The 57,671-nt window shown below is 62.8% G+C and carries 47 protein-coding genes, 1 tRNA gene and 1 rRNA gene (2 of these 49 cut by a window edge); 39 read left to right on the top strand and 10 right to left on the bottom strand.

The annotated features are described in order from the left end of the window. Window positions 1–1,166: the 5' portion of a flavin-containing monooxygenase gene (locus tag AC1L34_RS08280; RefSeq protein ID WP_424296004.1), read on the bottom strand. The gene continues 367 nt to the left of window position 1, outside the view; only the first 1,166 of its 1,533 coding nucleotides appear in the window; it begins with the start codon at window positions 1,164–1,166; the stop codon falls past the left edge of the window. 79 nt (window positions 1,167–1,245) lie between these two features. Between AC1L34_RS08280 and AC1L34_RS08275 the strand changes: the two genes are divergently transcribed. Next, window positions 1,246–1,851 carry a TetR/AcrR family transcriptional regulator gene (locus tag AC1L34_RS08275; RefSeq protein WP_424296006.1) on the top strand — a complete coding sequence of 202 codons (606 nt, stop codon included), beginning with the start codon at window positions 1,246–1,248 and terminating at the stop codon, window positions 1,849–1,851. Window positions 1,852–2,033: 182 nt separating this feature from the next. Here AC1L34_RS08275 and AC1L34_RS08270 read toward each other — a convergent pair whose 3' ends face one another. The 3 genes from AC1L34_RS08270 to AC1L34_RS08260 all read right to left on the bottom strand — a co-directional run bounded on the left by AC1L34_RS08270 (window position 2,034) and on the right by AC1L34_RS08260 (window position 10,692). Further along, on the bottom strand, window positions 2,034–5,774 hold the full coding sequence (locus tag AC1L34_RS08270; protein ID WP_480035272.1) for a multifunctional oxoglutarate decarboxylase/oxoglutarate dehydrogenase thiamine pyrophosphate-binding subunit/dihydrolipoyllysine-residue succinyltransferase subunit: 3,741 nt from the start codon (window positions 5,772–5,774) through the stop codon (window positions 2,034–2,036). A gap of 293 nt (window positions 5,775–6,067) precedes the next feature. Continuing rightward, complete coding sequence (locus tag AC1L34_RS08265) at window positions 6,068–9,883, bottom strand: ABC transporter ATP-binding protein (protein ID WP_480035271.1); 3,816 nt, start codon at window positions 9,881–9,883, stop codon at window positions 6,068–6,070. Beyond that, window positions 9,880–10,692, bottom strand: coding sequence for a hypothetical protein (locus AC1L34_RS08260; protein WP_424324521.1), 813 nt, complete (start codon window positions 10,690–10,692; stop codon window positions 9,880–9,882). Before AC1L34_RS08260 ends, AC1L34_RS08265 begins: the two co-directional genes overlap by 4 nt. 216 nt (window positions 10,693–10,908) lie before the next feature. Here AC1L34_RS08260 and AC1L34_RS08255 point away from each other — a divergent pair, with 216 nt between their 5' ends. The 5 genes from AC1L34_RS08255 to AC1L34_RS08235 all read left to right on the top strand — a co-directional run bounded on the left by AC1L34_RS08255 (window position 10,909) and on the right by AC1L34_RS08235 (window position 17,657). Continuing rightward, complete coding sequence (locus AC1L34_RS08255; RefSeq protein ID WP_480035270.1) at window positions 10,909–12,423, top strand: DHA2 family efflux MFS transporter permease subunit; 1,515 nt, start codon at window positions 10,909–10,911, stop codon at window positions 12,421–12,423. Window positions 12,424–12,651: 228 nt separating this feature from the next. Continuing rightward, complete coding sequence (locus AC1L34_RS08250) at window positions 12,652–13,998, top strand: metallophosphoesterase family protein (RefSeq protein ID WP_424322669.1); 1,347 nt, start codon at window positions 12,652–12,654, stop codon at window positions 13,996–13,998. Beyond that, a complete protein-coding gene (locus AC1L34_RS08245) occupies window positions 13,995–16,595 on the top strand; it encodes an AAA family ATPase (RefSeq protein WP_480035269.1) in 2,601 nt (866 codons plus the stop codon). The genes AC1L34_RS08250 and AC1L34_RS08245 overlap by 4 nt, the downstream gene beginning before the upstream one ends. 66 nt (window positions 16,596–16,661) lie before the next feature. Further along, window positions 16,662–16,734: transfer RNA gene (locus tag AC1L34_RS08240), tRNA-Arg, on the top strand. Between the two features lie 230 nt (window positions 16,735–16,964). Beyond that, entirely contained in the window at window positions 16,965–17,657 is a 693-nt protein-coding gene (locus AC1L34_RS08235; RefSeq protein WP_480035268.1) for a pentapeptide repeat-containing protein, read from the top strand. A 23-nt stretch (window positions 17,658–17,680) separates the two neighbouring features. On the opposite strand, the gene AC1L34_RS08230 is transcribed toward AC1L34_RS08235, so the two are convergent. After that, a complete protein-coding gene (locus AC1L34_RS08230) occupies window positions 17,681–18,145 on the bottom strand; it encodes a GNAT family N-acetyltransferase (RefSeq protein ID WP_424322724.1) in 465 nt (154 codons plus the stop codon). 97 nt (window positions 18,146–18,242) lie between these two features. Then, the gene (locus AC1L34_RS08225; protein WP_480035267.1) at window positions 18,243–19,595 is read right to left on the bottom strand and encodes an NAD(P)-binding domain-containing protein; all 1,353 of its coding nucleotides are present in this window, start codon (window positions 19,593–19,595) and stop codon (window positions 18,243–18,245) included. Between the two features lie 314 nt (window positions 19,596–19,909). On the opposite strand from AC1L34_RS08225, the gene AC1L34_RS08220 reads away from it, so the two are divergent. Together AC1L34_RS08220 and AC1L34_RS08215 are read left to right on the top strand one after the other, a co-directional pair. Then, on the top strand, window positions 19,910–20,755 hold the full coding sequence (locus AC1L34_RS08220) for a shikimate 5-dehydrogenase (RefSeq protein WP_480035266.1): 846 nt from the start codon (window positions 19,910–19,912) through the stop codon (window positions 20,753–20,755). Beyond that, complete coding sequence (locus AC1L34_RS08215) at window positions 20,748–21,443, top strand: haloacid dehalogenase type II (protein WP_424294617.1); 696 nt, start codon at window positions 20,748–20,750, stop codon at window positions 21,441–21,443. The genes AC1L34_RS08220 and AC1L34_RS08215 overlap by 8 nt, the downstream gene beginning before the upstream one ends. Here the strand turns inward: AC1L34_RS08215 and AC1L34_RS08210 are convergent. Further along, on the bottom strand, window positions 21,440–22,240 hold the full coding sequence (locus AC1L34_RS08210; protein ID WP_480035265.1) for a ribokinase: 801 nt from the start codon (window positions 22,238–22,240) through the stop codon (window positions 21,440–21,442). The genes AC1L34_RS08215 and AC1L34_RS08210 overlap by 4 nt on opposite strands. 48 nt (window positions 22,241–22,288) lie before the next feature. Between AC1L34_RS08210 and AC1L34_RS08205 the strand changes: the two genes are divergently transcribed. The 7 genes from AC1L34_RS08205 to rho all read left to right on the top strand — a co-directional run bounded on the left by AC1L34_RS08205 (window position 22,289) and on the right by rho (window position 31,355). After that, window positions 22,289–22,672, top strand: coding sequence for a VOC family protein (locus AC1L34_RS08205; RefSeq protein ID WP_424294615.1), 384 nt, complete (start codon window positions 22,289–22,291; stop codon window positions 22,670–22,672). A 54-nt stretch (window positions 22,673–22,726) separates the two neighbouring features. After that, a complete protein-coding gene (argS, locus tag AC1L34_RS08200; RefSeq protein WP_424323365.1) occupies window positions 22,727–24,379 on the top strand; it encodes an arginine--tRNA ligase in 1,653 nt (550 codons plus the stop codon). 64 nt (window positions 24,380–24,443) lie between these two features. Next, a complete protein-coding gene (gene lysA / locus AC1L34_RS08195) occupies window positions 24,444–25,865 on the top strand; it encodes a diaminopimelate decarboxylase (protein ID WP_424294613.1) in 1,422 nt (473 codons plus the stop codon). Beyond that, window positions 25,862–27,169 carry a homoserine dehydrogenase gene (locus AC1L34_RS08190; protein WP_424294612.1) on the top strand — a complete coding sequence of 436 codons (1,308 nt, stop codon included), beginning with the start codon at window positions 25,862–25,864 and terminating at the stop codon, window positions 27,167–27,169. The genes lysA and AC1L34_RS08190 overlap by 4 nt, the downstream gene beginning before the upstream one ends. Beyond that, the gene (thrC, locus tag AC1L34_RS08185) at window positions 27,162–28,247 is read left to right on the top strand and encodes a threonine synthase (protein ID WP_424294611.1); all 1,086 of its coding nucleotides are present in this window, start codon (window positions 27,162–27,164) and stop codon (window positions 28,245–28,247) included. The genes AC1L34_RS08190 and thrC overlap by 8 nt, the downstream gene beginning before the upstream one ends. Before the next feature lie 15 nt (window positions 28,248–28,262). Continuing rightward, window positions 28,263–29,222 carry a homoserine kinase gene (thrB, locus tag AC1L34_RS08180; RefSeq protein ID WP_424294610.1) on the top strand — a complete coding sequence of 320 codons (960 nt, stop codon included), beginning with the start codon at window positions 28,263–28,265 and terminating at the stop codon, window positions 29,220–29,222. Between the two features lie 213 nt (window positions 29,223–29,435). Beyond that, window positions 29,436–31,355, top strand: a complete 1,920-nt coding sequence (rho, locus tag AC1L34_RS08175; RefSeq protein ID WP_480035324.1) for a transcription termination factor Rho — start codon at window positions 29,436–29,438, stop codon at window positions 31,353–31,355. Between the two features lie 85 nt (window positions 31,356–31,440). Here rho and AC1L34_RS08170 read toward each other — a convergent pair whose 3' ends face one another. Next, entirely contained in the window at window positions 31,441–32,625 is a 1,185-nt protein-coding gene (locus AC1L34_RS08170) for a diflavin oxidoreductase (RefSeq protein ID WP_424294609.1), read from the bottom strand. Window positions 32,626–32,898: 273 nt separating this feature from the next. Between AC1L34_RS08170 and rpmE the strand changes: the two genes are divergently transcribed. The 16 genes from rpmE (at window position 32,899) to AC1L34_RS08090 (ending at window position 46,890) form a co-directional block, all read left to right on the top strand. Then, window positions 32,899–33,111 (top strand): 50S ribosomal protein L31, encoded by a 213-nt coding sequence (gene rpmE, locus AC1L34_RS08165; RefSeq protein ID WP_424294608.1) that lies wholly within the window; start codon window positions 32,899–32,901, stop codon window positions 33,109–33,111. 147 nt (window positions 33,112–33,258) lie between these two features. After that, a complete protein-coding gene (prfA, locus tag AC1L34_RS08160) occupies window positions 33,259–34,332 on the top strand; it encodes a peptide chain release factor 1 (protein ID WP_480035264.1) in 1,074 nt (357 codons plus the stop codon). Beyond that, window positions 34,329–35,267 carry a peptide chain release factor N(5)-glutamine methyltransferase gene (prmC, locus tag AC1L34_RS08155; RefSeq protein ID WP_480035263.1) on the top strand — a complete coding sequence of 313 codons (939 nt, stop codon included), beginning with the start codon at window positions 34,329–34,331 and terminating at the stop codon, window positions 35,265–35,267. Before prfA ends, prmC begins: the two co-directional genes overlap by 4 nt. After that, window positions 35,264–35,926, top strand: coding sequence for an L-threonylcarbamoyladenylate synthase (locus AC1L34_RS08150; RefSeq protein ID WP_424294605.1), 663 nt, complete (start codon window positions 35,264–35,266; stop codon window positions 35,924–35,926). Before prmC ends, AC1L34_RS08150 begins: the two co-directional genes overlap by 4 nt. Then, entirely contained in the window at window positions 35,923–37,188 is a 1,266-nt protein-coding gene (locus AC1L34_RS08145) for a serine hydroxymethyltransferase (RefSeq protein WP_424294604.1), read from the top strand. Before AC1L34_RS08150 ends, AC1L34_RS08145 begins: the two co-directional genes overlap by 4 nt. Before the next feature lie 5 nt (window positions 37,189–37,193). Continuing rightward, complete coding sequence (locus AC1L34_RS08140) at window positions 37,194–38,351, top strand: glycosyltransferase family 4 protein (protein WP_424294623.1); 1,158 nt, start codon at window positions 37,194–37,196, stop codon at window positions 38,349–38,351. A 26-nt stretch (window positions 38,352–38,377) separates the two neighbouring features. Further along, window positions 38,378–38,878 carry a Cg1360 family ATP-synthase-associated protein gene (locus tag AC1L34_RS08135; protein WP_424294603.1) on the top strand — a complete coding sequence of 167 codons (501 nt, stop codon included), beginning with the start codon at window positions 38,378–38,380 and terminating at the stop codon, window positions 38,876–38,878. 307 nt (window positions 38,879–39,185) lie between these two features. After that, entirely contained in the window at window positions 39,186–39,926 is a 741-nt protein-coding gene (atpB, locus tag AC1L34_RS08130) for a F0F1 ATP synthase subunit A (RefSeq protein ID WP_424322726.1), read from the top strand. 97 nt (window positions 39,927–40,023) lie between these two features. After that, window positions 40,024–40,266 (top strand): ATP synthase F0 subunit C, encoded by a 243-nt coding sequence (locus AC1L34_RS08125; protein WP_424294602.1) that lies wholly within the window; start codon window positions 40,024–40,026, stop codon window positions 40,264–40,266. Between the two features lie 11 nt (window positions 40,267–40,277). After that, window positions 40,278–40,838: a F0F1 ATP synthase subunit B gene (locus AC1L34_RS08120; protein ID WP_424294601.1), complete on the top strand. Its 561-nt coding sequence runs from the start codon at window positions 40,278–40,280 to the stop codon at window positions 40,836–40,838. 124 nt (window positions 40,839–40,962) lie between these two features. Beyond that, window positions 40,963–41,784 (top strand): F0F1 ATP synthase subunit delta, encoded by an 822-nt coding sequence (locus AC1L34_RS08115; protein ID WP_424294600.1) that lies wholly within the window; start codon window positions 40,963–40,965, stop codon window positions 41,782–41,784. Window positions 41,785–41,846: 62 nt separating this feature from the next. Next, window positions 41,847–43,481, top strand: coding sequence for a F0F1 ATP synthase subunit alpha (gene atpA / locus AC1L34_RS08110; RefSeq protein ID WP_424294599.1), 1,635 nt, complete (start codon window positions 41,847–41,849; stop codon window positions 43,479–43,481). A 1-nt stretch (window position 43,482) separates the two neighbouring features. Next, a complete protein-coding gene (locus AC1L34_RS08105; RefSeq protein WP_424294598.1) occupies window positions 43,483–44,436 on the top strand; it encodes a F0F1 ATP synthase subunit gamma in 954 nt (317 codons plus the stop codon). A gap of 38 nt (window positions 44,437–44,474) precedes the next feature. Next, window positions 44,475–45,923, top strand: a complete 1,449-nt coding sequence (gene atpD / locus AC1L34_RS08100) for a F0F1 ATP synthase subunit beta (protein ID WP_424322721.1) — start codon at window positions 44,475–44,477, stop codon at window positions 45,921–45,923. Between the two features lie 9 nt (window positions 45,924–45,932). Beyond that, entirely contained in the window at window positions 45,933–46,310 is a 378-nt protein-coding gene (locus tag AC1L34_RS08095) for a F0F1 ATP synthase subunit epsilon (protein WP_424323360.1), read from the top strand. A gap of 133 nt (window positions 46,311–46,443) precedes the next feature. Further along, the gene (locus AC1L34_RS08090) at window positions 46,444–46,890 is read left to right on the top strand and encodes a DUF2550 domain-containing protein (RefSeq protein WP_480035262.1); all 447 of its coding nucleotides are present in this window, start codon (window positions 46,444–46,446) and stop codon (window positions 46,888–46,890) included. Window positions 46,891–46,912: 22 nt separating this feature from the next. Here AC1L34_RS08090 and AC1L34_RS08085 read toward each other — a convergent pair whose 3' ends face one another. Beyond that, window positions 46,913–47,509, bottom strand: a complete 597-nt coding sequence (locus AC1L34_RS08085) for a cob(I)yrinic acid a,c-diamide adenosyltransferase (protein ID WP_424296259.1) — start codon at window positions 47,507–47,509, stop codon at window positions 46,913–46,915. Between the two features lie 38 nt (window positions 47,510–47,547). Between AC1L34_RS08085 and murA the strand changes: the two genes are divergently transcribed. The 7 genes from murA to AC1L34_RS08050 all read left to right on the top strand — a co-directional run bounded on the left by murA (window position 47,548) and on the right by AC1L34_RS08050 (window position 56,216). Continuing rightward, entirely contained in the window at window positions 47,548–48,810 is a 1,263-nt protein-coding gene (murA, locus tag AC1L34_RS08080; RefSeq protein WP_424296257.1) for a UDP-N-acetylglucosamine 1-carboxyvinyltransferase, read from the top strand. A gap of 280 nt (window positions 48,811–49,090) precedes the next feature. Beyond that, window positions 49,091–50,362, top strand: a complete 1,272-nt coding sequence (gene mdo, locus AC1L34_RS08075; protein WP_424322053.1) for an NDMA-dependent methanol dehydrogenase — start codon at window positions 49,091–49,093, stop codon at window positions 50,360–50,362. 59 nt (window positions 50,363–50,421) lie between these two features. Further along, entirely contained in the window at window positions 50,422–51,483 is a 1,062-nt protein-coding gene (locus tag AC1L34_RS08070; protein ID WP_424323333.1) for a MadB family AAA-type ATPase, read from the top strand. A 6-nt stretch (window positions 51,484–51,489) separates the two neighbouring features. Beyond that, complete coding sequence (gene madC / locus AC1L34_RS08065; protein ID WP_480035261.1) at window positions 51,490–53,028, top strand: MadC family VWA domain-containing protein; 1,539 nt, start codon at window positions 51,490–51,492, stop codon at window positions 53,026–53,028. Between the two features lie 40 nt (window positions 53,029–53,068). Continuing rightward, complete coding sequence (locus tag AC1L34_RS08060; RefSeq protein ID WP_424296273.1) at window positions 53,069–54,235, top strand: iron-containing alcohol dehydrogenase; 1,167 nt, start codon at window positions 53,069–53,071, stop codon at window positions 54,233–54,235. Between the two features lie 2 nt (window positions 54,236–54,237). Then, complete coding sequence (locus tag AC1L34_RS08055) at window positions 54,238–55,575, top strand: MadS family sensor histidine kinase (RefSeq protein WP_424296271.1); 1,338 nt, start codon at window positions 54,238–54,240, stop codon at window positions 55,573–55,575. Next, the gene (locus AC1L34_RS08050) at window positions 55,572–56,216 is read left to right on the top strand and encodes a MadR family response regulator transcription factor (protein ID WP_480035260.1); all 645 of its coding nucleotides are present in this window, start codon (window positions 55,572–55,574) and stop codon (window positions 56,214–56,216) included. The genes AC1L34_RS08055 and AC1L34_RS08050 overlap by 4 nt, the downstream gene beginning before the upstream one ends. Window positions 56,217–56,327: 111 nt before the next feature. Here AC1L34_RS08050 and mftM read toward each other — a convergent pair whose 3' ends face one another. Continuing rightward, complete coding sequence (mftM, locus tag AC1L34_RS08045) at window positions 56,328–57,047, bottom strand: mycofactocin oligosaccharide methyltransferase MftM (protein ID WP_424322050.1); 720 nt, start codon at window positions 57,045–57,047, stop codon at window positions 56,328–56,330. Between the two features lie 618 nt (window positions 57,048–57,665). On the opposite strand from mftM, the gene AC1L34_RS08040 reads away from it, so the two are divergent. After that, window positions 57,666–57,671 (top strand): 16S ribosomal RNA (locus tag AC1L34_RS08040); it runs 1,515 nt beyond the window's last position.

The following is a 57,671-nucleotide window of genomic DNA, read 5'->3' as shown; positions in this document are numbered from 1 at the left end:
CCAATCAGCAACATCAGGTTCGGGAAGCCGTGAACGAACGAACCCTTGTAGGCCTGCATACCGTCCTGGGCCCAGACCTGGGCGAGGCTCTGTCCGTTGGCGCCAACGATGGTGTCGAAGACCGGTGAGTCAGTGACATGGAACCCGGTGGCAACGACGAGAACGTCAACGTCGCGGGCGGTACCGTCTTTGGTTACGACACCGGTGGGAGTGATGCGGTCGATACCGTCGGTCACCAACTCGACGTTGTCCTGATCGAGGGTCGGGTACCAGTCGTTTGACTTCAGAATTCGTTTGCAGCCGACCGCGAACTTTGGGGTTACCGCCTTGCGGAGTTCCGGGTCGCGGATGCCGCGGAAGATGTTGCCGCGGGAGAGAAACTCGACGGGCTTGAGTGCCTTCGGGGCGTAGGTCATGCCGGCGGCAACAAACTCGCTGCCGGAGTAGATGGTGCCGCGGATGGCGGACTGCAGGCCGGGGACGTGCTTAAAGGCCCACTTTTCGGCGCCGAGATAGGGTCGTTCGTTGCGGGGGATGATCCACGGCGCGGTGCGCTGGTAGACATCCATGTGGTTCACGACCTTGCCGAGCTGCGGGACCACTTGGATGGCCGAGGCGCCGGTTCCGATGACGGCGACGTTCTTGCCGGAGTAATCGAAGTCGGTGTCCCACCGGGAGGTGTGAACGATTTTGCCCTGGAACGAATCGATCCCGTCAATGTCGGGGAGGTTTGGTTCGCACAGGGGGCCGATGCCGCCGACCACGGTCCGTGCCGTGATGGACTGCTTCTGTCCGTCGCGAACGTAGTCGATGCGCCAATGTCCGGCGGCCTCATCCCATTCCGCGTGGGTGACGTCACTGCCGAACCGCGCCTTGTCACGGACGCCGTACTGGTCGGCGACGTCGTTGATGTAGCGATGAATCTCCGGCTGGTGTGAATACGACCGGGACCAGTCGGGGTTGAGGGCAAACGAGTACGAGTACAGATGTGACGGGACGTCGCACGCTGCACCGGGGTACACATTGTCGCGCCAGGTGCCGCCGAAGTCGGCGCCGCGGTCGAACAGAACGAAGTCGTCGATACCGTCCTGGCTCAGCTTGATAGCTGCGCCGAGGCCGGAGAAGCCGGCTCCGATGATCGCGATCTCTACATCATGCGTTGTCATAGTCACCACGATAAGGGCGTGTTGACCATGAGTCAATAGGTAATTGAATCTTGGTCAATAAGGGCATAGGTTGGAAGACATGACCACTCCTCGAACGCGAATGAGCCCCGCTGCACGGCGCCGTCAGCTCATCGACCTCGGTGTGGAAATGGCGCGGGACCAGCCCCTGGAACTCATTACGATGGAGACTGTCGCCGAAGCTGCAGGCGTTTCAAAAGGCCTGCTCTTTCACTATTTTGAGTCGAAAGCCGACTTTCACCTGTGCCTGATTTCGGAGCAGGCCCAGGAGATGCTGGCGCGCACCGAGCCGCAGGAAGATCTCGGTGACCCGATCGCGATGCTGTACGCCTCGGTTGGCTCCTACGTCGACTACGTAGCGGCGAACGGGCGCGGATTTATCAGCGTCATTAGGGGATCGGCGAGCGCCGACGATGCGATTCGGGAAGTCGCCGAACGCACGCGTGCGGCGATGTCTGAGCGGATCCTGTCCCGAGCCGGACTCCTCGGTCTTGAACGCACTCCGGCCGTCGAATTGGCCGTCGCCGGGTGGGTGGCATTCGTCGAAGAGATGCTTGTTCGCTGGCTGGAAAATCCCGTCGTCTCCCGTGACGAACTCATCGCCATCTTCGTCGGAGCCCTGCCCTCTCTCGCGGGACTCGTCAGTTCCGTCACCGCCGCGGACTAGCCCCTCCCGCCCTCGCCCCGGCTCGTTCTCGCCCCGGCTCGTTCTCGCATGATGCGTCGATTCCCGCACTATGTCAGACATAGTGCGGGAATCGACGCATCATGCGAGAACGGCGGGAGCGAAGCGAGCGCGGTATGAGAAACGCCCCGCCGGAAATCCGGCGGGGCGTACTCGGTTAATGCTTAGACGATGGGCGTGAAGGCTTCGTCGACGATCTCTTGCTGCTCCACGGCGTGCACCTTGCTGGAACCCGACGACGGGGCCGACATGGCGCGACGCGAGATGCGGCGCAGGCCACCGAGCAACTCGGGCAGCATCTCCGGAAGCCACAGGCCGAGGAACGGCCACGGACCCTGGTTGGCAGGCTCTTCCTGAACCCACACGAAGTCGCCGGCGTTGGGGTACTGCTCCAACGTGCGTGCCAAACGACGGTAGGGCACCGGGTACAACTGCTCGACGCGGACGATCGCAATGTCGTCGCGACCTTCCTTCTCCTGGCGGGCGGCGAGCTCGTAGTACAGCTTGCCGCTGACCAACTGAACACGCTTCACCTTGGACCGGTCGCCACCCCGATGGGTGAACTTCGGGTCGTCGATGACCGACAGGAACTTGCCGTCGGTGAATTCCTCAACCGGCGACACCGCAGCCTTATTACGCAGCATCGACTTCGGAGTGAAGACCACCAGCGGGCGGCTGATGCCATCGTGCACGTGGCGACGCAGCAGGTGGAAGTAGCTCGCGGGAGTCGACGGCAGTGCGACCGTCATCGAGCCCTCGGCACACAGCTGAAGGAAACGCTCAATGCGACCCGACGTATGATCCGGGCCCTGACCTTCATGGCCGTGCGGCAACAGCAGCACGACGTCGCTGCGCTGGCCCCACTTGGCTTCGCCCGAGCTGATGAACTCGTCGATGATCGACTGCGCGCCATTGACGAAGTCACCGAACTGCGCTTCCCACAGGACCAAGGCTTCGGGGTCGGCGACGGCGTAGCCGTACTCAAAGCCGAGGACACCGAACTCACTGAGTGGGGAGTCGTAGACCAGGAATCGGCCCGAAGCGTCGGGCAGATGGTTTAGCGGCGTGTACTCAGAGCCGTTCTCCCGGTCAATGAGGACCGAGTGGCGCTGAGTGAACGTGCCGCGGCGCGAGTCCTGGCCGGACAGACGAACCGTTTTGCCTTCCTGCACCAGGGTGCCGAACGCGAGAAGCTCAGCGAACGCCCAATCGATGTCGCCCTTGACGGGCATCTCATGCCTGCGCTTAATGACTGGGCGCACGCGCGGGTGCGCGGTAAAGCCCTCCGGCAGATTCCCGAACGCGTCGCCGATCTCGGCAAGCTTCTCCTGCGAGACAGCCGTGACGAGCTGGGTGCGAAGGGTCTGATCGCCCTCGACCGACGGGGAAGCCTCCGGCGTGTACCGCTCCAGTTCCTTGACCTCGACGAAGACCCGTTCAAGCTGGCCCTGGTAGTCGCGCAGAGCGTCTTCGGCTTCCTTGGTGGAGATGTCACCGCGGCCGATCAACGCTTCGGTGTAGCTCTTACGGACGCTGCGCAGGTTGTCGATCACGTCGTACATGGCCGGCTGAGTCATCGACGGATCGTCGCCCTCATTGTGGCCGCGGCGGCGGTAGCAGACGAGGTCGATGACGACGTCGCGGTTGAATGCTTCGCGGTAGTCGACGGCCAACTTGGCAGCCCAGACGCAAGCCTCGGGATCGTCGCCATTGACGTGGAAGATTGGCGCGCCAATCATCTTGGCGATATCGGTGCAGTACTGCGTCGACCGCGAGTACTCGGGTGCGGTGGTAAAGCCAACCTGGTTGTTGACGACGATGTGGACCGTACCGCCGGTGCGGTAGCCATTCAGCATCGACATGTTCAGGACTTCGGCGACAACACCCTGACCTGCGAACGCGGCATCGCCGTGCAGCATGAGGGGCATGACCGCGAACGGGTGACCGTCGGCCATCTGATCCTGCTTGGCGCGGACGATGCCTTCCAGGACCGGGTCGACGGCCTCGAGGTGGCTCGGGTTAGCGGTCAGCGAGACGGTGATCTCGTTGTCGCCGAACATTTGGTAGTACTTGCCCTCGGAACCGAGGTGGTACTTCACGTCGCCCGAACCGTGAGCCTCGGCGGGGCCGAGATTGCCCTCGAACTCGGTGAAGATCTTGGAGTACGGCTTGCCGACAATGTTCGCGAGAACGTTGAGGCGTCCGCGGTGCGGCATGCCAATGACAACCTCTTCGAGGCCGTGCTCGGCACCCTGGTCCAGGACCGCATCCATCATCGGGATGACCGACTCGGCACCCTCGAGCGAGAAGCGCTTCTGGCCGACGTACTTGGTTGCCAGGAAAGTCTCGAAAGCCTCAGCGGCGTTGAGCTTGCTCAGGATGTACTTCTGCTCGGCAACCGATGGCTTGGCGTGCTTGATCTCCACCCGATCCTGCAGCCAACGCTGCTGCTCCGGATCCAAAATGTGCGTGTACTCGACACCGATGTGGCGGCAGTAGGCATCGCGCAAGATGGCGAGGACTTCGCGCAGCTTCATATCGGACTGGCCGTGGAAGCCGCCGACCTTAAACGAGCGATCCAAGTCCCACAGCGTCAAACCGTAGGTCAGTACGTCAAGGTCCGGGTGTGCCACCCGGGCGGCCGTATCCATCATCAACGGGTCGGTGTCCGCCATCAGATGTCCGCGGTTGCGGTAGGCGGCAATCAACTCGAGGACGCGGGTCGTCTTATCGATCGAGCCCTCGGGGATGTCCCGACGCCAGCGGACCGGCTCGTACGGAATCTGCAGAGCGGTGAAAAGCTCATCCCAGAAGCTGTCGTCGATCAGCAGGTTGTGGATCGTCCGCAGGAAGTCACCGGACTCCGCGCCCTGAATGATGCGATGGTCGTAGGTCGAGGTGAGGGTAATCAGCTTGCCAACGCCCATGGCCGCGAGTTGTTCGTCGCTGGCACCCTGGAACTCGGCGGGGTACTCCATGGCACCAGCACCGATGATCGTGCCCTGGCCCTGCATCAGACGCGGCACCGAGTGCACGGTGCCGATGGTGCCGGGGTTGGTCAGCGAGATGGTGACGCCAGCGAAGTCGTCCGCACCCAACTTGCCGTCGCGTGCGCGTCGAACGATGTCCTCGTAGGCGTCAACGAACGCCGAGAAGCTCAACGTTTCGCACTTCTTGATAGCGGCGACGACGAGGGTGCGGGCACCATTCTTGCCCTTGAGGTCGATCGCCAAACCGAGGTTGGTGTGTGCAGGCGTGACAACGTTCGGCTTGCCGTCGATCTGGGCAAAGTGCCGGTTCATGCTGGGGAAGGACTTGACCGCCTGAACGATCGCATAGCCGAGCAAATGGGTGAAGCTGACCTTGCCGCCGCGGGTACGCGCCAAATGGTTATTGATGACAATGCGGTTGTCGATCATCAGCTTCGCCGGGATGGCACGGACGCTCGTCGCAGTGGGAACCTCAAGCGAGGAATTCATGTTGCGCACGATGGCGGCGGCGGGTCCGCGGAGAACCTGGTTCGTTTCGGTCGCGGTGTCGTCGACCGACTTGCTGGCCGAGGCCGCCATACTCGAACCCGAAGCGGCCTTGGTTGCCGGCGCTTCACGGGCGGGAGCTGGGGTGCGCGTCACCGCGGAATTCTTCGTGGGCTCGGTGTCGAGCGTGACCGCGCGCTTAGAAGCGACGGTGGCAGCGGGTGCAGCGGGTGCTGCGGGGGCGGCCGCAGCGGCGGGGGCTGCGGGCGTTGCAGGGGTTGCCGAAGCCGTCGAGGAGGGACGGTAGTTCTTGAGTAGCTCGTGCCAGCTCGGATCGACTGATTCGGGGTTGGTCTGGAATCGCTGGTACATCTCCTCAACCAGCCACTCGTTTTGTCCGAAGTCTGATTCGGAAATCGAACTGCTCACAGCGTTGTCTCGCCTCAATTCACCGGGGTGTTCTGTTGATCTTTAGCGCTCGGCCGACGTGATCTTGTGAACCGCAGCCGACCTACCATTCATCGATGGTACGCGGGCGGCTCTCGACAAGTGGAAAGTGTGCGACCCTGACCAGCTAGGTATTCGATTAGTGGTCAAAATCACGCGATTGACGGCAGTTCGCCGTCCGGTTTTGTCTGAATTGTGGTGTGTGTCGCCCTTAGTTTGTGCCGGATTCGCGGCTTCGTGGCATAACCCGCAAGCTACGGCTTCTCGTTGTGCAGTCATCTGCTGGTCGCGACCTGCCGGTCGCGGTCCGTGACGGTGTCGCTCTCGCAGTCGTCAGGCGAGACGCCCGCATCCCAGAGTCGTCGATACGGTCCGTCAGCCTCGACCAGTTCGCTGTGTGTTCCGCATTCCACGATTTGGCCATCCTCGACAACCGCGATCGTGTCCGCGCGCGCGGCGGTCGCCAACCGGTGGGCCACGATCACGCTGCTGCGACGCCGCGACAGTGCCTCGCCAGCGGCGAGAACTTGCGCCTCCGTTGCTTGGTCGAGGGTAGCGGTGGCCTCGTCGAGCAGGATGAGATCGGGTTCGACGAGTTCCGCGCGGGCCAAGGCAATCAGTTGCCGTTGGCCGGAGGAAAGTCCGCGGCCACGTTCAGCAATCGGGAACTCCATGCCACCCGGGAGGTCGGCGATCATCGCCGCGGCACCGACACGGCGGGCGGCTTGCGCGATTAGCTCGCGGGAGGCCCCCGGCCGCCCATAGGCGATGTTGTCGGCAACCGTCCCGGCAAACAGGTGTGGCTCCTGCGGAACCACCCCGAGCCGACTCCGGTAGCGATGCAACTCGATCTCGCGCAGGTCGGTGCCGTCCATGCGGACAGTACCCATCGTGGGGTCGTAGAAGCGGGCAAGCAATTTAACGATCGTCGACTTGCCTGCACCGGTGGTTCCGACAAGCGCCAGTGAGGTGCCAGCCGGAATGTGCAAGCTGACGCCGCGGAGGGCGTCGGACTCGGCACCGGAATAGCGGAAAGACACGTCATCAAAGCGGACGTCGCCGTCGTAGGCCGGGGCCGCCAGGTCCCGTGCGCTGACTTCGGTGTCGGCGAGGGGTGCGTCGACGAGCGAACTGGGGGTGAGTAACAGATCGCGGATGCGGCGCAATCCAACAGCTGCCTGCTGGTACGAATCGAATACCGAGGTCAACTGCTGCACCGGACCAAAAAGCATGCCCAAGTAGAGGACAAACGCGATCAAGGTTCCCGATGACAGGTCACCGGAAATCACCTGATGTGCGCCCAATCCAAGGACCACGGCGGTCGCAGCTTCCGAACAGAACGTAATGAACGGGAAGTACAGCGAAATGGCCCGTTGGGAATCCATGCGCGCGGAAACCCACGCGTCGCTCCGGCGGCCGAACTCGGCACGGGCGGCCGGAATATGCCGGTAGACGCGAGTCGTCGCCAACCCAGCGATGTTCTCTTGGAAATCGGCGTTGACCGCAGAAACCAACTCACGAGTCCGCGTGTAGGCGTTCGACGAGTAGCGGCGGAAATAAAAGGTCGCGATCAACAGCAGGGGGAAGACCGGCGCGATCACCAGCGCCAGCTGCCAGTCGGTGGCCAATAGCGCAGCCGAAACGCCGAACAGGGTCAGTACGGCGATGACGGCCGACGACAAACCGTTCTGGACGAAGCCAGATAGGGCGTCGACGTCGGTGGTCATGCGGGTCATGATGCGGCCAGACAGTTCACGTTCGTAGTAGTCGAGGCCGAGTCGCTGCAGGTGGGCGTAGCTACGGATACGCAGCGCGTACAGCACGCGTTCGCCCGCACGGGTTGCGGAGAGGACGTTGATGGCACCCGCGATCCAGGCGGCCAACGTGAGCGCGACACCGACCAACGTCGCGATCCCGATGACCTTGGCGTCGGTCCCGGAGCTGGCATCCAGCACCTTCCGGGCCAGGGTCGGGAAAGCCAAGCCGATGAGCGTGTCCGCGGCAATTGTCGCGACCACAACTGCCAAGAGCCACCGCACCGGCCGCAGAATCTGGCGGAGACTGAAGGTCGAACGTTCGGCGCGAGCGGCGGCGACGTCGACGTGTGGTGCTTCGTCAGCCGGGGGCAGTGCATCGACTGCGGCCCGGATTTCCGGCGTGGCGGGCATGGAACCCAGAGCCCCGCTACGACCGCCACTGCCGGGACCAAACCGTTGAGGCGCGGTTGATTCCCGTCGTGCCGTAGGTGCGGGAGTGTCGACACCGCCGGGCCACAGGTCCGCGACGTCAATCGATTGCTGTCGTTCTACGCTGGCCGCAGCGGCCGCCCGCTGTTCGGGAGTGTCCGTCGCCGACATGAGTTCGCGGAAGCGTTCACTGCGTTCGGTGAGCTCTGAAACGGTGCCAATGTCGACGACTTTGCCGCCGTCGAGAACGGCGACACGGTCGGCGATTGTCAGGGTGGAACTGCGGTGGGCAAGAACCAGCATCGTGGTGCCGAGCGACCGGAAGTGCCCAAAGATACGGGCCTCGGTAGCCGCGTCGACGGCAGAGGTCGCGTCGTCGAGAACCAACACGCGGGCACGCTGGTAGAGGGCGCGCGCCAGAGCGATGCGTTGACGCTGCCCGCCAGACAGGGTGAGGCCGCGTTCGCCGACCTGACTGTCGTAGCCGTCGGGGAGATCTGCGGCGAAGTCGGCGGCCGCGGCGCGGGCCGCGGCCGTGATCGCCGGGACATCGCTGTCGTCGGGTTCGGCCGGGCCGAGCGCAATGTTGGTGCCAATGGAAGTTGAGTAGAGGAACGGCTCGTCGAAAGCGAAGGCCACCGTTTTGTACAACTCGTCGGGGCTCAGATCTGACAGTTCAGTACGACTGCCATCGCTCCCGACAAGGGCGATGCTCCCGGCGTCCGGACGGTAGGCCCCGGTCACCAGTTCGGCGAGCGTCGACTTTCCCGATCCCGGGCCGCCGACGACGGCCACGCACTCGCCGGGCTGAAGGTGGAGGTCGACGCCGGACAGGACCGCTCGGTCGCCGTAGCTGAGGTCGACGTCGTCGAACGTGAGACCCACCGGTCCGACCGGAGCAGTGCCAGTTTGGTTGAACGCGTCATCGCGCGGGTGGTCGATGACGTCGTACACGCGCGTCACCGCCGCGGCGGCTAGCTGCGCATTGACCACCAGGTTGGTGAGGACGCGAGCCAGGCCGGTCATCGTCGCGAGGTAGGTGGAGAATGCGAGGAACGTGCCAGCGGTGATGTTGCCAAGGAACACCAGGTAACCGCCAAGACCAATCACGGCGACCATGCCGAGTTGGGGGATCGCAGCCATCGTTGGGGTAAAACGGGCGCTGATGCGCGCGGCACGCAACTTGAAGCGGTACAGCCGGTCGCCGAGCCTGGCGAGTTCGTCCGTGGCGCGTCGCTCCTGGCCGAAACCTTTGACCACGCGGACGCCCGTGACAGTTTCTTCCACGTGACCAGCCACTTCGGCGGCTGCCTGCTGGGCAGCCCAGGTGGCCGCGAACAAACGCTTGCGGCTGTAGTAGACGATGACGGCGATCGTGGGCACAACGGTGACGGCTACGAGAGTGAGGAGTGGTGAGAGCCAGGCCATGACCCCCAGTGACAGCACCACCTGGACGGCACCGCCGATCGACAGCGGTGCCATCGCCAGAAGGGACTGAACTACCTGAAGGTCGGAGATGGACCGGGAAACCACCTGGCCGGTGCGGATGGTGTCGCGGGACGGTCCGTCGACGTGATGCAGTGTGTCGAGGAGTTCACGGCGAAGGTCGTCTTGCACCGTGATGGACATACGCCCCGCGGTCATCCGCCGCCCGAATTGAAAGCCGTAGCGTGCCACGGCGCCAATGAGCAGCGCGGCAATCAGCACGGACAGTGCAATCGAGACTGTGGACTGTCCGGTTGCGGAGTCGATCGCAGCCTTGGTGATCAACGGGGTCACCAAGTCCACGGCGACGGCCCCGAGGGTCACCGAGATCATCGTGATGAACAGTCGACGATGCCGGAACGCTTGCGCAACGAGTCTGCGGATCCACCCGTCGGTGGCGGGTGTTACCGCGGTCGTCAACCGGCCTCGATTGAGCGGTACGGAGCGATCACCTCTCCGTCAGTGGTCCAGGCGTCATTGATCCAGAAGTGCGGTGGGGGACCGAAGGCCGCGCGTGCGTTGCGAATCACGCGAGTTCCGAGCGCACGGTTGCCGACGCCACCAAGGACCGCGCCAATTCCACCGGGCACCAATTTGCCCATCACCACGGGCGCCTTGCCGAGGGTCAACTTGCGAGCGAACTTGCTGGCGAGTTTCTTATTGATGGTCGACATATTGACGCCGGGCAGCCCCGGGACGCCGAGTCGGGCCATGGCATCGCCGCCCTTGGCTCCGAGTGCCTTGCCAACCAGGTTGGCTCCCTCTTCGCCCAAGGCAACTGCCAGTACGAGCGTCTTGCGGCGTTCGTGATCAGTCGGTGCAATGCCGTGAACTTCGGCAACCGCGAGCGCCAGCAGTGCCGATGCCTCGATGAAGACCGCGGTCTCGGCCGTGATGGCACCGAGAGCGGTGACCGTACCGACACCGGGGATGGCGGCAGTGGCACCGACGGCACCACCGGATGCGGTGACCGTATTCAAGTACAGCTTTTCCAGGCGCCGAATGACTTGCTCTGGACCTTCGTCGGGGTACTTGTTGCGAACCCGGCGGACGTACTTTTCGACGGCGGGACGCTGCAGGCGCTGCGCTTTATCGACCAGCGTGCCGACAAAGGGCAGCGCCTTGTTGGCGTCGGACACCACGACCGGGGCGCCCTCGATTGAGCCGCGGGCGGGAACAGGCAGGTAGGCGGGGGGTGTAGACGGTGCAGCGTTGTTCTTCTTGCGCATGTCGCGCTCCCTTGTCTTTCGGTTCGGTCAGATCATTCGATCGGGTTCGGCGAACCACCTTCGTACAACAGTTGCGCTGCCGGATTATTCCGTGGTGGGCGAATCCAGCGGCAACCATGCGTTTTCCTTCTCGACGTTACCGAGATTTGCAGTTGATCGCCGGTGGGTGATCGGTGTTAACCTTGCGAACATTCATCAACGCGAAAGGGGATTCGGGTGACCTCGACTCCGCAAGCCACAGCTTTCAAATCGGTCACCGATAGGCCCTGGGCGGCACTTATCGCTCTCTGCGTCGGCTTCTTCATGATCCTCGTCGACATGACAATCGTCGCGGTCGCACAGCCGCAGATCATGTCCGCGCTCGATGCCGACGTCAACGGCATTGTGTGGGTCACAAGCGCCTATCTGCTGACATATGCGGTGCCGTTGCTCATCGCCGGTCGTCTTGGCGACAAAATCGGTCCCAAGACGGTGTATCAGGCAGGCTTGATCCTTTTCACCGCCGCGAGCGTGTGGTGCGGCCTCTCTGGCAGCATCGGCGAACTCATCGCCGCGCGCGCCCTGCAGGGATTGGGTGCCGCGCTCATTACGCCGCAGACCATGGCGTTGATCACCCGCATCTTCCCGCCGGAACGACGTGGCGCCGCCATGGGCGTGTGGGGCACTGTCGCCGGTGTTGCCACGCTCGTCGGACCACTTCTCGGCGGCATCCTGACCGACTCGTTCGGCTGGGAATGGATCTTCTTCGTCAACCTGCCCGTCGGCATCGCCGGACTGGTGCTTGCGGCGATGTACGTGCCGAGCGTCGAAACTCACGATCACAAGTTCGACTGGGTTGGTGTCGGTCTGTCGGCCGTTGGCCTGAGTGCATTGGTGTTCGGGATCCAGGAGGGAGAATCCTACGACTGGGCCGGCTGGATCTGGGCCTTAATCGGCAGCGGCATCGTCATCATGGTGCTGTTTGTGCTGTGGGAAGCGAAGACGCGACTGGAACCGCTGGTCCCGCTGTCGCTGTTCCGCGACCGCAATTTCTCCGTCTCCAACATTGGTATCGCCGCGATGGGCTTCGCCGTGTCTGGTTCGATGATTCCGATCATGTTCTTCCTGCAGTTGGTCGGCGGGATGTCGCCGCTGCGGTCGGCGCTCGTCATGGTTCCGATGGCCGTGCTGACTGGCATCCTGGCACCCATCGTCGGTCGGATTCTGGATCGGGTGAATCCGCGGAACATCGTGTCGTCGGGCCTGTTTGCCTACGCGGTGGCTTCCTTCTGGGCCGGTGCGGTGTTCCGTCCGGATACGCCGGTCTGGCAATTGTTACTACCGACGATGCTGATGGGTATTGCCAGCGCGGCTATTTGGGCGCCGCTCGCGGCGACCGCGACCCGGAACCTGCCCTGGTATCAGGCCGGTGCCGGGGCGGGCGTCTACAACACCACGCGCGTCATCGGTTCCGTGATCGGGTCGGCCGGTATCGGTGCGCTGATGATGTCGCGATTGTCGGCTGAGTTGCCGGGGGTCGACACGCAGAGCCACACCGGTACCGTCGAGCGACTGCCGGACTTTCTGCGCGACGGGTTTGCGCGCGCGATGGGCGACTCGATCTACCTCGGTGCGGCAGTGTTGCTGGTCGGCGCAATCGTCACCCTGTTGCTTGTCCCGACCGGATCGCCCAAGGAGCCTTTCAATAAGGAGACGCTCGGCCCGGCGGCCGACACCGACGCGCCCAGGTAATTCCACCCTCTGCTCGTTCTCGCATGATGCGTCGATTCCCGCACTATGTCTGACATAGTGCGGGAATCGACGCATCATGCGAGAACGAGCAGGCGGGCCGCGGGGGCGAGGGTCGGTCGGCGACACTGAAGGATGCACCTGACCGGTTTTGTCAGAGGGGCCTCGTAACATCGTCTTGGCAGAGTGGAAATCCGAACTTCCACGCAAAAGGTGGCGAAAGGGGACGGCGTGGCTTCACCGAGTTTCGACGGTGCATCGCTCGAGTCCGGGGGTTGTGTGACGGAACCCCTGTTCGATTACGAACCTGAACCGTTGGCGTTGTTCTCGGTGAAACCGGTAGTCGCGCCCCCGGTAGTCGCACCCGTGGTGGCCAATACCACTGATCGGACCGGCGACGCAGAACCCGAAGCTGGGCTAGCCCATCAAGTGACGTTCCTCCACACCGCGGATTGGCAACTCGGGATGACGCGCCACTTCCTGGCTGGGGAGGCGCAGCACACCTACAACGCCGCTCGTGAAGACGCTGTTATTCGCATCGGAGAACTCGCGCGGACCACAAGCGCCGAGTTTGTGGTGGTGTGCGGTGACGTCTTCGACGATCCGCGCGTCTCCACCCGCATTATTCGTCGAACGCTCGCCGCCCTCGGGGAATACCCGGTGCCGGTGTACCTGTTGCCGGGCAACCACGATCCACTCGACGCCACCAGCGTCTACCGCTCAAAAGACTTCACCGCCAATTGCCCCGACAACGTCGTGGTCCTCGACAAAGCTGGAGTTGTCCGGGTCCGTGACGGCGTCAGCCTTGTCGCCGCCCCCTGGACAACTAAGCGCCCGCTGTCCGACCTTGTCAACGACCAAGTCGCTTCGCTCGCGGCCTCCGACGACATCCGGATCGTCGTCGGACACGGCGGCGTCGATGCCCTCAGCCCCAACGATGATCCCTCCACGGTCGGGGCAGCCACCCTCGACGTTGCGGTTGCCGCAGAACTCGTCGACTACGTCGCCCTCGGCGACCGTCACTCGGTCACTTCGGTAGGCGACTCCGGACGGATCTGGTACTCCGGTGCCCCGGAAGTCACCGCCTTCGACCACGTGGAGCATGCGCCAGGCAACGTCCTCGAGGTCACGCTCGCACGCGGCACCACCTCAACTGTCAATGTCACCCCACATCGAGTGGGACAGTGGGCTTTCCGCACCATCCGTGACGACATGAATGGGCCCGAAGACATCGCTCGCCTGCGTGAAACGCTGTCCGCAGTCGACGAAAAGTCGCGCACCGTGGTGCAGATTTCCTTAGTCGGCACCGTCAGCGTCGCAGACAATGTCGCGCTTAATGATCTGCTGGAAGAGTTCGGTGACCGCTTCGCCGCCTTGAAGATTTGGGAACGGCACCATGACCTCACCGTCGTCTCCGACCCTTCGGATATCACTGCACTCGACCTCGGTGGCTATGCGGCGCAGGCGGCAGCCGAGCTCGCAGAGCGCGCAAGCGCGGATTCCGCTGACGCCGCCGATGCGGCTGCGGCACGATCGGCTCTCGGTTTGCTGTACCGACTTTCGGGAGCGGCGCGATGAGACTGCACCGACTGCGCGTTGAGAACTTCCGCGGCGTCGCTTCTCGAGAGATTGAATTTGCCGATGCCGGCGTCACGGTGATCGAGGGCGACAATGAGGCAGGGAAGTCGTCGATGATGGAAGCCTTCGACCTCCTGTTGACGACGCAAGCCAGCAGCAAATCGAAGAATGTGCGGGCTGTGCAACCGTCGGGCCGTGACGTCGGAACCGGAATCTGGGCCGAAATTTCTTGCGGCCCTTGGCGGTTCGAGTACTTCAAACGGTTCAACCGGCAGCCGGAAACCTCGCTCACAATCCTTGAGCCGGCTCGCGAGCAGTTGGCAGGACGCGAAGCGCACGAGCGAGTGGAACAGATCTTCGCCGAATCGCTCGACAAGACGTTGTTCGGGGCGCTGCGACTGCTGCAGTCGGCAGACCCGAAACTCGGCGATCTCGCGAATAGTTCGGCGCTGTCGCAAGCCCTTGACCATGCTGCGGGACAAGCCGAATCGGACTCCGACGGCGGTGAGTCGCCGCAAATGCTGGAGCTCGCCGCTGCAGTGACGACTGAGTACAAGAAGTACTTCACGCTGGCGCAGGGCCGCCCGACCGGTGAACTCGCTGACGCACAAGCCGCTGCGGCATCCGCGGCCAGGCAGGTTGCCGAACGGGAGGAGATCCTGAAGGGCGTGCAGGACGCCGCAGACCGACTTCCGCGCGTTGCCGAGTCGATTAGGCAACTCCTTGTTGATGAGCAGCAGCGCGACGTCGACGCGTCGACGGCGAGCGCAGCGCTCACGGAGGCGGAAGCTGTCGGGGAGAAGGCGACGGCCGCCCGCGCGATTGTCGAGACTAAGGCGATGGTGCATAAGCAGGCGCTCGCCGCGGTGACGGCCAGGGAACATGCGCGTGCCCGCCTGTCGAAACTTCGTGCCTCGGCCGAGGCCAATGCAGTGGCAATCGCTGAGGCGCGGAAACACGCTGGGGTTTCCACGAAGCAGGCGGAGGCGCTCGCTGCCGAACTAGCAACGTCGCAGGCGGCCCTTGCGAGTATGCGAACCGATCTCGCTGCGGCCGAAGCGGCCTCCCGGATTGCCGCCGATCGGGCACGGTTGGCTCGTCTGGATCAGACGCTGGCCGAAGTTGGGCGTCTCCGGACCGAACTCACATCGGCTCAGCATCAAGTTGCGGCAATTGTGGTGACCGATGATGATGTTCGGCTCGCGGCGGCACTCGATCGGGACCTCACGGCACTTACTGCCCGGCTCGACGCCGCCACCGCGACCGTCTCGGTGACTCGTCTCGGCACCACCGATGTGTTGATCGGTGGCGACACCATTGACCATCGGCGGGAGGTGTCCGCTGCGGATGTGACGGTCATCGAGGTTCCTGGAGTTGCTCGTATCGAGGTGCTGCCGGGCGCGGATTCGGCAGTTCTGGCGACCGAACTCGCCGGTTTGCGGGAACGTGAGGAAGCACTGCTGGCCCGCTGCGGGCTCAAGAGTCTCGCGGAAGTTGCGCCAGCGGCGAATCGTCGCGCGGAAGCGGTACGTCAGATCGCTGAAGCCGAGCGGGCGATTGCCCGCGAGCTTGGCGGTACGCGTACCGAAGATTTGGAGAAGCAGCGGCTCGACATTGTCGGACGCCTCCCCGAACCGAGCGACGAGGCGGCTGGTGACCCCGTCGAACTGCGGCGCGCTGAGCGTGAGCTCGCAGACCTGATTGCGCAGGCAGATCGTCGGCGCGATGCCCTGATCGCATCGGCAAGCGAACAGACCTTGCGGGCGACGACCCTGGAGGAGTCCGGAGTTCGCAGCGTTGAGGAGGCGGCCGCACTCAGTGCGGAAATCGATTCTGCTGCTGCGGAGGCCTCTGACGAGATGCTCGTCGAACGCGTGGTGCAGGCGCAAACTGACCTTGACGCTGCCACCGCCGTGCTGGCGAAGGTACGTGAGCAATTGGCGAAGCTGAACTTGAATGGCTTGCGCGGGGCGCTGAGTGAAGCGGAGGCGGCACAGACACGCGTTCGGCAGCAGTTGGCCGAACAAAAGCGTTTGCAGACGGAGCTGTCGACGCGGCTCGATGTGTGTCGGGCCGATGGCAGGCTCGATGAACTTTCCGATGCCGTTGCCGAAAATGATGCTGCCTCAGCGCAATTGAAACGAGTGTCAGAGCGGGCGGCAGGCGCCCGAGTGCTTCACGAGACCCTGCAGCGCAAGCGGAACGAGTCACGCGCGCGCTATGTCGATCCCTTCACCGATCGCCTCGAGGAGTTGGCTGGTCCGGTGTTCGGTGACGATGTGAAGTTCGGGGTCGACGATGATTTTGTGATCTCGACGCGGACGCTCGATGGCGTCACCGTTGATGTTGACGCACTTTCCGGCGGCGCCAAAGAGCAGCTTGGCCTGTTGGCGCGCTTGGCCTGTGCGACCTTGGTTGACGAGGCCGACGGCGTTCCATTAATTCTCGACGATGCGTTGGGTTACACCGACCCGACGCGACTGGCGTCCATGGCGCAGGTTCTGGGAACTTCCGGGGGTGACGCGCAGATCATTGTCTTGACCTGCACACCCGACCGGTATCGAGATGTGGTCGGGGCCAAGCTGATCGCAGTCTGACGGGAAACTGCGCCCCGGTGTTGGGCGCGGGCGAGCAGGTGCGCTAATGTTGCTCTCGCCCAATGAGCCCCCCTAGCTCAGGGGATAGAGCGTCTGCCTCCGGAGCAGAAGGTCGTAGGTTCGAATCCTACGGGGGGCACAAAGTGAAGCCGCTGGCCAGGACTGTTTTCAGTCCTGGCCAGCGGCTTTCGTGCCAGATGCGTGCCCAATCGTTGCGTCACGGAACTTCGCTGCACGCATCTGGGGAGCGAAAGCTCAACTGAGATTTGGCTCTCGAGGGTGTCACCGGGCGCGTGTACAGTTTCGTCCCAGGTGTATGACGGTCGATACTTGAATTATCCCTAGGACTATTACCGTTGTTAGGAATGCATGAATAAGAAGCGGAGCGCTCTTTCTCCCAGGCTTGAAAGAATTGATCTCGATCATATTGTTGACAGCGAAATCGACCGACTTGAGCCGCATGAGAGTTACGACAGTGAAAGATTTACTGCCTTCGACCTGAGTGATCGAGACCTCACGGGAACGGCCTTCACCGAATGTGAATTTCGGGACCTCTCCGCTGACAATGCGGATTTTCTTGCCGCAAGCTTTGTTGATACCAGACTCGACGGTTTGAACTCGCCAAGGTTCCAGGCGTCCAGGTCGCGGCTTCGGAACGTGGAAATCAATGGCTCGCGTCTTGGTTCAGTAGAGTTTTATGAAGCCCGTTGGCAATCAGTGCACCTCAGTGACTCTAAGGTCAGCTACATTAACTTGCGTTTTGCCGAACTGACGGACGTGCTTTTCTCTGATTGCATCATCGACGAACTCGACATGAGGGGCGCGAAAGCAAATCGAGTTTCATTCGTCAACACCACCGTAAATAGTCTCGATTTCAGCGAGTCAAAGCTGCAGAACGTCGACTTGCGGACGCTCGAATTGCGTAGAATTTCCGGAGGTGCGGAAAGCTTGAAAGGGGTAACGATGACGCCATTTCAGGCGAGTGAGCTAGCACCGGTCTTCGCTGAGTATTTCGGAATTACCCTCATCGAGGATGAGGCCAGCGGCCAACGCGGTCGCTAGTGCGACCCGCGGCCACACAACAACTACGGTCGCGGCGGTATGGGCCGGATGCGTCGGCGTTCCAAAACTGTGGAGTCCGGCTCGGTGAAGCCGAACTGCTTGTACAAGCCGTGGGCGTCGTCGGTGTGCAGCAGCCAGCGGAAATGTGCGCCGGGGCCTCGCTCGATCATCTCGTCGACCAACTTCTTGCCCAACCCGTGCCCGCGCGCGGCCGGGACGACGAATACGTCGCAGAGGTAGGCGACCGTGACACCGTCCGAAATCGCCCGAGCGAAAGCCACGAATTCACCGGTAGTGGAGTCGGTACAACCGACCACGCGCCATGAACCATCTATGGAATCCCGAATATCGGTGACGCTGCGCCACTGACCCCAATAGGCGTCGTTCGACAGGAACCTGATGATGACGTCGATATCGAGGCGATCGCGGTCGGAGGAGAACTCGAAGCGGTCGTCGACCTTGATGGGCTCGGGCAACTCTGCAGTCATGCCGTTCAGTATCGGTGATATATCCAGCGCCGGGTCGGGAGAAGACGCAAAAGCCGGGACGGTACGACCGTCCCGGCTTCAGCGTTGGTGAAGAAAGCTACTTGATAACTTCGGGCTTGCTGTCGCCGGCCTGGGCGCGGTCGGCGCGCGGCTGGCTCATCAGGTAGCGCTCGCGGGAATCGTCGAGTTCGTTGATCCACGGGGTGTGGTGGATCAACGACGGGGTTCCCGTCATGACTGACGTGTACGCCTGGTCGCGGTAGGTCAGGATGTTCTTCTTCTTGTCGGCCTTCCACGACAGGAAGATCCGGACGACTTCGTCGAGATCAAACATCGGGTAGTCCGTGGCCTCGATCAGGTCGCGAATGTAATCGGCCTGGAACTGGACGGCGGCGGCATCATCGTCGACGGTGGCGTAACGGTCCGACCACTCGGTGATACTCGCGGCGCGCTCGTTAGTGCTTGGCATGGCGATCCGACCAAGGATGAGGTCGCGGACAAACCATGCTTGTGCATCGAACATGTTGAAGGTGAACCACTGGTCCTGGGCGCCCAAGTAGTGCAGCTTGGGGTTTTGTTGCCAGGTGACGCCGCGGTACAAGCCTTCGGGGTACAGGTTGTTCGGCGAGTTCAGGTGGAGGTCGCGAGGCAGGAACGGGTAGTGGTGCAGGTAGCCGGTGCACAGGATCATGGCGTCAAATTCGCGTGCCGTGCCGTCGGCGAATGTTGCGATGGTTCCGTCGATCTGGCAAACCTGCGGCTTCTCTTCGACGCTCTCTGGCCACGCAAAGCCCTGCGGTTGCGACCGGTAGCTCATCGTGACCTGACGGGCACCCATCTTGTGCGACTGGATGCCGATGTCCTCGGCGGAGTACGAACCGCCGATGATGAGCAGCCGTTGCCCAGCGAAGCGTTCGGCTCCGCGGAATTCGTGTGCATGAATGACTTCGCCGGGGAACGATTCAATTCCGTCGATGTCGGGCATGTTAGGAACAGTGAAGTGCCCCGTAGCCACGATGACTTCGTCGAAGATTTCGACATGGGAAGTCTTTTCGCGGAGGTTGTCAATTGTGAGAGTGAATTGCTGTGAAGCGTCATCGAATTCAACACGTCGAACGGCGTGTGCGAAACGGACGCTTTCCTTTACTCCCGAACTCGACGCACGACCGTTAATGTAGTCCCATAGAACCTCGCGGGGAGGGTATGACGATATGGGGCGACCGAAGTGCTCGTCGAAGGTGTATTCGGCGAATTCCAGGGCTTCTTTCGGGCCGTTCGACCACAGATTTCGATACATGCTGGAGTGGACCGGTTCGCCGTAGACGTCGGTTCCCGTGCGCCACGTGAAGTTCCACTGGCCGCCCCAATCATCCTGCTTTTCGTAGCAGACGATTTCCGGGATGTCCGAGCCTGTGCGCTGGGCTGAGTTGAATGCGCGCAGAGCGGCCATACCGCTCGGTCCCGCTCCAATAATGGCGACTCGATTAGACGTTTTCAATATTCAAACCTTTCATTGGCGGCGATTCCCTAGTGGGCGCCCTCGCCAACTCCACTTCTATCGCCGTAGATGGACGGTAGTTTAGAACTCGAAAATTTCGGCGATACCAACCCACGATGGTGAATTATTCGACTTATGTCAAACTCGCCACAAGGAGTCAAATTGACCTGGTATACTGGAAAGTCGCACTTGCGCAAATCGGTGTTGTTTGATTCCAAATCTTCGTCAGTGTGCGTGAGGGTTTTCGAGCAGATAATCTCGAGCGCATGACAGGTGACTCCTTAGACGCACAGCACGCGCGGACACTCAATCGCGACACCGTAATGTGCGTCTCGCTTGCGGCGCGACCGTCGAATATTGGGACTCGGTTCCACAACTACCTGTACAACCAACTCGGCTTGAACTTCGTCTACAAAGCCTTCGCCCCGGCCGACATCGCGGGTGCGGTAGCCGGGATCCGCGGTCTGCCGCTTCGCGGCGCCGCCGTGTCGATGCCGTACAAGGAAGCCGTCATTGAACTTGTCGACGTAATGGAACGCTCGGCCGCCGCGATCGAGTCGGTCAACACCATCGTCAACGACGACGGTGTCTTGCGCGCCTACAACACCGACTACCAAGCCGTTGCGGACCTGCTGACAGCGTCCTCGTTCGATCGCTCGGCAGCGGTGGCTGTCGCGGGTAGTGGGGGAATGGCAAAAGCTGTCGTTGCGGCGTTACGTGATACCGGTTTCCTGAACGTCACGGTGGTGGCCCGTAATCCGACCGCCGGCGCGGCACTCGCGGCAAAGTATGGGTTTGTTCATACCGCTGATCTTGGGTTGGCGCGTCCGACAATCCTGGTCAATGCCACTCCGGTTGGCATGGCGGATGGACCCGCCGCCGACAGTTTCCCGTTCCCGGCCGACGTGGTCGACGTCGCTTCCGGTTGCTTGGACGTGGTGGCGATGCCGCCGGAAACCCCGCTGGTCCGGGCGATGCGGGCCCGCGGTGTTGAGACGATCAGTGGTGATGCAGTGATTGCTGGCCAAGCGGCGGCACAGTTCACGCTGTACACGGGAATCACACCGACGCCCGACCAGATCCGCGAAGCATCGGAGTATTCGCGTGCCTGAGGGCGTCAAGGTCCTCGCCTTCGACACCTTCGGCACCGTCTCCGACTGGCACTCCGGTGTGAGTTCGGTACTGGCCCGGGTGTTTCCGGAGATTGATTCGTCGCAGTTGGCTCGCGACTGGCGCCGCACGTACGGCCCGATCCTGGCGGAAGTAGAGAACGGCACGCGGCCCTGGACACTGCTCGACGACCTTCACCGCGAGACGCTCGATCGACTGCTGCGGGCACAGCACGGAACTGTCGCGACGCAGACTCAACTCGACCGCGCAGTGCACGCCTGGCACATGCTGCCCGGCTGGCCTGACTCCACGGAGGGGCTGCACCGGTTGAAGGCACACTTCACCATTAGCGCACTGAGTAACGGCAACGTCGCGCTACTGAATGAGATGGCCAAGACCAGTGACTTCCCCTGGGATTTCATCGGGGGCTCCGACCTCTGGCGGCACTACAAGCCAGCGGGCGAGGTGTACCTCGGACTGGCACGACTGCTTCAGGTGGAACCGGCCGAAGTCATGATGGTCGCCACCCACACCGCGGACTTGGAGGCTGCGCGGAGCTTCGGCCTCCAGACCGCCTACGTTGAGCGCCCGACGGAATGGGGGCCGGAGCCTAAATTGGTTTCGCGAGATCCAGCCGACCGCTTCCACGTCCACAGCATTGTCGAACTGGCCGAGCTGCTTGGTTGTTAGGCACCCATCGTTGTCGTCGCGCGTGCGCCAGCCGTATTGGCTAGGGTCAACCGCTGGGCGGCGGACAAATGCCAGTTCGCGGCCAGTGTCCCGGTGAAGGCGTCACCGGCGCCGGTGGTGTCGACGACATCGACGGTCTGCCCGTCCACCTGCATCGACCCGGATGCCCACCGCATCCTTGCTCCACGACTGCCGAGAGTGGTCACCACGGTCGGCACGCGAGCCAATACTTCGGTGAGGGCGGCTTCTTCGGTTTCGTTGACGACTGCGGCATCGATCAACGACCACAGTTCGTCCGGTACCTCCCGCACGGGCGATGGATTCAGCACGACCACCGTCCCTGCCGCGCGTGCGGTTCGGGCGGCATCGAGGACGACCGGCGGAGGAATCTCTAGCTGCAGGAGCAGGACGTCGGATGCAGCGATGAGGTTGCGGTCAGCCGGGCTCAGCGCAAGTTCGGCGTTTGCCCCGGGTACGACGGCGATCATGTTTTCGCCGGATCCGTCGACGGTGATGGCGGCGACGCCGGTTGGTCCGGAAACCGTCGCGAGGTGTGTCGTGACGCCTGCGTCCCGGAGGGCCGTTCCAGCGGTGGTGGCGGCAGCGTCGTCACCGACGGCACCGATAAAGGACACCTCGGCACCAGCCATCGATGCCGCCCGAGCCTGGTTGGCTCCCTTGCCTCCCGGCCCGAAATGTACGTCGATCCCCGCGAGAGTCTCGCCGGGATCGGGAAATCGCTCGCACCGGGTGATGACGTCGAGATTGATACTGCCGACCACGACAACGGAAGTCATGGGCTAACCGTAGCGACAGGCACGCCGGTCGCCATTACGCTTGCCCGTATGACGCAGATCCGCCCGTTCCTCATGTTTCAGGGGGCCGTAGCCGCCTCCGCGATCGACCTGTACCTGACTGCGTTCCCCGACGGCCGCGTCGTGTCCTCGCAGCCGCATCCGGACCCGTCACAGGGGATCATGCTGGCCGAACTGGAATTAGCGGGTCAGAAAATCCTGGTCTCCGACAGCGCCGTCGACCACGCCTTCGACTTCACGCCGTCGAGTTCACTGTTCGTTGACGTGACCGAGCGCGACGAGTTGGAACGTCTCGTCGAGCTGCTCGGTGAGGGCGGCGGAGTGCTGATGCCGCTTGGGGACTACGGCTTCTCGCAAGCCTTCGCCTGGGTTAACGACCGGTTCGGTGTCTCGTGGCAACTCAACCTGCAGTGACGCCGCATCCCCCGATTGTCGCGAACCGCCCTGCGGACAATAGAATATGTTCCTGTGACTCCCACTGAACTTGCTGCTCTGCTTCGCGCTGCGACGCAGAAGGTTTTCTCGGCTCATGACCTCGACTTGTCGCTGATTCCGGAAACCGTGGTGGTGGAGCGTCCGCGCAGTCCCGAGCACGGGGATTACGCGACCAACCTGGCCCTCCAACTCGGCAAACGCGCCGGTGTCAATCCTCGCGAATTGGCGACGTGGTTGGCCGCAGAGTTTGAAGCAGATCCGGGTATCGATTCGGCAGAAATTGCTGGACCGGGCTTTGTGAACCTGCGCTTGGCTGCGGCCGCGCAGAACCAGACCGTGGCGACCGTTCTCAACAAACGCGAGGCCTATGGCCGCGGAGACGAGCTTGCCGCGCTGAACGTGAACCTGGAGTTCGTGTCGGCCAACCCGACGGGCCCCATCCACCTCGGCGGCACACGCTGGGCGGCGGTCGGCGATGCCCTGGGCCGCGTGCTGTCAGCTCGCGGAGCGCAGGTCACCCGCGAGTACTACTTCAACGACCACGGCGAGCAAATCAACCGCTTCGCGAACTCCCTTATCGCTGCGGCGAAGGGCGAGCCGACCCCGGAGGACGGCTACGCGGGTCAGTACATTGATGAGATCGCCGCAACTGTCGTCGAGAAGATTCCCGGCATTCTCGATCTCCCGGTCGACGACGCGCGCGAGGCTTTCCGCGCCGAGGGCGTCGAGTTGATGTTCAGTCACATCAAAAGCACCCTGCACGAGTTCGGCACCGACTTCGACGTCTACACGCACGAGAACTCGATGTTCGACCGTGGCCTCGTCGACGAAGCGATCGCCGAACTCAAGGCCAGCGACAACCTGTACGAAGCCGACGGTGCCTGGTGGCTGCGGTCGACGAAGTACGGCGACGACAAGGATCGCGTCGTCATCAAGAGCGACGGCAACCACGCCTATATTGCGGGCGACATCGCCTACCTGCGTGACAAGCACCAGCGCGGCGCCAACCACCTGATTTACATGCTGGGTGCCGATCATCACGGCTATGTGGTGCGGCTTAAGGCCGCCGCCGCTGCGCTCGGGTACAACCCGGATGCCGTGGAGATCCTGATCGGGCAGATGGTGAACCTCGTCAAGGACGGGAAGCCGGTCCGCATGTCGAAGCGCGCGGGGACCGTCATTACGCTCGACGACCTCGTCGACGCCGTCGGTGTGGACGCCGCCCGCTACGCGCTGATCCGGTCGTCGATCGACGTCAACATCGATATTGACCTGGACCTGCTTCGGAAGCAGTCATCCGACAACCCCGTTTACTACGTGCAGTACGCCCATGCACGACTGTCGGCTTTGGCACGACACGCTGCGGAGTTGGGCCTCACGCTGAGCACCGAGCATTTGGATCTGCTCGACGATCCATCCGAAGGCGACCTGATCCGCACGATCGGCGACTTCTCCGAGGTCGTTGCGACAGCCGCGGAACTGCGCGAGCCGCATCGCATTTCGCGCTACCTTGAATCCCTCGCTGGTACCTACCACCGGTTCTACGCCAAGTGCCGGGTGTTGCCGCAGGGCGACGAGGAACTTGCCGACATTCACGCCGCACGACTGGCGCTGTGCGAGGCGACCCGCCAGGTGCTCGCCAACGGTCTCGCGCTGGTCGGCGTCAGTGCGCCCGAAAAGATGTAATGGCGACCCGAAGAAAGTTTCGTGAACGAGTCCTTATCCAGAACGTGATGCAGGAGCGTATGTGATGGCACACCCCGCAGGCCCTCGGCATGCCGAGATCCTTGCCGCCCCGCATCTGGCGGAGCGGCCCAATCAGCCCGAAGAGCTGTCTCGAATTCCGGAGAAGGTATATCCGCGCGGAACTACCCGGAACGACGACGGCGTTGTCGTGATCGGCGGCGTCCCGGTCGATCAGCTCGCTGCCGAGTACCAAACACCGTTGTTCATCTACGACGAGGCGGACTTCCGTTCGCGGTGCGCCGACATGAAGAACGCGTTTGGCCCGTACGGTCGCGTGCATTACGCCTCCAAGGCCTTCTTGACGTCGCAGGTCGCGAAGTGGATTGAGTCCGAAGGGCTGTCGCTCGACGTGTGCTCCGGCGGCGAACTCGCGATCGCTTTGCACGCGGGGTTCCCGGCCGAACGCATCGCCTTGCACGGCAACAACAAAGCCGAAAACGAGCTGATTGCCGCCCTGGAAGCCGGTGTCGGTGACATCGTGCTCGACTCGATGATCGAGATTGAACGACTCAACCGTCTCGCCGGCGAGCGGGGCTTGGTCGCGGACGTGCTGGTGCGCGTCACACCGGGCGTTGAGGCGCACACGCACGAGTTCATCTCGACCGCACACGAGGACCAGAAGTTCGGTTTCGCTCTCGCCGGCGGCAAGGCGATGGACGCGGTCCGCGCCGTTTTCGCCACCGAGAACCTCCGACTCGTCGGTCTGCACAGCCATATCGGTTCGCAGATCTTTGAGATTGATGGGTTCGAGCTCGCCGCACGCCGGGTCCTCGGACTGCTGGCTGAAGTCGTCGAAGAGTTCGGCGTCGAGAAGACCCGTCAGCTTAAGATCCTCGACCTCGGCGGAGGACTGGGAATCTCGTACCTGGAGAGCGACGACCCGCCGCCGGTGAGCGTGCTCGCCGAAGCGCTCGCCGAGATTGTCCGCAAGGAGAGTGAGGCCCTCGACCTCCCCATGCCGACCATCGCTGTGGAACCTGGCCGCGGCATCGCCGGACCGGCCGGGGTCACCCTGTATCGCGTTGGAACGATCAAAGACGTCGCCCTCGACGGCAGCACCGTTCGACGCTACGTGTCGGTCGATGGCGGGATGAGCGACAACATTCGTACCGTGCTGTACGACGCCGAATATGACGTCCGGCTGGCTTCGCGAGTTTCGACGGCCAAAGCCGTGGTTTGCCGGGTGGTGGGCAAGCACTGCGAGAGCGGCGATATCGTTATCCGCGACTGCTGGCTGCCGGAAGACCTGGCACCGGGCGATCTGCTCGTGGTGGGTGCAACCGGCGCTTACTGCTATTCCATGTCGAGTCGCTACAACATGGTGCCGCGTGCAGCGGTTGCGACAGTGAACGACGGCCAGTCACGTCTCATGCTGAGGCGCGAAACGGTTGAGGACTTCTTAAGCCTGGAGATGGAGCCGCAATGAACGAATCATCGCGTCCGATCGGCGTAGCCGTATTGGGCATGGGCAATGTCGGCACCGAGGTTGTCCGGATTCTCAGCGAGAAGGCCGACGACCTGCGCGCCCGCGTGGGAGCACCGCTGCAATTGCGCGGCGTCGCCGTCCGCGACCTGAGTGTTGCCCGCGACGGCATCGATTCCGCCCTGCTGACCGACGATCCGGCCGAACTGATCAGCCGGGACGACGTCGACATGGTCGTTGAACTGATCGGCGGCATCGAGCCGGCCCGCAGTCTCATCTTGGCGGCGCTGGAGTCGGGGAAGTCGGTCGTCACCGCCAACAAGGCGCTGATTGCCGCACACTCCGGCGAACTGTCGAAGGCCGCCGAAGAGCATCGAGTTGACCTGTACTTCGAGGCCGCCGTCGCCGGGGCCATCCCGGTGATCCGCCCGCTGACGCAGTCGCTCGCGGGCGATTCGGTGAACCGCGTGGCGGGGATCGTCAACGGCACCACAAACTTCATTCTTTCTGAGATGGACGAGACTGGCGCAAGCTACGGCAAGGTGCTCGCCGAGGCGGGCCGCCTCGGTTACGCCGAAGCCGATCCGACTGCCGACGTTGAGGGCTACGACGCCGCATCGAAGGCGGCGATCCTGGCCTCGATCGCCTTCCATTCGCGCGTCACCGCGTCGGATGTGTACCGCGAAGGCATCACCAAGATCACCTCGAAGGATTTGGACGCGGCGAAGAAATTCGACTGCACCATCAAACTCCTGGCGATCTGCGAACGCATCCAGACGCCCGAGGGGGAAAAGATCTCGGCGCGCGTCTACCCGGCCCTCGTGCCGCTGGAGCATCCGCTTGCCACGGTCAACGGCGCATTCAACGCCGTGGCTGTGGAAGCCGAGAATGCTGGTCGCCTCATGTTCTATGGGCAGGGTGCCGGAGGCGCGCCCACCGCATCGGCTGTCCTTGGTGACCTGGTGATGGCTGCCCGCAACCGCGTCTACCACGGTCGCGGCCCGCTGGAGTCCACCTACGCATCGCTACCGATCGCATCGATCGACGAGGTGCCGACCCGCTACTACGTGTCGATGAAGGTCGCCGATAAGCCGGGTGTCCTGCAGCAGGTCGCGGGCGAGTTCTCCAAACGCGATGTCAGCATTGCCGCCGTCCGACAGGAAGGTGCAGGCGACAACGCCCGCCTGATTGTCGTTACTCATCGCGCATCCGACCGCGCACAGTCGGAAACAGTTGCTGCACTTGAACAGATGGACTCCGTACTGAAGGTGTCCAGCGTGCTCCGCTTGGAGGGAACCGATGACTAACACCCAGTACCACCCCGTTCACCGTGGATGGCCCGGCTTGATCGAGGCTTACCGCGATCGCATGCCGGTCCGCGACGGTTGGAAGATCGTCACCCTGCTTGAAGGTGCGACGCCGCTCGTGGCGGCCCCTGTGCTGTCGGAGATCACCGGCTGCGAGGTGTACCTGAAGGTTGAGGGCCTCAACCCGACCGGTTCGTTCAAGGACCGCGGCATGACGATGGCGGTCACCAATGCGGTGAACAACGGCAAGAAGGCCGTGTTGTGTGCGTCGACCGGCAACACCTCGGCCTCGGCTGCCGCCTACGCCACCCGCGCAGGCATCACCTGCGCTGTCCTCATTCCGGAGGGCAAGATCGCGATGGGCAAACTGGCCCAGGCCGTGATGCACGGCGCCAAGGTGATCCAGGTGCAGGGCAACTTCGACGACTGTCTGGAACTGGCCCGCAAGGTTACCTCCGACTACCCGGAGATTGAACTCGTCAACTCGGTCAACCCGGCGCGCATCGAGGGGCAGAAGACGGCGGCGTTTGAGATCGTTGACGTCCTCGGTAAGGCGCCCGACGTTCACGCGCTGCCGGTCGGCAACGCTGGCAACATCACCGCGTACTGGAAGGGCTACCGCGAGTACCACGCGGACGGCATCATCGATTCGCTGCCGCGCATGCTTGGCGTGCAGGCTGCCGGTGCCGCACCGCTGGTGAACGGTGCGCCGGTCAGCGACCCGGAGACGATCGCTACGGCTATCCGCATCGGCTCGCCGGCCAGTTGGAACCAGGCCGTCGCCGCCAAGGACGAGTCGGGCGGCATGTTCCGCGCGGCCACCGACGAGAAGATCCTCGAGGCGTACAAGCTGGTGGCAGGCCAGGAAGGCGTCTTCGTTGAGCCTGCGTCGGCAGCATCGGTTGCCGGGCTCCTCGCCTCGCACGAAGAAGGCTGGGTGAAGCCGGGTGAGACCGTCGTCTGCACCGTCACCGGCAATGGTTTGAAAGACCCCGATACCGCGCTTCTCGGCATGCCGAAGGTCGATGCAATCGAGGTCGACCCCGTTGCGGTTGCCACCGCGCTGGGCGTGAACTAACACGTGGAAGCGGCCATGACCTCACGCGCGAACATTGGCGCACCCAACGCGGAACATGTACTGCCGGTTGGGCTTTCGATTCGAGTGCGGGTACCTGCCTCGAGCGCTAACCTCGGCCCGGGTTTCGACTGCCTCGGTCTTGCCCTGTCGATCTACGACGAGGTCACCGTCACCGTCACCGACGGTGACGCCAATGGTGGCATCACGGTCGACGTGACCGGCGAAGCGGCGGGGCAGGTGCCGCTCGACGGCACCCACCTGGTGGCGCGCGCAGTTGTTTGCGGTCTGACGGCCGCAGGTGTTGCCGTTCCGGGGTTCCACCTGGAATGCGTCAACGCGATCCCGCATTCGCGCGGGCTGGGGTCATCGGCTGCCGCCGTGGTCGGTGGATTGGCCGCCGCGTCGGCGCTCGTCGAAGCTGGCGGTCGTGGGGGATTGACCGCCGAACAATTGGTTCAGCTCTCGAGTGAATTCGAGGGTCACCCCGATAATGCCGCCGCCTCCGTGTTGGGCTCGGCGGTCGTGACGTGGTCGAACGGTGCCAGCGAGTTCTTCGCGCGCCGCCTTGATGTCCACGCGTCGATTCTGGCGACCGTGTTTGTTCCAGACTTTGAGTCGTCGACCGAGGCCACGCGCGGTTTGCTTCCCGCCGAGGTTCCGCGCGCCGATGCGGTGTTCAACGTTTCCCGTGCCGCACTCGGCGTGGTGGCATTGACGATGGATCCGAGCACGCTGACTGATGCCACCCAGGACCGACTGCATCAGGATTACCGTGCTGAGGCGCTCCCGGACACGACCAGCTTGGTTCATTCGTTGCGGGATCTCGGGCATGCCGCTACCGTTTCGGGTGCTGGGCCGTCGGTACTGGTCCTGGGCACTAATCCGCTCGGCGCGATCGAGGCCGAATTGGCGAATAGCCTCGGATTCACCATGATTTCGGTAGAAATTGCCGATGGTGTCGAGGTCATTTCCTAACTTCGACGCCGCCCGGTGGTACGCTCAAGATGCTTCCGCTAGATCTGACGGGCGTGTCTGATCTCCACCCGATTTCTCTGGCGAAGAAAACAATTTTGTTCCTCCGCTCATTCTGGGCGGGGGCCCCGGCATCTGAAACCGGGGAACGAAAGGAATTCCGTGACAGAAACGGATGTGCAGGCACCCAAGCGGGCCCGTACGGGACTTTCCGCGATGCTGCTTCCAGAACTTCGCTCGATGGCTGGCGATCTGGGTATCAAGGGCACCTCGGGGATGCGCAAGGGCGATCTGATCGATGTGATCCGAGCCCATCAACACGGTGGGAAGGCTGCGGGCAAGCCCGCAACCGCCAAGACCGAACCCGTACCGCAGCAGGCGAAGCAAGCCGACGCACCAAAGGCTGCAGCGTCGAAGGTCGAGGCCCCCAAGGCCGAAGCCCCGAAGACTGAGGCCCCCAAGGCTGCAGCTCCCAAGACTGAAGCCCCGAAGACTGAAGCCCCGAAGGCTGAAACTCGGAAGGCCGAGGCCCCCAAGACCGATGCGCCGAAGCAGCCCGAAAAGCATGCTGACCAGTCGCGCGACGATAAGCAGAGCCAGCAGCGCAACAGCGAGCAGCGCAACAGCGAGCAAGGCGGCGACGGCGAAGGCGGCGGACGTAACAACCGCAACCGCAACCGCAACAGGGACCGGGACCGCAACCAGGGCGAGAATCGGAATCAGGGTGAGAAGAACTCCGATTCCGGCGACCGCCAGAACCACCAGAACGACCGCCAGGGCAACCAGAACCAGGGCCAAAAGAACCAGGGTCAGGGCAATCAGGGCGGTCAGAACCAAAACCAGAACCGCGACCGCGATCGGGATGGCGATGATGACGGTGAAGGCGGCCGTCGTCGCGGACGTCGTTTCCGCGAGCGTCGTCGTGGACGTGACCGCGATGGCGGCGGCAATCCGAACGTAGGGGACACGCAGGTCAACGAGGGCGACGTCCTCGCGCCGGTCGCAGGCATCCTCGATGTCCTCGACAACTACGCATTCGTTCGTACTTCCGGTTACTTGGCCGGACCCAACGACGTCTATGTGTCGATGAACATGGTGCGCCGCAACGGCTTGCGTCGCGGCGACGCGCTCACCGGTGCGGTCAAGGTTCCGCGCGAGGGCGACAACCCGAACAATCAGCGCCAGAAGTTCAACCCGTTGGTCCGTCTCGACACGGTCAACGGTGGCGATGTCGAGGCAGCAAAGAATCGTCCCGACTTTGCGAAGCTGACGCCGCTATATCCGAACCAGCGCCTACGGTTGGAAACGACCGCTGAGCGACTGTCGACGCGCGTGATCGACTTGATCATGCCGATCGGTAAGGGGCAGCGTGCGCTGATCGTGTCGCCGCCGAAGGCCGGTAAGACGACGATCCTGCAGCACATCGCGAATGCGATCGCCACGAACAACCCCGAATGCCACCTGATGGTGGTCCTCATCGACGAGCGTCCCGAAGAAGTGACGGACATGCAGCGCTCGGTGAAGGGCGAGGTCATCGCCTCGACGTTCGACCGCCCGCCGACAGATCACACCAGCGTTGCCGAGCTCGCCATTGAGCGAGCAAAGCGGTTGGTCGAGGGCGGCCAGGACGTCGTTGTCCTGCTCGACTCGATCACGCGACTGGGCCGCGCCTACAACAATGCGTCGCCCGCGTCGGGTCGCATCCTCTCCGGTGGTGTCGACTCGCAGGCGCTGTACCCGCCGAAGCGTTTCTTGGGTGCCGCTCGCAACATCGAAAATGGCGGATCGCTGACGATCATTGCTTCGGCGCTGGTCGAGACCGGTTCAACCGGCGACACGGTGATCTTCGAGGAGTTCAAGGGCACGGGTAACGCCGAGCTCAAGCTCGATCGCAAGATCTCCGAACGCCGCGTGTTCCCGGCGGTCGATCTCAACCTGTCGAGTACCCGCAAGGACGAGTTGCTGCTGTCGCCGGACGAGTTCGCGATCGTCCACAAGCTCCGCCGCCTGCTGTCGGGTCTGGATTCTCAGGCTGCCATTGACTTGCTGGTGTCGCAGCTGAAGAAGACGCGCAGCAACGTCGAACTGCTGATGCAGGTGAGTAAGTCCGCCCCCGGTGGCCTCGACAACGACTGATCACAAACGCAAAAACGCTTATGCCGTTGTTAGGGCCCAGTATGTGGGCTCGAACAACGGCATAAGCGTTTTCGAAGCGATTTAGCTAGTAGACGTCCCTGCGGTACTGGCCAGCCTCGCGCAGACGTTCGACCTCGGCGCGAGCGCCAGCTTCGTCAAAGTCGCCGTATTCGCGGATGATCGTCATCAGCGTCTGCTCGACGTCGTGCGCCATGCGATTGGCATCACCGCACACGTAGACGACGGCGCCGTCGCGGATCCAGCTGTAAAGTTCTTCGCCCTTGCCGTCCATGAGATGCGAGACGTACACCTTTTCTTCCTGCTCACGGGAGAAGGCGACGTCGAGGCGGAGATTGCCGTCGGCCTCCATCGCCCACATCTCATCGCGGTAGAGAAAATCCTGATCCTGCCGACGCGCACCGTGGAACAACCAATTGCGGCCGTTGCCTTCGTCATTGGACCGCTCGTACAAGAACGAGCGGAACGGTGCGATCCCGGTACCCGGACCCACCATGATGATGTCGGTGTCAGGTTCGGGGAGACGGAACGATTTGTTGGGCGTCACATAAATGCCAACCGTATCGCCGGGTTCGACGCGATCGGCGAGATACGTCGAAGCGGCACCGCCGCGGTCTCGGCCATTGCCCCACGCTTCGGTTGCCCGGTGACGGACAGTGGCGGGAGTGAGATGCAATGTGCCGCTATGCACCGACGGTGCCGACGAGATCGAATAGGTCCGAGCGGCCAGTGGCCGCAGTTCCGCGAGGAAAGCCTCGGGCGTCGGACTCCACGACGGATCCAGGTTGAGCAGGTCGAGGACATCACGTCCGCGCGACCACGCGTCCAATTCGGAACGGTCGGCGGCAAGGAGATCGGCGATTACGGTGACTCCGCGGGCCGTGGCCAGGTGCTCGAGCAAATAGGGCGACGTCGACGTGATCTCGAAACCATGGGTGAGAGCGTTAGTAAGCGTGCGCTCACCTTTGCGGTCTTCGATGATCGTTTCGCCGGGCACGCCGAGTCGCTCGATGATCGCGGCCACCAATGCGGGCTCGTTGGCGGGCGTCACGTTGACGGCGTCGCCCGGCTCGTACTCCAGGCCGGAACCGTCGATGTCGAGGACGAGGTGGCGAACTTCCTTCTCGCTTTCGACCGCGGTCAGGAGATTGTTCGCAACGACAGTGGCGGGGTAGGGGTTACGACGGGACCAGCGAGGCCGCTTGGCCGCACGAGTAGCAGTGCGTTCACGTGTCGGGTTCGCTGTCGTCATGTCGTCCTATCGCTCCCCAGTCGCTTGAGATCGGTCGGTGATTCCACAGGTCTGAGGAAACGCCGCATCCAGGGTAAGCCCTGAAAGTGCCAGTTCAGGAGTACCTAGGCACGAAAAGAGACCTGTTTCACTGTCTGCGCGGCGGGGTTCTGAGGCAGGGGATTGGTACGCCCAGCCGGATCTGTGGAATAATTCGTCGGTCAGTCCGGTTCCGGTTCACACCACTGCAAAAAGTTCAGCGGTGACCCGGCGACCCCCATGAAGGGACATCAAATGAAGCAGGGAATCCACCCCGACTACGAGTTGACCAACGTCACTTGTGGTTGCGGCAACGAGTTCGTCACCAAGAGCACCGCCAAGGGCGGCCAGATCACGGTGGAAGTTTGCTCGAACTGCCACCCGTTCTACACCGGCAAGCAGAAGATTCTGGATACCGGCGGCCGCGTCGCACGCTTCGAGAAGCGTTACGGCAAGCGCGAAAAGTAGCTCACATCAGGCGCCCGACTGGAGATCAGTACCTTCGATCTCAGGTCGGGCGCCTGTTTGTATTTTCCGGTGCTTCCAAAGTCCGAAGCGCTGGCCGTCACATATCGTTCATTGCAGTAACTTCATCGCGACTAAGGAGACCCCACAGTGAGTACGCAGGGACCGTCCGCCATCGACGACATCCTCGCCGAACACGCTGGGCTCCAGGATCAACTGTCCGACCCCGCCCTCCACAACGATCCCGCTAACGCCCGCCGCGTCGGCAAGCGGTTCGCCGAGTTGGCACCCATCATGACGACCTACACCAAGTTGACGTCCGCTCGGGACGACCTTGAGGCCGCCCGCGAACTCGCCGAGGTCGATTCCGCGTTCGCTGAGGAAGTACCGGGTTTGGAGGCGACGGTTGCCGAACTCGACGCCGCGCTGACCGACCTCCTGGCACCTCGCGATCCCCACGACGCCGACGATGTTGTCGTGGAAGTGAAGTCCGGTGCCGGTGGCGAAGAGTCGGCCTTGTTCGCCGCCGATCTGGTCCGCATGTACCTGAAGTACTGCGAGAAGCACGGATGGAAAGCGACGGTCCTCGGTGTCACCGAGTCTGACTTGGGCGGTTACAAGGACGCGACACTCTCGATTAAGGCGCGCGAGCCATCGCGCGACGGCGTGTGGTCGCGGCTGAAATTTGAGGGCGGCGTGCACCGAGTGCAGCGGGTCCCCGTCACCGAATCGCAGGGGCGCATCCACACGTCCGCCGCGGGTGTGCTGATTTACCCCGAGCCCGATGAGATCGAAGAAATTCACATTGACGAGTCAGACTTGCGGATTGATGTGTACCGCAGCTCGGGTAAGGGCGGCCAGGGAGTCAACACCACCGACTCCGCTGTCCGCATCACGCACTTGCCGACCAATATTGTGGTGACCTGCCAGAACGAACGCTCGCAAATTCAGAACAAGGCGCGAGCCATGCAGGTCCTGATGGCGCGTTTGAAAGCGGCAGCCGAAGAAGAAGCTGACGCCGAAGCCGCGGCCGGCCGTCAGGCGCAGATCCGCACCGTCGACCGCTCCGAGCGCATCCGCACTTACAACTTCCCGGAGAACCGTATTAGCGATCACCGGATCGGTTACAAGGCGAACAATTTGGACGCGGTGCTCAACGGCGAGATGGATGCGCTGCTCGATGCGCTCGTCGAGGCCGACAAGCAGGCGCGCCTTCAACAGTGATCGACGGCGAGCGCCTAAGCGCCGACGCCCTCCGTCGTGCCACTGCGGCTCGCCTGGCCGCCGCCGGTGTGGAGTCGGCTGGCGCAGATGCCGCCGAGCTCATCGCTCAGTTGCTTGAAGTTGAACCGGGCAGACTGTTGCTGATCGACGACGTGACTGCGGAGCAACGGGAGCGGATCGAAGCCGCCGTTCAGCGTCGACTGCAGCGAATTCCGTTGCAGCACATTACTACTCGGGCCTTTTTCGCGGGTTTGGCGTTGACCGTCGGTCCGGGTGTATTTGTGCCTCGACCGGAAACCGAACTCATCGTCGAATGGGCCGTGAAGCAACTCCAGCGGATACGACAGGGATCGGCCACACCTGGCCCGATCCGCGTAGTCGACCTGTGTGCCGGTAGCGGAGCACTCGGTCTGGCGATTGCCCGATTGGTCCCCGAGACCGAGGTGATCTCGGTGGAACTGTCTGATACCGCCGCAGACTACCTGCAACGCAATATCGACGAGCTGGGGTTGGCCGCTCGAGTCCGGCTCGTCCGGGCCGATGTCAGCGACGCCGCGACGATGGCCCCGCTGCTGGCCGACGCCGACCTCGTGGTCAGCAACCCGCCGTATGTCCCCGCGGCAGCGGAAGTCTCGCCCGAGGTGGCTCATGACCCGCCCGAGGCCGTGTTCTCCGGAGATACCGGCATGGACCTCATCCACGCGATGGCACCAATCCTGGCTGGCGCGCTGCGTCCAGGTACCCCCGTCGCGATCGAGCACGACGACACCACAGCGCAACAGGTTTGCGACACCCTTGTCGCCACCAGAAGATTTGCCGAGGTCGTCGCGCACGACGACCTCGCGGGACGACCCCGATTCGTCACTGCGGTCCACAGGGCAGAGGCCGACCCTGCGCACCGCGGGGCAGTCGGCGTGGGAAGATGGGACGCGTGAGCGCAGTGTTCGATTGCAGTGACCAGAATGAGCGAGAAGCCGGTATCCGCGCGGCCGAAGGTGCCGCGCGCGCAGGGCGGTTGGTCGTGATGCCTACAGACACGGTTTACGGCATCGGATGCGATGCGTTCGACAGCGAAGCAGTTTCGGCACTTCTGGCGGCCAAGGGTCGCGGTCGTGACATGCCGGTGCCGGTTCTCGTTGGCTCCTGGCATACGGTCGACGGCCTTGTCCGCTCGATGTCTCCGCAGGCGCGCGAACTCGTTCAGGCCTTTTGGCCGGGCGGTTTGAGCCTCGTCGTTGAACAGGCGCCGTCGTTGGCGTGGGACTTGGGGGACACCTCGGGCAGTGTCATGATTCGGATGCCGTTGCACCCGGTGGCGATCGAGTTGCTGCGCGAGGTGGGACCAATGGCGGTGTCGAGCGCCAATATTTCCGGGCAGCCGCCAGCCGCCAGCGCGCAGCAGGCGCGCGATCAACTCGGCGATCAAGTGGCCGTCTACCTGGACGGCGGACCATCCGGAGAAGCGGTCGCCTCGACGATCGTCGACCTGACGGGGCCCACGCCGAAGATCCTTCGCGAGGGTGCCATCACCGCTGAGGACCTGGCCGAAGTACTCGATATGGACCCAGCGGAGTTGCGAGGCACCGTCTCGTGAGCGACCTCAATCCCGCAGATGCACTCTTAGCGTCCGACCCGGTGATCGCCGGCCTGATCGAGGCCGAAGCTGATCGACGACGAGGCAGCCTGCAGATGCTCGCGGCCGAGTCGACCGCGTCGCCAGCGGTGCGGGCCACGGTCGGATCGATTCTCGCCGACAAGTACGCCGAGGGATACCCCGGACACCGCTATCACGGTGGTGCCGAAGTGGTTGACGAGATCGAGGAGCTCGCCATCGAGCGGGCCCGTCAACTCTTTGGTGCCGAGTACGTCAACGTGCAACCGCTGTCTTGGGCACTGGCCAATTTCTCCGTCTACGCCGCTTTTTCACAACCGGGCGATCAAGTCCTCTCGTTGAGTTTGAAGCACGGTGGCCATCAGTCGCATGGTTCGCGGGCTAACCTGTCGGGCCGGTGGTTCTCGGTTCTGAACTACGAGGTCCGCCCCGAAACCGAGCAGATCGACTATGACCAGATCCGTGAACTGGCGTTGCTGCACCGTCCCCGGGTGTTGGTTGCCGGTGGCACGTCGTACTCGCGGAGCTGGGACTTTGCGGCAATGCGCATGATTGCCGACGAGGCCGACTGCATTTTGTGGGTCGACGCAGCTCACCTGGCGGGGCTCGTCGCTGGTGGCGTCATGGCTTCGCCCGTGCCACACGCAGACGTGGTCACCGTGGCCACGAACAAGGTGATGCGCGGGCCGCGTGGCGGACTGCTGCTGTCTCGGGGGGAGCACGCCGAGGCGTTATCGCGAGCGGTTTACCCCTTCATGCAGGGTGCCCCTGCCATGCATTCGATCGCGGCCAAAGCTGTCGCGTTCGGTGAATGCCTTCGGCCGGAGTACGCCACCTACGCGCGGACCGTCGCCGATGATGCCTCCAGTCTGGCGACTGAACTCGCGAGCCGCGGGCTCCGAGTGGTTTCCGGTGGCACCGACACCCACATTGGAGTGGTCGATGTTTCGTCATTGGGGATCAGCGGCCGCGAGGCAGCCCGCCGCCTCGCGGCATGCCGAATCATCGTCGACAAAGCCGTTCTGCCCTTCGACGAAGCTCCGCTGACGGAAGGTTCCGCGATCCGGTTCGGGAGTGCGGTGATGGCCGACGACGGGCTGCTGCCGTCCGATATGGCGACGGTGGCCGAGCTGATGGTCGCCGCCATGCGCACAGATCCAGACGATGTGGCCACTCAGGCCCGCATTTCCGCCGCCGTCGCCTCTCTCGACCTGACCGGTGAAAAGCCGGTCGGGGAGCGGTAGCGGTGCTGCTTAACGTCGCACTGGAGTCATCCGGCGGGGGGACCGGTGTGCCGTTACGAGAGCTCACTCTTGTTGGGCTCACCGCTGCGGGCATCACCTTTTTCCTGACCTCCCTGGTGCGTGTCCAGGCGGTGCGCTTCGGCGCCGTCGCCGTGCCACGACAACGCGACGTTCACGTAATCCCGACGCCCCGTCTCGGTGGTGTCGGAATGTACATCGGCATCGTGTGCGCCATCGGCCTCGCCGCCCAGCTACCTGCCCTCAATAGGGGTTTCTCGTACACCAACGACATGTGGGCCGTCCTCGCGTCTGGCCTGGTGATCGTGCTGGTCGGCATCGTCGACGATCGGTGGGGACTTGATGCGCTGACCAAGTTCGTCGGCCAACTGACCGCTGCGGGCGTCCTGGTGATTATGGGCGTCAGTTGGTACTTGCTGTACGTTCCGTTCGCCGACATCGGCACGGTGGTCCTGGACCCCCTGCAAGCGGGGCTTCTGACCGTGGCCATCACCGTCACCACCATCAACGCCATCAATTTTGTCGACGGCCTCGACGGTCTCGCCGCCGGGCTGGGGTTAATTGCCTCACTAGCCATCTGCATGTTCTCGCTCGGTCTGCTGCACGATCAGGGCGGCGACGTCAGCTACTACCCACCGGCCTTGATCACCGTGGCTTTGGCCGGGGCGTGCTTGGGCTTTCTGCCGCACAACTTCTCGCCAGCGCGCATCTTCATGGGCGATTCAGGTGCCATGTTGATCGGTTTGATGCTTGCTGCGGCGGCAACGAGTGCATCGGGTCGCGTGGCACGCAGTGCCTACGGCCCCGCCGATATGTTTACGCTGCTGTCGCCATTGATCCTGGTCGCGGCGGTAATGTTCATCCCGATGCTCGACATGATTATGGCCGTCGTTCGCCGTACCCGTTCCGGCGTCGGTTTCTACACTCCGGACAAAATGCACCTGCACCACCGACTCCTCGAGTTGGGTCATTCGCAGCGTCGCGTGGCGCTGCTGATCTACCTGTGGGTGGGTGTCTTGGCGTTTTCGGTGGCCGCCGCGACGATCCTTCCGGCGAGCGTCGTGCTGCCGCTATTTGTCGGCGGCCTACTGGTTGCGCTGGCCGCGACTTTTGCTCCCCGTATTCGTCGCCGGTTCGCCCGATAGGCGCATCGCTAGCTAACGTTGTTCTCGTGTCGACCAATGACGAGAACGAACTCCCCGAATCGCCTGACCCTGCCGACAGCGGAGTCGATCAGGCCTCACTTGACGCTGCCGACGATCCGGCAGCACCGCTTCGTGCCGGCCTGGCATACGGCCTAAAAGGGCTCGGCATTCTGATCGTCGCGGGACTGCTGATTTGGTGGCCGTGGAAGGGCATACCGGGGCTGTGGGGAGTACTTGTCGGCGCTGGCATCGGTGGCGGATTCATCCTTGTCACGGTGATCACCATCCTGCTCACGTCGAAGGCCAGTCCGACGATCGTCATGGGCTCGCTGATGGGCGGATTCCTGGTGAAAGTGATCATTGTGATTGGTGTGACTGCCACGATCAAAGATATGGACTTCTACAACAAGGGTGCGCTGGTCAGCATGCTGCTTGGGGCGATCGTCCTGGTTCTCGGTGGCGAGCTGTACGGCGTGCTCAAGACCCAGCAGTCCTATGTGGTGCCCGAGTCTAGAGACGACAAGTAGTTGTGACTAGACTCACCAGGGGTCTCCTGACCTGCTACTACAAGTCATAGTAGAACCGATGGGGCCAAAAGATACTGAGCGAATCTCGCCCCGGATTGGTCGGCCACGCGTCTGACTTGCTAGTCTGCTCACCGCGGGATGATGCGCCGATGTGCAGTTCAATGCACCGGGCGTACCTCGCACACTGAACGATGGAACCCGCCGGCGGAAGTCAGCGCGGGCCCGAGAACGGGAGAGAACGCTGAGCGCCGTCACCCTCATTGCCGACGAGTTCCACAGCCCCACGTTGGACGACTTCTACCCACCGATGCTTTTCGGTGGCACGCAGGACGATCCGGCCTGGTGGGGCATGGATCGCCTGATGCTTATCCGGGTCGTGGTCGCCGTTCTCGTCGCAGCGTTCTTCGCGCTCGCTATGCGGAACCCGAAGATCATCCCCACCGGCATCCAGAATGTCGCCGAGAGCTTCCTCGACTGGGCGCGCATCAATATCGCCGAAGAAATTCTCGGCAAGGAAAATGGTCGGAAGTACTTCCCGATCATCGCTTCGATCTTCTTCGCGACGATCTTCCTGAACTTGACGTCAATTATTCCGTTCTTGAATATTTCGTCGAACGCCCGCATCGGTATGCCGATCGTGATGGCCGCCGTCGCCTACATCACCTACTGCTGGGTGGGTATCGCCAAGTTCGGCTTCTTCGGCTTCATCAAGTCGTCGATCGTGCTGCCCGGCGTGCCCCTTCCGGTGCACTTCCTGCTGATACCGATCGAGTTTGTCTCGACCTTCATCCTGCGTCCGTTCACGCTGACCGTCCGTCTTATGGCCAACATGCTTTCCGGCCACATCATGCTGGCGCTGTTCTTCGCCGCGACGCAGTACTTCATCATCGACCAGAGCGGCATCTGGACGCTCGCCGGAATCGGTGGCCTCCTCGCCGGTGTCGGCTTCACATTCTTCGAGTTGCTGGTCATTGCGCTGCAGGCCTACATCTTCGCGCTGCTGACCGCCGTGTACATCGACCAGTCGATCCACGCAGACTCGCACTAACCAAATTGAATACTTCGGTCGGCAAAGTGCCGCACCGTCACAAACTGACTCACTCGCCCGTCCGGGCGGGGAGCCACCAAGAAAGGGAATCGCAAAGATGAGCATCGCCCAGACTCTCGCTGCAGACTCAACCATCACGGGTGAGGGCTTCGGCGCCATCGGCTACGGCCTCGCAGCCATCGGCCCCGGCATCGGTGTTGGCATCGTGGCCGGCAAGGCCATCGAGGGCATCGCCCGCCAGCCCGAGCTCGCAGGCCAGATCCGTACCACCATGTTCCTTGGTATCGCACTCTCTGAGGCTCTGGCGCTGATCGGTATCGTCGCCGGCTTCATCTTCTGATAAGAGACAACATGACCAACACCAGTTTGATTCTCGCCGCTGGAGACAGCACCGAGAAAATCAATCCACTGATCCCGCCGGTGTACGACATCACGTGGTCTCTGGTGGCTTTCGCCGTGGTCCTGTTTGTCTTCTGGAAGTTTGTGCTTCCGATGTACAACAAGTCCCTCGAACAGCGTCACGACGCCATCGAAGGTGGCATTGCCCGCGCCGAGGCCGCACAGGCCGAAGCAGCACAGTCGTTGGCGGCTTACCGTGAACAGCTGGCAGGCGCTCGTGAAGAAGCCGCAGCCATCCGAGACGAAGCACGCACCCAGGGTGCTCAGATCGTCAAGGATATGAAGGCTCAGGCAACGGTCGAGAGCGATCGCATCATCGCCAACGGCAACACCCAGCTCGACGCTCAGCGTCAGCAGGTTGTTTCCGAGCTCCGCGGCGATCTCGGCAAACTGTCGGTCGACTTGGCCGAAAAGCTGGTCGGTGCCTCGCTGTCGGACGACGTCAAGAAGGCCGGAACCGTTGATCGGTTCCTCGCCGAGCTTGACGGCGTGTCGAGCGAGACCGCCAAGTAATCTCCGATGGACGCGAGGATGGTGCCGGTAGGCGAGCGGGCGGAAGATAATTCTGTCCCTCGCTCCGCCACATCTTCAGGCAAGCCGACACAGGCGATCGTGCCTAGACAAGGAATGTAGCTAGATGTACGCAGCGTCAAGCCGTGAAGCCCTCGAAGGGGCCCGCGTTGAGCTGGAAACCATCCTTCGTGGAGCCGCCGCATCGTCCGACGATGCGGTTACCGCTGGCACGGAGTTGCTCACGGTGTCCGACATCGTCAGCAACAACCGTTCGCTGCGCATCGCGCTCGCCGACTCAAGCACCGCAGCCGATGATCGTGCCGCGATTGCCAAAAAGGTCCTGACCGGCAAGGTCTCCGACACCACTGCAGCCGTCGTCGCCTCGACTGCGGCTCGGGCGTGGTCAAGCGATGCCGACCTGGTTGAAGGTCTCCAACAGCTGGGCCGCGAAGCCCTGCTGCAGGCGGCCAAGAACGAGGGCAAGGCGGATGCCGTCGAAGACGAGCTTTTCCGTCTCTCCCGCGTCATCAAGGGCGACAATGAACTGGAGCAGGCCCTCTCCGACCGAACCCGCACCGCCGACGATCGTCTCGCGCTTCTGCGCAAGCTGATCGCTGGCAAGGTGGAGCCGATCACCGAGCGTCTCGCCGCTAACGCGGTCGCGACGTCCGAGGAGCTTCCCGGAGACGCAATCGACGAGTTGTCGCAGTTGGCAGCAGCCAGCAACGGCCGCAAGGTCGCTTACGTCACCAGCGCAGGTGAGATGTCGAGCGAGCAGCGTAATGCTCTCGCCGCCAAGCTCACCGAGATCTACGCGTCACCCGTCACCTTGCACGTCGACATCGACCCCGAACTTCTGGGTGGCGTTGTGGTCCGTGTTGGAGACGAGCGCATCGACGGCAGCATCTCCGGCAAGCTCGCGACCATGCGTCGCGGCCTCCGGTAGCCACCATCGCTACCACCCCGATTCCCAAGACCGAAGAACAGAAAGCCAGGAAGAGCAGGAACATGGCGGAGTTGACCATCTCCTCCGATGAAATTCGGAGCGCGATCGCAAGTTACACCGAAGACGTGGGCAACCAGGCCTCGCGCGAAGAGATCGGAACCGTCTCGGACACCGGCGACGGTATCGCTCACGTCGCCGGCCTCCCGGGCGCAATGGCCAACGAGCTGCTGGAATTCCCCGGCGGCATCCGTGGCGTTGCTCTGAACCTCGACCTCGACGAGGTCGGCGCCGTCATCCTCGGTGACGCAGAGAACATCGCAGAGGGCCAGGAAGTCAAGCGCACCGGCAACGTGTTGTCAGTTCCGGTTGGCGACAAGTTCCTCGGCCGCGTCATCGATCCTCTCGGTGACCCGATCGACGGCCTCGGCGCCATCGAGTCCGAGGGCGACCGCGTCCTCGAACTGCAGGCAGCCTCGGTCCTCGAGCGTCAGCCCGTCGAGGAATCCCTCGCCACCGGCATCAAGGCCATCGACGCCATGACCGCCATCGGCCGCGGCCAGCGTCAGCTGATCATTGGCGACCGTAAGACCGGCAAGACCGCGGTCTGCATCGACGCCATCCTGAACCAGAAGGACAACTGGGCCACCGGCGACCCGGAGAAGCAGGTTCGCTGCATCTACGTCGCCGTCGGTCAGAAGGGTTCGACCATCGCGGGCGTCAAGACTGCCCTCGAAGAGGCTGGCGCGATGGAGTACACCACCATCGTCGCTGCCCCCGCATCGGACTCGGCCGGCTTCAAGTGGCTCGCACCGTACACCGGCTCGGCTCTCGGCCAGCACTGGATGTACCAGGGCAAGCACGTCCTCATCGTGTTTGATGACCTCTCCAAGCAGGCTGAGGCCTACCGCGCCATCTCGCTGCTGCTGCGTCGCCCGCCGGGCCGCGAAGCATACCCGGGTGACGTCTTCTACTTGCACTCGCGTCTGCTGGAGCGTTGCGCCAAGCTGTCCGACGAGCTCGGTGGCGGTTCGATGACCGGTCTCCCGATCATCGAGACCAAGGCCAACGACGTCTCGGCGTTCATCCCGACCAACGTCATCTCGATCACCGACGGCCAGGTCTTCCTGGAATCGGACCTCTTCAACAAGGGTGTTCGTCCCGCCATCAACGTCGGCATCTCGGTGTCGCGTGTCGGTGGTGCCGCACAGACCAAGGGCCTGAAGGACGTTTCGGGTTCGCTGCGTCTGGAACTGGCACAGTTCCGCGAGTTGGAAGCCTTCTCGGCTTTCGCTTCGGACCTGGACGCCGCTTCGAAGGCACAGCTCGAGCGCGGTGCGCGCTGGGTTGAGCTCCTCAAGCAGGACCAGTACAGCCCCGCATCGGTGGAAGACCAGATTGTTTCGCTGTACTTGTGTGGCGAAGGCTTCATGGACTCGGTTCCGGTTGCTGACATCCGTCGCTTCGAAGCTGAACTCCTGGGCGAACTGCACCACACCGCTTCGGGCGTCTACGGCAACATCGCCGGCGGCAAGAAGCTGTCCGCCGAGGACAAGGCTGCACTGGCCACCGCGACGAACAACTTCAAGGCTGGCTTCATCGCTGCCGACGGTTCGCGCGTCGTCGAGGTTGACGCTGACCCCTTGGCCGCCGAGGACGTTGAGCCCGAGACGATCCGAGTGACGAAGAAGCAGAAGTAACATGGCAACCATTCGGGAGCTGCGCTCGCGGATCAAGTCGATTGAATCGACTAAAAAGATCACGAAAGCGCAGGAGCTGATCGCGACTTCGCGGATCACCAAGGCACAGGCACGGGTGGCTGCCGCCCGTCCCTACGCCCAGGAGATCACGCGAGTCGTGACCACGCTCGCAAACGCATCGAGTTCGCTCGACAGTCCGTTGCTGACCGAGCGGGAGAATCCGCGCCGCGCCGCCATTCTGGTTGTTACCAGTGACAGCGGACAGTGTGGTGGCTACAACTCCAACGTGCTCAAGGAGACCGAGGAACTGCTCTCGCTCCTGCGCAGCGAAGGTAAAGAGCCGGTTGTGTACGTGATGGGCCGCAAGGGCATCGGGTACTACACCTTCCGTGACCGTCCGATCGCGTCCAGCTGGTCGGGCTTCTCACAGCAGCCGAAGTTCTCCGACAGTGCCGAGGCAGTCCGCCACCTGGTGGATTCGTTCCTCGCTGGTTCCGGTGCCAACGTCGACCTACCTAACGGTGGAGCAGTGGAAGGCGTGGACGAACTCCACGTCGTGTACACCCGCTTCGTGTCGATGCTGACCCAGAAGCCTGCCGTTCGCCGCATGGCACCTATCGACATCGAGTTCGAGGTCGAGCAGTTGGTCATGGGCGACGACATCCTGCAGGATCCGGCCAACGCCACGGTTTCGGCCGAGGTTGAGTTTGAGCCGGAAGCCAAGGAACTGCTCGACGCACTGCTGCCGAAGTACGTGGCATCGCGAATCTTCGCGGCGCTGCTCGAATCGGCCGCATCGGAGAACGCCGCACGTCGTACCGCCATGAAGGCGGCCACCGACAACGCGACGGAGCTCGAAAAGACCCTGTCCCGTCAGGCCAATGCGGCCCGTCAGGCGCAGATCACCCAGGAAATCAGCGAGATCGTTGGCGGCGTCGAAGCGCTGTCGAACTGATCGCTAACAGACACACCTGAAGGAAAGTGAAGTAACCAATGACTGCAGCAGTCACTGATACGAACGCGGGTGCCGCCACGGCGACCGCCGGTCGTGTCGCCCGGGTGATCGGCCCCGTCGTCGACGTCGAGTTCCCCCGCGGCGCCGTGCCCACCCTGTTCAACGCCCTGCACGCGGAGATCACTCTCCCGGCCGTCGCGAAGACCCTGACGCTTGAGGTTGCACAGCACCTCGGCGACAACGTCGTCCGCACGGTTTCGATGCAGCCCACCGACGGCCTTGTCCGCGGTGCCGCCGTCGTCGACACCGGCAAGCCGATTTCGGTTCCCGTCGGCGACGTCGTCAAGGGCCACGTCTTCAACGCGCTGGGCGACTGCCTGGATGCACCGGGCACCGGTCGCGATGGCGAGCAGTGGGGTATCCACCGCAAGCCTCCGGCCTTCGACCAGCTCGAAGGTAAGACCGAGATCCTCGAGACCGGTATTAAGGTCATCGACCTGCTGACCCCGTACGTCAAGGGCGGCAAGATTGGTCTGTTCGGTGGTGCCGGTGTCGGCAAGACCGTTCTGATCCAGGAAATGATCACCCGTATCGCTCGCGAGTTCTCGGGCACCTCGGTGTTCGCAGGCGTCGGTGAGCGTACCCGTGAGGGCACCGACCTCCACCTGGAAATGGAAGAGATGGGCGTCCTTCAGGACACCGCCCTGGTCTTCGGCCAGATGGATGAGCCCCCAGGCACGCGTATGCGCGTCGCTCTCTCGGCCCTCACCATGGCCGAGTACTTCCGCGACGTTCAGCACCAGGACGTGTTGCTCTTCATCGACAACATCTTCCGCTTCACGCAGGCCGGCTCCGAGGTCTCGACCCTTCTGGGTCGTATGCCTTCGGCCGTGGGTTACCAGCCGACGCTGGCCGACGAGATGGGTGAGCTCCAGGAGCGCATCACGTCGACCAAGGGCCGGTCGATCACCTCACTGCAGGCGATCTACGTCCCCGCCGACGACTACACCGACCCGGCACCGGCGACCACCTTCGCCCACTTGGATGCGACCACCGAGCTTTCGCGCCCGATCTCGCAGCTGGGTATCTACCCGGCCGTGGATCCGCTGACCTCGACCTCGCGCATCCTGGAAGCATCGATTGTCGGCGAGGAGCACTTCCGCGTCGCCAACGAGGTGAAGCGCATCCTGCAGAAGTACAAGGAACTGCAGGACATCATCGCCATCCTCGGTATGGACGAGCTCTCGGAAGAGGACAAGGTTACCGTCGGCCGCGCCCGTCGTATCCAGAAGTTCCTCGGCCAGAACTTCCTCGTTGCCGAGAAGTTCACCGGCCAGGTTGGTTCGGTTGTGCCCCTCGCGGACACCATCGACGCCTTCGACCGCGTCTGCAAGGGCGAGTTCGATCACTACCCGGAGCAGGCCTTCAACAGCTGCGGTGGACTCGACGACGTCGAGGCCGCAGCCAAGAAGATCCTCGGAAAGTAGTCGCTACTCATGGCTGACAAAACTTTCCGCCTCGAGGTGGTCTCGCCTGACTCGGAGTTGTACTCCGGCGAAGCGACCTTCCTCGTGGCTCAGACAACGGTTGGTGAGCTGGGTATCCTGGCAAGCCACGCACCGATGCTGGCAGAACTCGCGCCCGGCGGTGCCGTCGTGGTGACCGAAGCCGGCGGTGAGCGCACCGCATTCGCAGTGCAAGGTGGCTTTCTCTCGGTGACCGGTGAGTCGATCACCGTGCTTGCCGAGGCCGCCCAGTTCGTTTCTGAGATTGACGTCGCCGCTGAGCGCGCCATCCTGGAATCGGCCGAACCGGGCAGCCACAAGTACCTGGACGCTAAGTCTCGGGTACGCGCCGTGGAAGCGTTGAGCTAACACCAGCAAAGTAAGTTTGTGAGATTGACGACGACAGCCGTCCTGCAATGCAGGGCGGCTGTCGTCGTCCGCGAGGTCTCACAGCATCGGGCCAGCTAACCTGGTGTATACCTGCATGAGAGGAGGTTTCGGTTTGCCATTCTGGATTTGGATCGTCGTCATCGTCGTGATTGGCGCGCTGCTCATTGCTGCGGGCGTCGTCTATCGCGTCTTAGAAGTGCGGAGCGCCGGAACTCCAGTGCTGATGCGTACGATTCCGGCCGACGCCGAACACGGTTGGCGTCACGGATCAGTGCACTACGGGGAAGACTCGCTGGCCTACTATCGCCTGCGGTCCTCGCGCCCAGGTCCCACCATCAAGATCTCTCGTCGACGCATTGAGGTGTTAGGCCGTCGAAGCCCGGTCGGTACCGAACTGGAGATCATGGATCCGGACTTCCGGATCGTGGAGATCGCTGTTGGCCGCACGAGCACCAGCGACCGATACGAATTAGCGATGGGTCTCGAAGTGTCCACGGCGTTCCAGTCGTGGATCGAGGCCCGCCAGCCGCGTCGTGCACGACGTCGGCCGGCGGCCTAAATCAATCTCTGACGGACAATGGCTATTCGGGGCGGGTGCGGTTGGCACCCGGAACCCACTTCACATCCTCGACGCCTGCGCGGACATTGACGACGCGGCCGAGGATGAAGAGCAGATCCGACAGGCGGTTCAGGTACTTGGCTGGTGCAATCTCGGTGTCGTCGGGGTTGGCTTCAATGGCTGCCCACGCCGCGCGCTCGGCACGACGGGTCACCGTCCGCGCCTGATGAAGCAAGATCGCCAGGGGAGTGCCGCCGGGGAGGATAAACGAGTCGAGCGGAGTGAGCTCCTCGCCGAACCGATCGCACCACGCTTCCAAGTTGTCGATGTAGCTGGTCTGAATACGCAGTGGCGGGTACTTCGGGTTCTCGGTGATCGGGGTGGCAAGGTCGGCACCGGCGTCAAAGAGGTCGTTCTGAACGATCTTCAATACTTCAGCAATGTCGGCTGGCACGTCGCCGCCAAGCACCAGGGCGGCGCCGATGGCTGCATTCGCCTCATCACAGTCGGCGTAGGCGCCGACCCTTGTGTCGGTCTTGGGAACGCGCGAAAAATCGGAAAGACCTGTGGTCCCGTCATCGCCGGTTCGGGTGTAAATACGAGTGAGATGGACTGCCATGTCAGTCAACCTACGCGACTGGCGGCTAGGCTGTGTCCGTGAGTGATCGGTATTTGGTTACTGGTGGGGCTCGTCTGCAAGGCGAGGTGACCGTCGGTGGGGCCAAGAACAGTGTGTTGAAGCTGATGGCGGCCGCGCTATTGGCGGAAGGTCGTACCGTTTTAACGAATGCGCCCGAGATTGCGGACGTCCCCCTAATGGGCGACGTCTTGCGTGGCCTCGGGGCGAAGGTCGCGATCGAAGGCGACGTGGTGACGATCGACGTGCCAGCCGAACCGGAGTACCACGCAGACTTTGATGCAGTGAAGCAATTCCGTGCCTCCGTGTGCGTTCTGGGCCCATTGATGGCCCGCCGGCTGCGCGCGGTGGTCGCGCTGCCGGGCGGCGACGCCATCGGTTCGCGTCCCCTCGATATGCACCAGGCCGGGCTCCGCGCACTCGGTGCCCGCAGCACCATTGAGCACGGGTGTGTCGTCGCCGAGGCAGAAAAGCTGACCGGGGCGGCAATCAGCCTGGAATTCCCGTCTGTCGGCGCGACGGAAAACATTCTGATGGCTGCGGTCTTGGCCGACGGTGTCACCACGATCGACAACGCGGCCCGCGAACCGGAAATTGTCGATCTGTGCGAGATGCTCATCCAGATGGGTGCATTGATCGACGGCGCAGGTTCGCCGACGTTGACTGTTACCGGTGTCGACAAGTTGACGCCGACACGACATCACGTCGTCGGTGATCGCATTGTGGCGGGGACGTGGGGAGTTGCCGCAGCCATGACCCGAGGCGACATCCGCGTCCGTGGCGTCGACCCGGATCACTTGCGCCTGGTGTTGAAGAAGCTCGAAGACGCCGGTGCGCAGGTGGAGCGGTTCGATGACGGTTTCCGGGTGGTGCAAGAGGGACAGCCGATCGCGGTGAACACGGCGACCCTGCCGTATCCGGGATACCCCACTGACCTGCAGCCGATGGCGATTGGTTTAGCGACGGTGTCCGAGGGCATGTCGATGATTACCGAGAACGTTTTCGAGGCGCGGTTTCGCTTCGTCGAAGAAATGGTGCGGCTGGGCGCCGATGCGCGCACCGATGGCCACCACGCGGTGATCCGCGGCGTGACTCGCCTATCGAGCGCACCGGTGTGGTCGTCGGACATCCGCGCTGGCGTGGGTTTGGTCCTGGCCGGACTGGTCGCCGACGGTGTCACCGAGGTCCACGACGTCGAGCACATCGACCGCGGCTACCCGAACTTCGAAGAGCAGCTGACCGCACTCGGCGGCAAAATCGAACGGGCCTCCGCCCCGGCCTAGCCCGCCCCTCCTAGCGTTCTCGCATGATGCGTCGATTCCCGCACTATGTCAGACATAGTGCGGGAATCGACGCATCATGCGAGAACGCAAACGGGGATGCGGGAAGACGCTCGCGCGGCGAACCTATCCTTTCGGACAGGTGGGGTCACTCACCCCTCGGTCCTATCCAACTCGCGCAGGGTCAGGAGGCCTTGTCGGCAGCATGTGACGGGCGACACGCTGGTGAGGACAGTTCGGTGCGAGGTGCGCCGGACACCACCCTCACCGAAGGAGCCGGCTCATGGCCATCGAGATGAATCAGATTTGGGACTTCCCGATCAAGGAGTTTCACCCGTTCCCGAAGGCCAAGCTGGGCGTCGGAGCGCACGACATGCTTGGCGTTGAAGCAAAAGAACTCGGCATGACCCGAGTCCTGCTGATGACCACCGGCCTTCGCGGCTCGGGGATCATCGAGGAACTGACCGGCAAGATCGAATACCAGGGCGTCGACGTCGTCCTGTTCGACGACGTGGAGTCGAACCCGAAGGACTACAACGTCATGGATGCCGCAGCTCGGTATCAGTCCGAAAAGTGCGACGGCATCATCTCCGTCGGCGGTGGCTCTAGCCACGACGCCGCCAAGGGCGCCCGCATGGTGATCGCGCACGACGGCCGCAACATCAACGAGTTCGAAGGCTTCTCCAAAGCGACCAACAAAGAGAACCCGAAGCACATCGCGGTCTCGACCACCGCGGGCACCGGCTCGGAAACGTCATGGGCGTACGTCGTCACGGACACCTCCGACATGAGCGACCCACACAAGTGGGTGGCGTTCGACGACACCTGCTTGGTCGACCTCGCGATGGACGACCCGTTGCTGTACTACTCGTGCCCCGAGCACTTCACCGCCTACTGCGGTTTTGACGTGCTGGCACACGCCAGTGAGCCGTACGTCTCGCGACTGGACTTTGCGCCGTCCCTCGGCAATGCGAAGTACTCGATCGAGTTGACCGCGCAGCACCTGCGGACCGCCGTCTACGAACCCCACAACCTGGAAGCCCGCACCGGCATGATGCACGCGCAGTACATCGCGGCGCAGGCCTTCAACTCCGGTGGGCTGGGCTTGATTCACTCGTTCTCGCATGCTTTCAGCGCCTTCTACGACAGCCATCACGGACTCAACAACGCGATCGCTCTGCCGCGCGTGTGGGAGTACAACCTGCCGGCTCGCTACGAGCGGTTCGCCGAGATCGCACGCCTGATGGGTGTCGACACGAGCCGCATGACGACGGTGCAGGCTGCCGACGCCGCCGTCGAAGAGGCCATCCGACTGTCGAAGGATCTCGGTATCCCCGAAAACTTCGGTTCGCTGACCACCACGAGCTACGAAAAGAACCGCATGGGCACCGGCAAGTACGCCGACCGCGGCAACGGCGTCGACACGTCGGAGGAGACGGCTGTCGCGATCGCCGAGCACATGATGGGCGACTGGTGCACCCCGGGCAACCCGCGCGAATGCACCGTCCAATCGATGCTCCCGATGGTCCGCCACGCCCTCACGGGTTCGTACTAGCCGGCCGGCCCTTTCCACGACCCGCAGCCCCCGACCCCTCCGGAATGTCAGGTAAGAACATGAGTGACGCAGATACCATCCAGCACAGCCCCGAGACACTTAGTTTCGAGACCGCAAGCGATCTCGCCGATGCCCTCTCCGGGCAGGACTATCTGATCGATCCGGATCTGGCAGTGGTGGTCCATCTGGCCACCCTGCTCGACCGGCCACTACTTCTGGAGGGGCCGGCGGGTGTCGGCAAAACCGAACTGGCCAAGGCGCTCGCCGCCGCATCTGGGCGGGAATTGATTCGACTCCAGTGCTACGAAGGGCTCGACGACGCCCGGTCCCTGTACGAATGGGACTACGCCCGACAGCTCCTTCACGTGCAAATGCTGCGGGACCGGATCAGTGAGGAACTGGCCACGCACGACAGTCTGTCGGCGGCGTCGGCGGCACTGGCCCGCACCGATGTGGGCGTCTACACCGAAGATTTTCTCGTGGCACGACCGCTCCTCGCTGCCATCCTGTCGCCAACGCCGACCGTTTTGCTTGTCGACGAGATCGACCGGACCGATGAGTCGATGGAGGCGGTGATGTTGGAAGTCCTCGCCGAACGACAGGTGACAGTGCCTGAACTCGGGACCTTCACCGCGCGATCGGCGCCGTGGGTCATCTTGACCTCCAACGACACTCGTGAACTGTCGCCAGCGTTGAAACGACGCTGCCTGCACTTCCAAGTTTCCTATCCGACCGCGCAGCGTGAGCAGCAGATCGTCGCCGTACGAGCCCCGGGCGTCGAGGAGTCGGTCGTGGAGGAGGTTGTTGGGCTGGCACGACGACTTCGTGATCTGCCCCTGCGGAAGAGTCCGTCGATCGCTGAAGTCATCGATGCGGCCCGCGCCGCGTCGATCCTTACCGAGTCGGGCATCGACATTGACGGTCCAGACTCCCCGCTGTTGTCGATGCTGGTGAAGTTCGGAACCGACCTCGATCACGTACGACGGGTGCTCGCGGCCCCCGTTGAACCCGCCGAACGCGTCTCGATTGACGGGACCCTGCCGACGGGTTCGCCCACCGCCAGCTCCTTCGGTGCCGGTCGTGCCCGGAGCGCGGCCCAGCATGCGGCGCAGCGGAACTGATCGACCATGATGAGCGCAGCCGCGTTCACCCGACGCGACGTCTTGGACGGTTTAGCTGTCCAATTCGGGCGGGCGCTGCGGGCCTTCGGGCTCGCAGTGTCGCCCGCCGAGGTGATCGAGATTCGACGCACCTTGGCGCTCGTCGGTGGCGGCAACCCCAGAACCCTCAAGACCGCGCTGCGGTCGGTCAGCGTGAAGTACACCTACGAACAACAGGCCTTCGACGCCGCGTACGCGATCTTTTTCGAAGGTGCCGACCCGGACGAGGCATCGTCCGGGGGGCCATTGACGCGCGGCTTATATGGCGAACTGCCACTCGACGTCGAATGGGATGACGAGTTCAGCGGAGTTGGCCGAATGATCGGTGCGGATGAGCATTCGTTCGAGATCGGCGAGCTCATGGTCGACGACCCTGATGCGCGTGAACGACATGCGGAAAGTGCACACCGAGAGAACGACGACTTCTCTGTCTCGTCTGGTTCGGAACAACTCGAAGTCGGCACCGACGAGTCGGTCGTCTCCGGCGGAGTCACCTATACCGTCGAAGTCGACCATGCTGATACCGCGCAGGTCGGTGAACTCGTTGGCGCCACTGCCCGCGTGGAGGGAACGGCCCTGCGATTGGCGGACGCCGCAGCCCTCCTCGCAGCTCTGGACTCAACGGATGCACGCGCTGCGTACGGTGCCGATGGCGCCGAAGGGCTCGACGAACATCAGATGCGCGAGTTGGAACAGGCGCTGGCTCGTTTCGTCGACGCGCTGTCGGAGCGGTTAGCTGCCGCGGAGATCATCGAACAGCATGTCGTTGGTGCACACGACGGTCGGGCTCCGACGCACCGCGATCAGGCCGACATCGACCGCGCTTGTCATCGCCTGGTGCAGCGGATGCGTGGGGCCCCGCGCCGAGTTCCGAGGGAGACAGACAAGGGCCGCTTGGATATTCGACAAACGATGCGGGCGGCGGTAGCCACCGACGGCGTGCCCGTCGCGCTGTGGCGCCGACGGGCGGTCCCCGGGCCGGTGCGCACTCTCGTTATGGTCGATGTTTCGATCTCGGTCCGACCGGTGGCCGGCTTCATTCTCAGATTGGCGCAAACGCTCCATCGGTTCGGTGATCGTTGCGAAGTGGTCGCGTTCGTCGACCAGCCGGTGTTGGTGACCTCGGCGCTCCGCACCTCCAACGCCGAAGGTGCCCTCGCGGCCGTTCTGGCGACCGAGGGCCTCGACCTGGCGGCGACCAGTGACTATGGACGAATGTGGACAGCCATGCTCGAGCGTTACGGCGATCTGGTGACCAAGAAGACCAATGTGCTGATTGTCGGAGACGCCCGGAGCAACGCATTCGATCCGCTCGTCGAGAAGTTCGCAGAACTGGCCCGACGGTCGAATCGGGTGGCTTGGCTTACTCCTGAACCCAGCCGTTACTGGAGCCAAACCGGTTGTGCCCTCGCCGATTACGCCGAGTACTGCGACGGTGTGGTGAGTGCGCGAGACGGTGCGGAGATCTTGGCTCGCTGCGACGAACTGGGCGCAGCGCTGCGTTGATCGCGGTAGCGTCGCTAGACGTACAGGAGGTGGTCGTCCGGTGAATGAAAACCGAAACGCTTCCCGGATCGCCAAGTTCCACACACCGGAAATTGTCGTCGGACCGGGTTCGCTTCCCGAAGCGGCAATCGCGGTGACGGGCCTCGGTGTCGAACGGCCACTGGTCGTCTCCGACCGCCATGTCGAGGCCACACCTTGGTTCTCCATGTTGCTCGCCGACCTTCGAAAACAGGGGTTGGCGGCAGCGTCGTACCTAGATGTATCGCCCAACCCTCGAGCGGGGGAAGTCACCGACGGGTTTACCGCCTACCGGGCGCACGGAGCCGATGGGTTGATCGCGTTGGGTGGCGGGTCAGTGATCGACGCCGCGAAAGGCATCGCGGTGCTGGCATCCAATGGGGGCCTGATTGTGGAGTACGAGGGCATCGATCGTGCGACCCGACCGTTGCCGCCTCTGGTAGCGATTCCGACGACGGCGGGCAGCGGTGCCGACGTCTCGCAGTTCTGCATCATTAACGATCCGGAACGGCGCACCAAGATCACGATCATCGGCCGCACGTTGGTCCCCAATGTCACCGTCATTGATCCGACGCTGCTGACCACCGCGCCCTCGGAGGTTACGGCGCAAGCGGGGATGGACACGCTGACGCATTGTGTCGAGGCGTACGTGTCACTCGCGCATGGGAGCCTCACCGATTCTCTCGCGCTGGAATCACTGATCGGTGTCTGGACCAATCTTGAGCGGCTTGTGAATGATCCGCACGACCGTGCTGCGGGCGAAGCGATGGCTTTGGCATCGTTGCGTGCTGGCATGGCGTTCACCAACGCCATCCTGGGGGCGGCACATGCCATGAGCCATCCGGTCGGCGGCTACTGCGATGCACCCCACGGCACTATCAATTCAGTCCTGTTACCCCACGTCATCCGCTATAACGCGGTCGTTGCCGGCGGTGACTTTGTCCGCCTAGCCGAGGCAGTCGGCATCGACACGTCGGGCAGCCCGCAGCTGGTGGCCGACCGCTTGGCCGATCGGGTCACACGCCTCGGGCGACGTGTCGGTATGCCCGAAACGCTGTCCCCGCTCGGGGTACGCGACTCCCACCTCGACCTGTTAACCACCTACGCTCTCGCGGACTCGTGCATGATTACCAACCCCCGTCGACCGGAAGAATCAGCGATTCACGGCCTCTACCGGGAGGCCCTGTAGCCATGACCGGGCAGACGCCGGACCTGGCCAGCCTCGTCGGTCTGCGTACCGTCAAAGGCAGTCATTACGCGGAGTTCCGGGGTACTGCCGTCCGTCTGGGCCGGGTGATGACCGCATTGGAAGGAATCTCAAAGGCGCTGGTCCAGACTGTTGAAGGACCGGAGGCGTTGGTCGTGGCTGTGGTCGAAACGGTGCGAGATCACCTCGATGCGGAGTGGGTGCTGTTCGCTCTCGCCGACGGCCAACTCGGTGACACCAGTCCGCGGCACCTCATCGCCAGCGGTGACGGTCGGATCATGGCGTTCGAGGGGGTCAGTGTCGCGACGCCTCCCGTCGATCTGCCAGATCCGGTGCTGAATCGGCTGAACGACATTCTTCGCGGCGAAGAAGACGTCTTGCATGGTCCGATCGTGGCCGACCATCATCTGCATGTGCCGGTGGAGTTGGACGGTCGCGTGGTTGGTGGACTCTCGGCGTGGACGGCACCCGGTCGGGATGTGGATCCGGCAGATCTGATGGTGCTGCGAATCCTCGCGGGCCAGGCCACCGTCGCTCTGGTGAACTCCGCGTTGTTCTCGGAGGCAAACCACCGTGCGGAGGAGCTTGCAGAACGAAACGAAGAGTTGCTCGCGATGCAGCGTGAACTGTCGGCCGCGCAGCGCACCGCTCTGCTCGGTGGTGAGCGCGCGCGGATCGCTCGTGAATTGCACGACTCGGTGGGACAGTCGGTACTTTCCGCTGGACTGCAGATGGAACTGTGTCGTGCTGATGTCGCCGAGGGTGGGCTCGAACACCTCGATAAAGCAGTCCGGCTTACCCGAGATGCCATGGGGCAGTTGCGATCTGCCATCTTCGCACTCTCAGATACCCGGACCCGCGCCGACGCTCCGACCCCGGCGCCGAGTATCACCGAGACGCTTGACGAGTTGTGTGCGTTGCACCTTCCCGCAACTGCGGTAAGTGTCGTGACGGTCCGCGGGCGGCCCCGGGAACTCCCCGGCGATATTGAACATGCGGTCCTGCGTATTGCGGGCGAGTCGCTCTTTAACGCCGCAGTCCACGCTCAGGCCACCAAGGTGATCGTCACCGTCGCGTATGCCGACGACCAAGTGAGGTTGTGGGTCGATGACGACGGGGTTGGTGACCCCGAACTCCTTCGTGTCACGTTGCGCGCCGCCGCTGAAGGTGACTCCGTTGCCGCCCGCCACCGCGGTCTCATGAACATGCGCTCGCGTGCCGAAGAGCTGGGTGGAAGTTTCCGAATCCGCCGGTCACGGCTTGGGGGAGTGCGCATCGCGGCGTCGTTGCCGCTATCCGTCGGGGAAAGAGGGATCTCATGACTCAACGACCGATACGCATGGTACTGGTTGACGACCACGCCCTGCTCCGTGAAGGACTCCGCTCGCTTCTGGATAGGGACGAGGAAGTCGTCGTCGTGGGGGAGGCGGGGACTTTCGAGGCTGCGCTCGCCGAGGTGGCCCTCGTCGGCCCCGATGTTGTGGTTGTCGATCTGAAGTTGACGGCTGGCACCGAGTACGAAGGCCTCCGGTTGATTCGGGAGATGACGCGCCAGCATCCGAAGGTGGCCGCGCTGGTTCTTACGACCTTCCTCGACGACGACTTGGTGGTGCGTGCGGTTCGTGCCGGCGCCAAGGGCTACGTGGTCAAGGACGTTGACACAACCGAGCTCATCCGCGCGATCCGGACAGTCTCCACCGGAGGAAGTGCCTTCGATCCGCGGAGTGCGGCCATCGTGTTGCGCGCGGTTTCAGGCGAGCATGACGGCACCGCCGAACTCACCGACCGCGAGCGCCAAGTCCTAAAGCTCCTGGCAGACGGCAAATCCAATGCCGAAATTGGCCGTGGATTGTTCATCTCCGAGTCCACTGTCAAGTTCCACATCCGCAACGTGATCCGCAAGCTTGGCGTCACCAAACGAACCGATGCCGTCTATGTAGCAAGTAAACGCGGCCTCATCTGACGGCGTCGAATCTCCCTTTTCTGTCACGATTCGACCAGACCATCACCGATCGAACCGATCGGTGATGGTCTGGCGAATAGTTGGGCGTCGAATGTGACAGAAAAGGGGGAATCAGGCGACGTCGATGACGAGCCAGCCGCCGTGATCAGCGAAAACCCGGCTGCAGTGGTCGCCCGCGAACGCTGACCAGCGGTGAAGGTCCGATTCGCGAAGCAGTTCGAGGTGCCCGAAGTGGGGGCTGATCTGGTCCTCGAAGGGAACCGCGATGATCACCCGCTTCGACGCGACCCGGCAAGATTCGACGATTGCCGCTTCGACGTCTGCGTTATCGAGGTGTTCCAGAAGGTGGAGAAGCGTCACAGTGTCGAAACTATTGGTGGCAAACGGAAGCTGTCGGACGTCGCCGAGGGCCGTCTCTACTGGCAATCCCAGGTACGACGATGCGTCATCGAGGTGATCGAGCGCTCCGGGGCAGATATCTGAGGCGGTCACCTGGTAGCCATCCTGTGCACATTGCAGGGCAAAAAGTCCGAAACAACACCCAACTTCCAGCACACTGGTTCCGGTGAGAAGGCTCCGTGCCCGGTGATGAATGGGACTGAACGCGGAGGTGCCGGCTCGTAGTTCACGAATCGAGTTCGCATAGAAGTGCCGCCACGACTGCATTCGGTCGGGGCCGGCAGCCGTCACGATGTCCACGAACGCGGACTCGAACTCCTCTTGGCCGACGATGATTCCTTGTTCGACCATCGAAGTCAGTTCGGAAACCACCCGGGAATCGCTCAGTTCAGCGGTAGAGAGGGGGCGTGTCAGCGTCGATGCGGTGCTCATAGTTAGACGTTATGGGCGACCGGAGCCATCGGTAACTGACCTAACGGCTGGCCGGCCTGACCAAAAGGACAGGTCAGTGGGGGTGAGGGGACCTCGATTTGACCTTCTGTTCCGGCGTGCGTAACTTATTCCAGGTCGGAGCGAGTCGTTCCGGCCAGCGAAATTCCTTCGAGGCTAGCGGGTTTGCACCGGCTGGTGGGTGTCGGATAGAGTAGCAATCCTGCGCTTGAGCGCGTTCTTGTTTCTTCTTCGGAGGTTCGGAACGGTGCGAGTTGCGGAGGGTAATCCGGTCTGGTAGGCTGGAAAGGTCGCCTCGGAGACGGGGTGGTCAACAAATAATTTCAGATGCTTGCTGGAGTTCGGCCTGGTTTTGTTGCTGGGTTGGTGCTGGTGGGTGTGTGTTCTTTGAGAACTCGATAGTGTGTTTTGGATTTTCTTATGCCACATAAGATGTATTTTTTGTGGCGTGGGGATTTCTTTTGGACAAATTGTGACTGGCTACCTTTTGTGGGTGGTTGGTTGTTGATGAGTTTTTAGATTTTTACCATGTCAGTTTTTTGGATTTGGTCAGGTTCTATTTTTCTGGCTTTTGTGTTGAAACTTTTGTTTCTGCATTTTTTGTTG

The organism is Gordonia sp. 34D (genome assembly GCF_056682775.1).
This window is presented reverse-complemented; position numbering and strand designations above follow the sequence as displayed.

Excerpts from the sequence above, each read along its gene's own strand:
- AC1L34_RS08275 (WP_424296006.1), top strand. The coding sequence starts at position 1,246 with ATGACCACTCCTCGAACGCGAATGAGCCCCGCTGCACGGCGCCGTCAG.
- AC1L34_RS08260 (WP_424324521.1), bottom strand. The coding sequence starts at position 10,692 with ATGCGCAAGAAGAACAACGCTGCACCGTCTACACCCCCCGCCTACCTG.
- AC1L34_RS08245 (WP_480035269.1), top strand. The coding sequence starts at position 13,995 with ATGAGACTGCACCGACTGCGCGTTGAGAACTTCCGCGGCGTCGCTTCT.
- AC1L34_RS08235 (WP_480035268.1), top strand. The coding sequence starts at position 16,965 with ATGAATAAGAAGCGGAGCGCTCTTTCTCCCAGGCTTGAAAGAATTGAT.
- AC1L34_RS08230 (WP_424322724.1), bottom strand. The coding sequence starts at position 18,145 with ATGACTGCAGAGTTGCCCGAGCCCATCAAGGTCGACGACCGCTTCGAG.
- AC1L34_RS08225 (WP_480035267.1), bottom strand. The coding sequence starts at position 19,595 with ATGGCCGCTCTGCGCGCATTCAACTCAGCCCAGCGCACAGGCTCGGAC.
- AC1L34_RS08220 (WP_480035266.1), top strand. The coding sequence starts at position 19,910 with ATGACAGGTGACTCCTTAGACGCACAGCACGCGCGGACACTCAATCGC.
- AC1L34_RS08210 (WP_480035265.1), bottom strand. The coding sequence starts at position 22,240 with ATGACTTCCGTTGTCGTGGTCGGCAGTATCAATCTCGACGTCATCACC.
- AC1L34_RS08205 (WP_424294615.1), top strand. The coding sequence starts at position 22,289 with ATGACGCAGATCCGCCCGTTCCTCATGTTTCAGGGGGCCGTAGCCGCC.
- lysA (WP_424294613.1), top strand. The coding sequence starts at position 24,444 with ATGGCACACCCCGCAGGCCCTCGGCATGCCGAGATCCTTGCCGCCCCG.
- AC1L34_RS08190 (WP_424294612.1), top strand. The coding sequence starts at position 25,862 with ATGAACGAATCATCGCGTCCGATCGGCGTAGCCGTATTGGGCATGGGC.
- thrC (WP_424294611.1), top strand. The coding sequence starts at position 27,162 with ATGACTAACACCCAGTACCACCCCGTTCACCGTGGATGGCCCGGCTTG.
- thrB (WP_424294610.1), top strand. The coding sequence starts at position 28,263 with ATGACCTCACGCGCGAACATTGGCGCACCCAACGCGGAACATGTACTG.
- rho (WP_480035324.1), top strand. The coding sequence starts at position 29,436 with ATGCTGCTTCCAGAACTTCGCTCGATGGCTGGCGATCTGGGTATCAAG.
- AC1L34_RS08170 (WP_424294609.1), bottom strand. The coding sequence starts at position 32,625 with ATGACGACAGCGAACCCGACACGTGAACGCACTGCTACTCGTGCGGCC.
- rpmE (WP_424294608.1), top strand. The coding sequence starts at position 32,899 with ATGAAGCAGGGAATCCACCCCGACTACGAGTTGACCAACGTCACTTGT.
- atpB (WP_424322726.1), top strand. The coding sequence starts at position 39,186 with ATGCTTTTCGGTGGCACGCAGGACGATCCGGCCTGGTGGGGCATGGAT.
- AC1L34_RS08125 (WP_424294602.1), top strand. The coding sequence starts at position 40,024 with ATGAGCATCGCCCAGACTCTCGCTGCAGACTCAACCATCACGGGTGAG.
- AC1L34_RS08120 (WP_424294601.1), top strand. The coding sequence starts at position 40,278 with ATGACCAACACCAGTTTGATTCTCGCCGCTGGAGACAGCACCGAGAAA.
- AC1L34_RS08115 (WP_424294600.1), top strand. The coding sequence starts at position 40,963 with ATGTACGCAGCGTCAAGCCGTGAAGCCCTCGAAGGGGCCCGCGTTGAG.
- atpA (WP_424294599.1), top strand. The coding sequence starts at position 41,847 with ATGGCGGAGTTGACCATCTCCTCCGATGAAATTCGGAGCGCGATCGCA.
- AC1L34_RS08105 (WP_424294598.1), top strand. The coding sequence starts at position 43,483 with ATGGCAACCATTCGGGAGCTGCGCTCGCGGATCAAGTCGATTGAATCG.
- atpD (WP_424322721.1), top strand. The coding sequence starts at position 44,475 with ATGACTGCAGCAGTCACTGATACGAACGCGGGTGCCGCCACGGCGACC.
- AC1L34_RS08095 (WP_424323360.1), top strand. The coding sequence starts at position 45,933 with ATGGCTGACAAAACTTTCCGCCTCGAGGTGGTCTCGCCTGACTCGGAG.
- AC1L34_RS08085 (WP_424296259.1), bottom strand. The coding sequence starts at position 47,509 with ATGGCAGTCCATCTCACTCGTATTTACACCCGAACCGGCGATGACGGG.
- mdo (WP_424322053.1), top strand. The coding sequence starts at position 49,091 with ATGGCCATCGAGATGAATCAGATTTGGGACTTCCCGATCAAGGAGTTT.
- AC1L34_RS08070 (WP_424323333.1), top strand. The coding sequence starts at position 50,422 with ATGAGTGACGCAGATACCATCCAGCACAGCCCCGAGACACTTAGTTTC.
- madC (WP_480035261.1), top strand. The coding sequence starts at position 51,490 with ATGATGAGCGCAGCCGCGTTCACCCGACGCGACGTCTTGGACGGTTTA.
- AC1L34_RS08055 (WP_424296271.1), top strand. The coding sequence starts at position 54,238 with ATGACCGGGCAGACGCCGGACCTGGCCAGCCTCGTCGGTCTGCGTACC.
- AC1L34_RS08050 (WP_480035260.1), top strand. The coding sequence starts at position 55,572 with ATGACTCAACGACCGATACGCATGGTACTGGTTGACGACCACGCCCTG.
- mftM (WP_424322050.1), bottom strand. The coding sequence starts at position 57,047 with ATGAGCACCGCATCGACGCTGACACGCCCCCTCTCTACCGCTGAACTG.